At 46.1% G+C, this 57,671-nt stretch carries 50 protein-coding genes, 1 tRNA gene and 1 pseudogene (1 of these 52 cut by a window edge); 51 read left to right on the forward strand and 1 reads right to left on the reverse strand.

The window, feature by feature from the left end; translation table 11 throughout:
* From ACTNEN_RS00840 to ACTNEN_RS01000, 33 genes are all read left to right on the forward strand, one after another.
* A protein-coding gene (locus tag ACTNEN_RS00840) for a DNA translocase FtsK 4TM domain-containing protein (protein ID WP_441204169.1) crosses the window boundary here: on the forward strand, positions 1-3,075 show its 3' portion. The gene continues 60 nt to the left of window position 1, outside the view; only the last 3,075 of its 3,135 coding nucleotides appear in the window; its start codon lies off the left edge, out of view; the stop codon is at positions 3,073-3,075.
* Between the two features lie 48 nt (positions 3,076-3,123).
* Positions 3,124-4,791, forward strand: a complete 1,668-nt coding sequence (locus ACTNEN_RS00845) for a formate--tetrahydrofolate ligase (protein WP_441204170.1) — start codon at positions 3,124-3,126, stop codon at positions 4,789-4,791.
* Positions 4,792-4,887: 96 nt separating this feature from the next.
* Positions 4,888-6,387 (forward strand): UDP-N-acetylmuramoyl-L-alanyl-D-glutamate--2,6-diaminopimelate ligase, encoded by a 1,500-nt coding sequence (locus ACTNEN_RS00850; RefSeq protein ID WP_441204171.1) that lies wholly within the window; start codon positions 4,888-4,890, stop codon positions 6,385-6,387.
* 11 nt (positions 6,388-6,398) lie between these two features.
* On the forward strand, positions 6,399-7,763 hold the full coding sequence (locus ACTNEN_RS00855) for a UDP-N-acetylmuramoyl-tripeptide--D-alanyl-D-alanine ligase (RefSeq protein ID WP_441204172.1): 1,365 nt from the start codon (positions 6,399-6,401) through the stop codon (positions 7,761-7,763).
* The gene (gene priA / locus ACTNEN_RS00860; RefSeq protein ID WP_441204173.1) at positions 7,763-9,841 is read left to right on the forward strand and encodes a replication restart helicase PriA; all 2,079 of its coding nucleotides are present in this window, start codon (positions 7,763-7,765) and stop codon (positions 9,839-9,841) included. Before ACTNEN_RS00855 ends, priA begins: the two co-directional genes overlap by 1 nt.
* 99 nt (positions 9,842-9,940) lie before the next feature.
* On the forward strand, positions 9,941-10,432 hold the full coding sequence (def, locus tag ACTNEN_RS00865; protein ID WP_441204174.1) for a peptide deformylase: 492 nt from the start codon (positions 9,941-9,943) through the stop codon (positions 10,430-10,432).
* A gap of 9 nt (positions 10,433-10,441) precedes the next feature.
* Complete coding sequence (gene fmt / locus ACTNEN_RS00870) at positions 10,442-11,452, forward strand: methionyl-tRNA formyltransferase (RefSeq protein WP_441204175.1); 1,011 nt, start codon at positions 10,442-10,444, stop codon at positions 11,450-11,452.
* Positions 11,453-11,475: 23 nt separating this feature from the next.
* Positions 11,476-12,186 (forward strand): zinc metallopeptidase, encoded by a 711-nt coding sequence (locus ACTNEN_RS00875; protein WP_441204176.1) that lies wholly within the window; start codon positions 11,476-11,478, stop codon positions 12,184-12,186.
* A 2-nt stretch (positions 12,187-12,188) separates the two neighbouring features.
* Positions 12,189-13,457 (forward strand): transcription antitermination factor NusB, encoded by a 1,269-nt coding sequence (locus ACTNEN_RS00880; protein WP_441204177.1) that lies wholly within the window; start codon positions 12,189-12,191, stop codon positions 13,455-13,457.
* Position 13,458: 1 nt separating this feature from the next.
* On the forward strand, positions 13,459-14,514 hold the full coding sequence (gene rlmN / locus ACTNEN_RS00885) for a 23S rRNA (adenine(2503)-C(2))-methyltransferase RlmN (RefSeq protein ID WP_441204178.1): 1,056 nt from the start codon (positions 13,459-13,461) through the stop codon (positions 14,512-14,514).
* A gap of 21 nt (positions 14,515-14,535) precedes the next feature.
* Positions 14,536-15,279 (forward strand): Stp1/IreP family PP2C-type Ser/Thr phosphatase, encoded by a 744-nt coding sequence (locus ACTNEN_RS00890; RefSeq protein WP_441204179.1) that lies wholly within the window; start codon positions 14,536-14,538, stop codon positions 15,277-15,279.
* Positions 15,279-17,432 carry a Stk1 family PASTA domain-containing Ser/Thr kinase gene (gene pknB / locus ACTNEN_RS00895; RefSeq protein ID WP_441204405.1) on the forward strand — a complete coding sequence of 718 codons (2,154 nt, stop codon included), beginning with the start codon at positions 15,279-15,281 and terminating at the stop codon, positions 17,430-17,432. The genes ACTNEN_RS00890 and pknB overlap by 1 nt, the downstream gene beginning before the upstream one ends.
* 19 nt (positions 17,433-17,451) lie before the next feature.
* Entirely contained in the window at positions 17,452-18,348 is an 897-nt protein-coding gene (gene rsgA, locus ACTNEN_RS00900) for a ribosome small subunit-dependent GTPase A (RefSeq protein ID WP_441204406.1), read from the forward strand.
* A 27-nt stretch (positions 18,349-18,375) separates the two neighbouring features.
* Positions 18,376-19,044: a ribulose-phosphate 3-epimerase gene (gene rpe / locus ACTNEN_RS00905; RefSeq protein WP_441204180.1), complete on the forward strand. Its 669-nt coding sequence runs from the start codon at positions 18,376-18,378 to the stop codon at positions 19,042-19,044.
* Positions 19,041-19,889, forward strand: coding sequence for a bifunctional hydroxymethylpyrimidine kinase/phosphomethylpyrimidine kinase (locus ACTNEN_RS00910; protein WP_441204181.1), 849 nt, complete (start codon positions 19,041-19,043; stop codon positions 19,887-19,889). Before rpe ends, ACTNEN_RS00910 begins: the two co-directional genes overlap by 4 nt.
* A gap of 105 nt (positions 19,890-19,994) precedes the next feature.
* A complete protein-coding gene (serS, locus tag ACTNEN_RS00915) occupies positions 19,995-21,308 on the forward strand; it encodes a serine--tRNA ligase (protein WP_441204182.1) in 1,314 nt (437 codons plus the stop codon).
* Between the two features lie 120 nt (positions 21,309-21,428).
* A complete protein-coding gene (locus ACTNEN_RS00920; RefSeq protein WP_441204183.1) occupies positions 21,429-22,229 on the forward strand; it encodes an ABC transporter ATP-binding protein in 801 nt (266 codons plus the stop codon).
* Positions 22,223-24,283 (forward strand): COG1361 S-layer family protein, encoded by a 2,061-nt coding sequence (locus ACTNEN_RS00925; RefSeq protein WP_441204184.1) that lies wholly within the window; start codon positions 22,223-22,225, stop codon positions 24,281-24,283. The genes ACTNEN_RS00920 and ACTNEN_RS00925 overlap by 7 nt, the downstream gene beginning before the upstream one ends.
* Positions 24,270-25,622, forward strand: a complete 1,353-nt coding sequence (locus ACTNEN_RS00930; protein WP_441204185.1) for an ABC transporter permease — start codon at positions 24,270-24,272, stop codon at positions 25,620-25,622. Before ACTNEN_RS00925 ends, ACTNEN_RS00930 begins: the two co-directional genes overlap by 14 nt.
* 35 nt (positions 25,623-25,657) lie before the next feature.
* The gene (locus ACTNEN_RS00935) at positions 25,658-26,977 is read left to right on the forward strand and encodes an aspartate kinase (RefSeq protein WP_441204186.1); all 1,320 of its coding nucleotides are present in this window, start codon (positions 25,658-25,660) and stop codon (positions 26,975-26,977) included.
* Positions 26,978-27,098: 121 nt separating this feature from the next.
* Positions 27,099-28,388 carry an NAD(P)/FAD-dependent oxidoreductase gene (locus ACTNEN_RS00940; protein ID WP_441204187.1) on the forward strand — a complete coding sequence of 430 codons (1,290 nt, stop codon included), beginning with the start codon at positions 27,099-27,101 and terminating at the stop codon, positions 28,386-28,388.
* A 40-nt stretch (positions 28,389-28,428) separates the two neighbouring features.
* Positions 28,429-29,094, forward strand: a complete 666-nt coding sequence (gene cmk / locus ACTNEN_RS00945) for a (d)CMP kinase (protein ID WP_441204188.1) — start codon at positions 28,429-28,431, stop codon at positions 29,092-29,094.
* A 4-nt stretch (positions 29,095-29,098) separates the two neighbouring features.
* Positions 29,099-29,971, forward strand: a complete 873-nt coding sequence (gene ispH, locus ACTNEN_RS00950; RefSeq protein WP_441204189.1) for a 4-hydroxy-3-methylbut-2-enyl diphosphate reductase — start codon at positions 29,099-29,101, stop codon at positions 29,969-29,971.
* A complete protein-coding gene (gene rpsA, locus ACTNEN_RS00955; protein WP_441204190.1) occupies positions 29,952-31,103 on the forward strand; it encodes a 30S ribosomal protein S1 in 1,152 nt (383 codons plus the stop codon). The genes ispH and rpsA overlap by 20 nt, the downstream gene beginning before the upstream one ends.
* A 65-nt stretch (positions 31,104-31,168) precedes the next feature.
* The gene (locus tag ACTNEN_RS00960) at positions 31,169-31,645 is read left to right on the forward strand and encodes a CYTH domain-containing protein (RefSeq protein WP_441204191.1); all 477 of its coding nucleotides are present in this window, start codon (positions 31,169-31,171) and stop codon (positions 31,643-31,645) included.
* Between the two features lie 120 nt (positions 31,646-31,765).
* Positions 31,766-33,082: a trigger factor gene (gene tig / locus ACTNEN_RS00965; protein ID WP_441204192.1), complete on the forward strand. Its 1,317-nt coding sequence runs from the start codon at positions 31,766-31,768 to the stop codon at positions 33,080-33,082.
* 167 nt (positions 33,083-33,249) lie between these two features.
* Complete coding sequence (clpP, locus tag ACTNEN_RS00970; protein WP_441204193.1) at positions 33,250-33,879, forward strand: ATP-dependent Clp endopeptidase proteolytic subunit ClpP; 630 nt, start codon at positions 33,250-33,252, stop codon at positions 33,877-33,879.
* 28 nt (positions 33,880-33,907) lie between these two features.
* Positions 33,908-35,200 (forward strand): ATP-dependent Clp protease ATP-binding subunit ClpX, encoded by a 1,293-nt coding sequence (clpX, locus tag ACTNEN_RS00975; protein ID WP_441204194.1) that lies wholly within the window; start codon positions 33,908-33,910, stop codon positions 35,198-35,200.
* Positions 35,197-35,799 carry a ribosome biogenesis GTP-binding protein YihA/YsxC gene (yihA, locus tag ACTNEN_RS00980; protein ID WP_441204195.1) on the forward strand — a complete coding sequence of 201 codons (603 nt, stop codon included), beginning with the start codon at positions 35,197-35,199 and terminating at the stop codon, positions 35,797-35,799. Before clpX ends, yihA begins: the two co-directional genes overlap by 4 nt.
* Before the next feature lie 180 nt (positions 35,800-35,979).
* Complete coding sequence (gene infC / locus ACTNEN_RS00985; protein WP_441204196.1) at positions 35,980-36,498, forward strand: translation initiation factor IF-3; 519 nt, start codon at positions 35,980-35,982, stop codon at positions 36,496-36,498.
* A gap of 17 nt (positions 36,499-36,515) precedes the next feature.
* Positions 36,516-36,719, forward strand: a complete 204-nt coding sequence (gene rpmI, locus ACTNEN_RS00990; protein WP_441204197.1) for a 50S ribosomal protein L35 — start codon at positions 36,516-36,518, stop codon at positions 36,717-36,719.
* A gap of 32 nt (positions 36,720-36,751) precedes the next feature.
* Positions 36,752-37,108 (forward strand): 50S ribosomal protein L20, encoded by a 357-nt coding sequence (gene rplT / locus ACTNEN_RS00995; protein ID WP_441204198.1) that lies wholly within the window; start codon positions 36,752-36,754, stop codon positions 37,106-37,108.
* A gap of 213 nt (positions 37,109-37,321) precedes the next feature.
* Positions 37,322-37,404 (forward strand) — tRNA-Leu (locus ACTNEN_RS01000).
* 126 nt (positions 37,405-37,530) lie between these two features.
* On the opposite strand, the gene ACTNEN_RS01005 is transcribed toward ACTNEN_RS01000, so the two are convergent.
* Positions 37,531-38,031, reverse strand: a complete 501-nt coding sequence (locus ACTNEN_RS01005) for a COG2426 family protein (RefSeq protein ID WP_441204199.1) — start codon at positions 38,029-38,031, stop codon at positions 37,531-37,533.
* 166 nt (positions 38,032-38,197) lie between these two features.
* Here ACTNEN_RS01005 and ACTNEN_RS01010 point away from each other — a divergent pair, with 166 nt between their 5' ends.
* The 18 genes and pseudogenes from ACTNEN_RS01010 to ACTNEN_RS01095 all read left to right on the forward strand — a co-directional run bounded on the left by ACTNEN_RS01010 (position 38,198) and on the right by ACTNEN_RS01095 (position 57,612).
* Entirely contained in the window at positions 38,198-38,353 is a 156-nt protein-coding gene (locus tag ACTNEN_RS01010; protein WP_441204200.1) for a hypothetical protein, read from the forward strand.
* Entirely contained in the window at positions 38,350-39,651 is a 1,302-nt protein-coding gene (locus ACTNEN_RS01015; protein ID WP_441204201.1) for a tetratricopeptide repeat protein, read from the forward strand. The genes ACTNEN_RS01010 and ACTNEN_RS01015 overlap by 4 nt, the downstream gene beginning before the upstream one ends.
* Positions 39,617-40,441 (forward strand): hypothetical protein, encoded by an 825-nt coding sequence (locus ACTNEN_RS01020; RefSeq protein ID WP_441204202.1) that lies wholly within the window; start codon positions 39,617-39,619, stop codon positions 40,439-40,441. The genes ACTNEN_RS01015 and ACTNEN_RS01020 overlap by 35 nt, the downstream gene beginning before the upstream one ends.
* Positions 40,438-41,355, forward strand: a complete 918-nt coding sequence (locus tag ACTNEN_RS01025) for a hypothetical protein (protein ID WP_441204203.1) — start codon at positions 40,438-40,440, stop codon at positions 41,353-41,355. Before ACTNEN_RS01020 ends, ACTNEN_RS01025 begins: the two co-directional genes overlap by 4 nt.
* A gap of 34 nt (positions 41,356-41,389) precedes the next feature.
* A complete protein-coding gene (cdaA, locus tag ACTNEN_RS01030; protein WP_441204204.1) occupies positions 41,390-42,253 on the forward strand; it encodes a diadenylate cyclase CdaA in 864 nt (287 codons plus the stop codon).
* Positions 42,250-43,410 (forward strand): CdaR family protein, encoded by a 1,161-nt coding sequence (locus ACTNEN_RS01035; RefSeq protein WP_441204205.1) that lies wholly within the window; start codon positions 42,250-42,252, stop codon positions 43,408-43,410. The genes cdaA and ACTNEN_RS01035 overlap by 4 nt, the downstream gene beginning before the upstream one ends.
* Positions 43,411-43,438: 28 nt before the next feature.
* The gene (locus ACTNEN_RS01040; RefSeq protein ID WP_441204206.1) at positions 43,439-44,773 is read left to right on the forward strand and encodes an O-antigen polymerase; all 1,335 of its coding nucleotides are present in this window, start codon (positions 43,439-43,441) and stop codon (positions 44,771-44,773) included.
* A 1-nt stretch (position 44,774) separates the two neighbouring features.
* On the forward strand, positions 44,775-45,899 hold the full coding sequence (gene ytvI / locus ACTNEN_RS01045) for a sporulation integral membrane protein YtvI (protein WP_441204207.1): 1,125 nt from the start codon (positions 44,775-44,777) through the stop codon (positions 45,897-45,899).
* 193 nt (positions 45,900-46,092) lie between these two features.
* Positions 46,093-46,599 (forward strand): DUF6465 family protein, encoded by a 507-nt coding sequence (locus ACTNEN_RS01050; RefSeq protein WP_441204208.1) that lies wholly within the window; start codon positions 46,093-46,095, stop codon positions 46,597-46,599.
* Positions 46,600-46,734: 135 nt separating this feature from the next.
* Complete coding sequence (locus ACTNEN_RS01055) at positions 46,735-48,126, forward strand: RsmF rRNA methyltransferase first C-terminal domain-containing protein (RefSeq protein ID WP_441204209.1); 1,392 nt, start codon at positions 46,735-46,737, stop codon at positions 48,124-48,126.
* 136 nt (positions 48,127-48,262) lie between these two features.
* Positions 48,263-49,630: a carboxyl transferase domain-containing protein gene (locus ACTNEN_RS01060; RefSeq protein WP_441204210.1), complete on the forward strand. Its 1,368-nt coding sequence runs from the start codon at positions 48,263-48,265 to the stop codon at positions 49,628-49,630.
* Positions 49,631-50,118: 488 nt separating this feature from the next.
* Positions 50,119-50,283, forward strand: a pseudogene (locus ACTNEN_RS01065) (OadG family transporter subunit); the annotation flags it as partial.
* Positions 50,284-50,451: 168 nt separating this feature from the next.
* Positions 50,452-50,787: an acetyl-CoA carboxylase biotin carboxyl carrier protein subunit gene (locus ACTNEN_RS01070; RefSeq protein WP_441204407.1), complete on the forward strand. Its 336-nt coding sequence runs from the start codon at positions 50,452-50,454 to the stop codon at positions 50,785-50,787.
* Positions 50,788-50,821: 34 nt separating this feature from the next.
* Positions 50,822-51,196, forward strand: a complete 375-nt coding sequence (locus ACTNEN_RS01075; protein WP_441204211.1) for a biotin/lipoyl-containing protein — start codon at positions 50,822-50,824, stop codon at positions 51,194-51,196.
* A 50-nt stretch (positions 51,197-51,246) separates the two neighbouring features.
* On the forward strand, positions 51,247-52,395 hold the full coding sequence (locus tag ACTNEN_RS01080; RefSeq protein WP_441204212.1) for a sodium ion-translocating decarboxylase subunit beta: 1,149 nt from the start codon (positions 51,247-51,249) through the stop codon (positions 52,393-52,395).
* A 10-nt stretch (positions 52,396-52,405) separates the two neighbouring features.
* Entirely contained in the window at positions 52,406-53,806 is a 1,401-nt protein-coding gene (locus ACTNEN_RS01085; protein WP_441204213.1) for an oxaloacetate decarboxylase subunit alpha, read from the forward strand.
* Positions 53,807-53,975: 169 nt separating this feature from the next.
* Positions 53,976-55,979 (forward strand): SH3 domain-containing protein, encoded by a 2,004-nt coding sequence (locus tag ACTNEN_RS01090; protein ID WP_441204214.1) that lies wholly within the window; start codon positions 53,976-53,978, stop codon positions 55,977-55,979.
* Positions 55,980-56,046: 67 nt separating this feature from the next.
* The gene (locus tag ACTNEN_RS01095; protein WP_441204215.1) at positions 56,047-57,612 is read left to right on the forward strand and encodes a cadherin-like beta sandwich domain-containing protein; all 1,566 of its coding nucleotides are present in this window, start codon (positions 56,047-56,049) and stop codon (positions 57,610-57,612) included.
* The last annotated feature ends 59 nt before the right edge of the window (positions 57,613-57,671 follow it).

Below are 57,671 nucleotides of genomic sequence, written 5' to 3' on the forward strand. Positions count from 1 at the left end.
GTAAAAGCGCAGGAGCAGACAGCACCATTTATGGGAGAGGAGATTGCAATTATAGTTACATTCGCAATCTCAATATTTCTGTTTCTCTCAAATCTCGGAGTCTGCGGCCCCGTAGGAGCGTTTTTAAAAGCAATGCAGCTTGGTCTGTTTGGGAGCCTGGGATATTTGTTTCCTCTGGTACTAAGCTTTTTCGTTACATTTGAAGTATCCAATCAGGAAAATACCTATGCCACCTTAAAGATGATTGCAGCAATCTGCATCATGATCTTTTTGGCAGCGATTCTGCAGCTTACCTTTGCAGGCGGAGTGGAAAACCGGAATTTAGGAGATTTTTTTGTCGAGGCAGAGGAGCAGGGGATCGGCGGAGGCATCATTGGAGGTGCCCTGGCGCTGATTCTTTACGGCATTGCAGGCAAGGTTGGCGCAATGCTGATCCTGCTTGCAGCAATACTGATCTGCTTTGTATATATTACAGAAAAACCCCTTGCCAGAATGTTTGCAAGAGGATCGATGCATGCCGCGGAACGGGCAACGGAAAGAGCCCGGGAGGATTTCAGTCTGATGGCGGAGAACGCCAGGATTCATCATGCAAAACGACTGGAAGAAAGAGACTCTAAGCGTGGCGAGGACATCCCGGCACGAGGTGTTGATCTTGATGCGACGATGCTGTCCGCTAAGCCCCTGGAAACGGAAGGCGAGGGAAAACGGAAGCTGGACAGCATTCCCATCCTTAAAACCGGTGGTGAAATTGATCTGCCGCTCAATACAAGGCATCCATCAGCAGTATTGTCCAGAGAGGAGCTTGCACTTAGAAACCGGAGCTTCTATATTAAGGAAGACGCAGATAAAGAAGCAGATCAGGAGGCGGGTCGGACTCCAGATCAGCATGCAGCTAAGAGCGCAGGCTTTGCTGCAGAGGATTCAACTGTTGAGAGTCCGGCAGCAGATGATAGGAAGCTTCGTATGAAGACAGAAGCAGAGATCCCGGTAGAGGATTACACGTCCAAAGCTGCGCCCTTAGAACCGGACTATAACATCTTTACCGGGCAGATTTCCGGTTTGGGACAGAAATCAGAGGATGCTCCTTTTACCAGGAGAAGCGAGCCTGAGGAAATTCACAGCAATGCGGGTAATATCTCATCGGAAACACCGGAAACGGATCCGGAGGAAATCAAGATCGACCTTCCGGAACCGGAGGACGAGGTTCACGATGTCAATGTAACGGATGCTCCGTCTGATACAGCTGGTTCTGATGTAATGGGTACAAGTGATGATATGTCACATTCGTATCCGGAAGCTGTCGTGACAAAACCGGAGGCTAACGACGATAATCCTTATGACGCTGCAGAGTCAAGGCTCAGCGCGGCGGAGGAGCGGGCGCTCAGGACCGGGTCTACAGAGCCTCTTATGACAGAAACTTCTGCACCTGATAAAATCCGCCTTCACTCTGGAGAGGGCGAGAGTGGGAATCGCAGAATCATAACTTCCAATGGGAAAGTGATTGATTCTGATGTAGAGTCGGTTCAGAAAAAGATCGAAGCAAGAAAGCAGGAAGCTGCTTCGGAAGCTGACAATGCCAAGGTTCAGCAGGAAATCCTTGAAAAAAAGCCTGTGAAGCCATATATCTTTCCACCGCTTACGTTGCTCAAAAGAGGCGGCGAGCAGGATATGGACTCTCGTGAGGAAATACAAAAAAACGCGATTATCCTGCAGCAGACACTAAAGAGCTTTGGTGTAGGAGTTACTGTGACCAATGTTACTGTCGGTCCCGCGGTGACAAGATACGAGCTGCAGCCGGAAATTGGAGTCAAGGTATCCAGGATCACTTCGTTAAGTGATGATATCAAGATGCGCCTTGCGGCTGCGGATATCCGTATTGAGGCACCGATTCCAGGGAAATCCGCTGTCGGTATCGAGGTTCCTAATAAAAAGAGCCAGGTTGTTTACCTTGGAGATGTGCTTGCCTCCAAAGAATTTCAGTCCTCCAAAGCTAAGATTGCATTTGGTGTAGGTAAGGATATTGCCGGTAACACTGTGGTAACAGACATTGCCAAGATGCCCCATCTTCTGATTGCAGGAGCCACCGGCTCCGGTAAGTCGGTTTCGATCAATACTTTGATCATGTCGATTATTTATAAGTACAAGCCGGAGGATGTCCGGATGATCATGGTGGATCCCAAAGTGGTGGAGCTTCAGGTATACAATGGCATCCCGCATCTGTTGATTCCTGTTGTGACAGATCCCAAAAAGGCGGCAGCCGCGCTTAACTGGTGTGTTGCCGAGATGACGGATCGATATAAAAAGTTCGCCGCCACCGGGTCAAGGGACCTGAAGGGCTATAACGAAAAGGTCGAGCAGGTGCGTAAGGATCCTGAAATCCCGGACGAGCAGAAGCCCGCGAAGCTTCCGCAGATCGTAATCATTATTGATGAGCTTGCAGATCTTATGATGGTCTCCGCGCAGGAGGTGGAGGATGCCATCTGCCGTATTGCACAGCTTGCAAGAGCCTGTGGTATGCATCTTGTGATTGCAACCCAGCGGCCATCTGTTAATGTCATTACGGGACTGATCAAGGCGAATGTCCCATCGCGGATTGCATTCGCTGTTTCCTCAGGTGTGGACTCCCGCACCATTATTGATATGAACGGAGCGGAAAAGCTTCTCGGTAAGGGCGATATGCTCTTTTTCCCACAGGGGCTTCCAAAGCCGATTCGTGTCCAGGGTGCTTTTGTGTCTGATGAGGAAGTTCAGACAGTTGTGGATTTCCTTAAAGAAAATACAGAAGCGGAGTATAATGACAATATTAAAAATACTCTGGACAATTCCGGCTCAGGTGCCGGGGGTGGAGCACAAAATGACAGAGATGAACTGTTTAATGAAGCAGGCGCTCTGATCATAGAGTCAGAGAAGGCATCCATAGGTATGCTGCAGCGGAAATTCCGTATCGGATTTAACCGTGCTGCACGTATCATGGACCAGCTGGCGGAGGCACAGGTTGTCGGACCGGAGGAAGGTACGAAGCCAAGGAAGATTCTCATGACGATTGATGAGTTTGACCAGATGATTTCCGGTTAAAGCACAGGTCAAAGAGAAGCGTTGATTGGAAAGTACGAGGTAAAAAGGATGAAATCGGATATCCAAATCGCACAGGAAGCTGAAATGTTCAGAATCAAGGATGTCGCTGCAAAATATGGCATTGAGGAGGATGACCTGGAGCTCTACGGAAAGTACAAGGCAAAGCTTTCCGATGATTTATGGGAGAAGGTCAAGGATCGCCCGGACGGGAAACTTGTCCTGGTGACTGCCATCAATCCGACGCCTGCCGGAGAGGGAAAAACCACAACGTCCATCGGTCTAACAGATGCTTTGAATTACATTGGAAAAAAAGCTGTCGTTGCACTGCGTGAGCCAAGTCTCGGTCCTTGCTTTGGTATTAAGGGCGGTGCTGCAGGAGGTGGATACGCACAGGTTGTACCGATGGAGGATCTGAATCTGCATTTCACAGGTGACTTCCACGCGATTACGAGTGCCAACAATCTCCTTGCTGCCTTACTTGATAACCATATCAAGCAGGGAAATGAGCTGAGGATTGATCCTAAAGCCATTAACTGGAAGCGCTGTGAGGACATGAATGATCGTGTGCTTAGAAATATTGTTGTAGGTCTTGGCGGAAAGGGGGATGGCGTAGTACGTGAGGATCATTTTGTCATTACTGTAGCATCAGAAATCATGGCTATCCTGTGTCTGCAGAACGGCATGGAGGATCTTAAGAAACGCCTTGCGAGAATCATTGTTGCCTATGATGTAGACGGTAAGCCTGTAACGGCAAAAGATCTGCATGCCGTCGGTGCAATGGCTGCACTGCTTAAGGATGCAATCAAACCGAATATCATTCAGACACTGGAGCATAACATGGCAATTGTTCATGGCGGTCCGTTTGCCAATATTGCGCATGGCTGCAACTCCGTGCAGGCGACAAGATTTGCAATGAAACTTGGAGATATTGCCGTTACAGAGGCAGGCTTTGGTGCCGATCTTGGAGCCGAGAAGTTTTTTGATATCAAATGCCAGATGGCGGGACTGAGTCCGGATGCGGTAGTGTTGGTTGCAACTGTACGTGCGCTTAAATATAACGGTGGCGTGCCTAAGACAGAGCTGGTTCCGGAAAATCTGGAAGCTCTTAAAAAGGGCATCGTGAATCTTGAGAAACATATTGAAAATCTACAGAACTTTGGCGTTCCAGTAGTTGTAGCAATAAATCAGTTTGCTACAGATACCGAGGCAGAGCTTCAATTTATTGAAGATTTCTGCCGCAGTAAGGGTGCAGATTTCGCACTTTCCAAGGTGCATGGCGAGGGTGCCAAGGGCGGAGCTGCTTTGGCAGAGGCCGTTGTGAGAACACTGGAAACCAAGGAAGCGCATTTCACACCTGTTCAGAAGCTCTCGGACTCTCTGGAGGATAAGGTACGGGCAGTTGCCACCAACATCTACGGAGCAGATGGCGTTGACTTTGCTCCTAAGGCGCAGAAGGAGCTGAAAAAGCTCACGGAGCTTGGCTTTGCTGATATGCCGGTATGTATGGCCAAGACACAATACAGCCTTTCTGATGATCCTAAAAAGCTGGGACGTCCTACAGGCTTCCGGATCACTGTACGGGATGCCTATGTCTCAGCCGGTGCCGGATTTGTCGTATGTCTGACCGGTGACATCATGACGATGCCGGGTCTGCCCCAAAAACCTGCCGCCTTTGATATCGATGTGGTAGACGGAAAGATTACCGGTTTGTTCTGATTCTGATACGGATAAAAGCATGGCTGTCTAAGTAGTTTACGTAAGACAGCCATGATGCGTATGCTCAAATTTACTATTTTAAAAGGAAGATAACCCATGCCAAAATTCAGTGACTGGCTTAATGATATAAATTATACTGTCGTTCATGGTAATCCGGACAAGGTCGAGGTATCCGAGGTGGTATTTGATTCCAGAAAGGCTGCCCCGGAGACTGTCTTTGTATGCATGAAGGGTGCCAATGTAGACTCCCATAGCTTTCTCCCGGAGGTCATCCGTCAGGGAGCTTCTGCAATTGTAGTAGAGGAGGAACCGGAAAAACTGCCTGTTTCACTTGAGGATCTGCCGGACGGCGTTGCCCTGATCAGAGTTGACTCTGCAAGGGAGGCGCTGGCAAAGCTCTCAGCAGCGCGCTTCGGATACCCTGCACGTGAGATGACGGTGATCGCCGTGACCGGTACCAAGGGTAAAACGACTACAGCACATATGATCCGAAGCATTCTGGAAACTGCCGGAAAGAGATGCGGTATCATCGGAACGACAGGAGTGGAATATTGCGGCAGACATTTTGAAACAAAAAACACAACTCCTGAGTCTTATGACCTCCACAGCTACTTCCGTAAAATGCGGGATGCCGGATGCGAATATCTTGTCATGGAAGCTTCTTCCCAGGGCTTCAAGCTGCACCGCACGGACGGGATCCAGTTTGATTACGGTATTTTTACCAATATCGAGCCGGATCATATCGGTCCCAATGAACACAAGGATTTTGCCGAGTACAAATATTATAAGTCCATGATTTTCCGGCAGTCCAAGGTGGGACTCCTCAATCTGGATGCCGACTATGCAGATGAACTTTTGCAGAATGCGCCCTGCAAAATGTATACCTTTGCATTGGACCGGACGGCAGACTTTATGGGCAGCAGCATCGAGCATGTACATACCGATCAATTTACCGGCGTGGAGTTTCAGGTACGAGGCAGAAATCGTCTGCAGCTGGATGTAAAGCTGGATCTGCCGGGCCGATACAATGTGTATAATGCTATGGCGGCAATCTCTGTCTGCAGCCTGATCGGCATTGACTCTCACCGGATCCTGGAAGCTATGCGCTATGTTAAGGTTGATGGCAGGGTTGAAATTGCATTTAAGAACAGCCGCATGACGGTAATTGTAGATTACGCACACAATGCCATGGCAATGGAAAACCTGCTGAGTACACTGCGTGCATACCATCCGAAACGCCTTGTTGTGGTATTTGGCTGCGGAGGCAACCGTTCCAAAGAGCGGAGATATGGCATGGGAGAAACCGCGGCTAAAATGGCAGATCTGAGCATTCTCACTGCGGATAACTCACGGTATGAAAAAACCGAGGATATCATTAATGATATCAAGTCAACTCTGGTTCCTGCCGGCGGAAAATATGTGGAGGTACCGGACCGGAGAGAGGCGATCCAATATGCCATGACGCATGCGGAGGATGGCGATATGATCGCTGTCATCGGTAAAGGGCATGAGGACTACAATGAGGTGAATGGTGTGCGGACGCATTTTCTGGACCGGGAAGTGATTGAAGAAACCGCAAGACAATTTGGCTTATGACAGGAGAAGAAATGATTCCAGCAGATAAAAGCTTTGGATTTGATGACACAGGAATTAAGAGGATTGTACTGGATTCCAGGCAGGATATTACGGATGGTCTGTTTGTGCCGATCATCGGTGAGCGAAGTGATGGACACGATTTTATTGATATGGCAATCTCTCACGGAGCGATTGCCGTATTGTCCAGTCGTCCAGTTGCAGAGTATCTGTCAAAATATCCGGACGTCAGATTTTATCAGGTAGAGAATACGGTAACGGCGCTGCAGCAGATTGGGTACATGGAACGCCTTAAATTTCATGGAACCGTGATAGGCGTGACAGGTTCTGTCGGTAAGACGACGACCCGCAGTATGATTGCGTCGGCTCTTGCTTCTCAGCTTAAGGTCTTTGAGACAGCAGGAAATGCCAACTCTCAGGTAGGTGTTCCGATTACCATGTTCAATATGGCACGTTCCGGCGCGGATGCTGCGGTGATTGAGCTGGGTATGTCAAATCCGGGAGAAATGACAAGGATTGCCAATACTGCCTGTGTGGACATTGCGGTAATAACCAACATTGGCATAGCGCATATTGAGCAGCTGAAAACGCAGGAAAATATCCTGAAGGAAAAGCTGCACATACTGGATGGAATGCCGGAAAATGGAGACTTATATGTAAACGGAGAGGATCCGCTTTTAAAACAGCTTACGCTGGAAAAAATCCATGACATGGATGTGATTCTTGGTAAGAGTGTTTCCCTGCATTTTTACACATCCGCGGACTTTCCTTTAAAGCTCAGGGTACATGGAAATCATATGCTGCAAAATGCTTCAGCTGCGATGCATGTAGCAGACAAGCTCGGGCTTGATCTACATAAGGCAGCCGGAGCGCTGGAGCAGTTTACCGGTCTTAAGGGTCGGGGTGAAACCTTTGTGACCAAAGCAGGTGTCACGGTAATCGATGATGCCTACAATGCATCTCCGGTTTCCATGAAGGCCGGTCTGGATGTGCTTGCAGATTTGAAGGGCAGCCGTAAGATTGCTGTCCTTGCAGATATGCTGGAGCTCGGTCCAAAGTCAGAGCAGTATCATTTTGAAGTCGGCGAATATCTCGGGCAGCTGCCGGTCGATGTCATCTATCTGTACGGTCCTCTTGCGAAACATATACAAAATGGAGTGGAGCACTACCTGGATGAAGTGGAGCTTAAGAAAAAAGCATCCGGTGAAATGGATATCGAGGCTTCCGTTCCGCATCCGGTCATCGAGTGCTTTTCAGATCTGGACACGCTTCGCAGTCTTCTTAAGGACTCTGCAAAATCCGGTGACGTCATCCTGTTTAAAGGCTCCAATTCCATGGGGTTAACTAAAATTGTCGCTGATTTCAGAAATGAGGTCTGATGTACGCCCAGGTTATTATTGACATTACGAATGAAGCTCTGGACAGACCCTATACCTATCATATACCTGAGGGGATGCATGTAAGTGCAGGAGACCGGGTATCGATTCCATTTGGAAATAGCAGAATACCTAAAAATGGATATGTAATCTCACTCTCGGAGCAAAGTGCCTATGATGAGGACAAGATCAAGGACATCCTCGGCGTTGTTTCCAATGCAATCTCTGTAAAGGAGCAGTTGATTCAGCTTGCGGTCTGGATGTCCCGGGAATATGGTACAACACTGAATCAATGTCTTAAAACTGTGCTTCCCGTTAAAAAGACGGTGCGTAAAAATCTGCGTCGGATTGACCCGATGGAGAGATACCGGGAAGAAACAGATGAGCAGCATATCCTGAATCCAGAACAGCAGATAGCTGCGGATGCCATTGTTTCCGGCATCCGCAGCTGTTTTGCCAGAAAAAAGGTCTCTCCTGACAGAACTCCCGGTTCTCTTGATTTGACGCAACCGGAAAATGCAGGTAAAACACAGGATCCGCCAAGATATCTGGTTTTTGGTATTACCGGTTCCGGAAAAACCGAGGTCTATCTGCATGCCATAGAGGAAACACTGGCGCTTAAGCGTAAGGTGATCATGCTGATTCCGGAAATTTCCTTAACCTTTCAGACGGTGCTGCGTATTTCGTCCCGCTTCCGGGGCAAAGTCGCGATACTGCATTCGCGGATGAGTCTTGGAGAACGCTATGAGCAGTACATGAAGTGCGAGCGGGGAGAGGTCGATATCCTGGTAGGACCCCGTTCTGCTATATTTGCACCGTTTGACAATCTTGGCCTGATCATCATGGATGAGGAGCATGAAGGCGCTTATAAATCGGAGACAGCTCCGCGGTATGAAACCCGGGATGTCGCGTTTCAGAGGGCGAAGCTTACGGATTGTCCCGTCGTATACGGATCTGCAACCCCGTCTCTTGACATTTTTACTAAGGCCTTACATGGAGAAATCCGCCTTCTTGAGCTTACGCACAGAGCAAAGCCCGGAAGCACACTGGCTGCGACCGAGATTATAGATTTAAGAAAAGAGCTCGCCGAGGGAAACCGGTCGATCTTTTCAAGGCATCTTAATGAGCTCATGACAGAAGCCCTTGATAAAAAAGAGCAGATCATGCTGTTTATGAACCGGAGAGGCTACAGCAGCTTCATCAGCTGCAGAAGCTGCGGTGAAGCTGTAAAATGTCCTCATTGCGATGTTTCACTTACGCTGCATCGCGATGGCATGCTGCGCTGTCATTACTGCGGATATGAAACTCCGCGTATGAAGCTGTGCCCGTCCTGTGGTTCTCCGTATCTTGCTCCCTTTGGCTTTGGTACCGAGCGGCTGGAGGAATATGTAAAACAAAGCTTCCCGGATGCCGGAGTTTTACGGATGGATGCGGATACGACACGAAATAAGGGGGGTCACGAAAGGATTCTTGCAGCTTTCCGAGCACATAGGGCGGATATCCTGATCGGAACCCAGATGATAGTTAAGGGACATGATTTTCCGGATGTGACGCTGGTTGGCATGATCGCGGCAGATCTGAGTCTTTCCGCACCGGATTTCAAGGCACAGGAACGTACCTTCCAGCTGATCACACAGGCAGCAGGACGTGCCGGAAGGGACAGAGAAGCAGGTCATGTGATTATCCAGACCTATCAGCCGGAGCACTATGCAATACAGCTTGCTGCCAGGCAGGACTACCGCATATTTTACGAACAGGAGATGGCCTTCCGGAAGCTGATGGGATATCCTCCTGTAGAGAGGCTCATGACGATACAGCTTCAATGTGCAGATGAAAATCTGCTGGATGCGGTTTCCGAGCTCGCAGTTAAGGAAATGTCCGGATACTGTGCAGCCTGTAATGCAGAGCTCATTGGTCCCTTACGGGCTACCGTATACCGGGTTAATGACATTTTCAGAAAAATTATATATATTAAACATGGGTCACATGATATAATTATCCAACTACGGGATCAATGCCAGGAGCTGATCCGTCAGCATGACCGCCGTAGTCAGATCCTGTTAAATTTTGATCTGCAGTAAGATATGCTTTATTTTAATGATGGCATCAGGATAATGACACAAAAATAATGGCATGGAAATAATGACATAACCATAGCAATAGTATAAAGGAGATTTTTTATGGCACTCAGAACAATCCGGGTGATAGGAGACCCGATTCTGGAAAAGGAAACAAAAGCAGTAAAAGAAGTAACTGACAAAACCAAGGAGCTGATCCGGGATATGTTTGATACCATGTATGATGCCAATGGCGTCGGGCTGGCAGCGCCACAGGTTGGTATCCTGCGTCAGATTTTTGTTGTTGATATCGGAGATGGCAAGCGCTTTGTATGCATTAATCCGGAAGTGACTCCGCTTGGGGATGAGGTTCAGACCGGTGAGGAAGGCTGCCTCTCTGTACCGGATAAGCAGGGTATTGTCACCCGTCCCATGAAGGTACATGTCAAGGCAATGGATATTAATTTCCAGCCCTATGAGTTTGATGCAGAAGGGCTTTTAGCCCGGGCTATGGCTCATGAAAACGACCATCTGCATGGCATTATGTATGTGAGCAAGGTCGAGGGTGAACTGGAGGATGTGGAGTACGAAGCCCTGGATGAGGGAGAACAGTAAGGAGAAGCCGTGAAGCTGATTTTTATGGGAACGCCGGACTTTGCAGTAGCGACACTCGATGCGCTGGTCAAAGCCGGACATGAGGTAGCACTTGTTGTCACACAGCCGGACCGTCCGAAGGGACGCTCGCATGAACTTCAGAAATCAGATGTAAAAATTGCCGCAGAGAAATATGGCATCGACGTAATCACTCCGGAGCGGATTCGCAAGGATGAGGAAGCAAAGACAAAGATGCGCGCACTGCATCCGGATGTCATTGTGGTAACCGCATTTGGACAGATCCTGCCGGAAGACATTCTGGAGATTCCGAAATACGGATGCATCAACGTACATGCATCGCTCCTTCCAAAATACCGGGGAGCCGCTCCGATTCAGTGGGCTGTGCTGAATGGTGAAAAGGAAAGCGGCGTCACCACTATGATGATGGATAAGGGACTGGACACCGGTGATATCCTGGAGGTATCACGGGTTCAGCTTGCTCCGAAGGAAACCGGCGGAAGTTTATTTGAGAAGCTTGCAGTTGAAGGCGGTAAACTGATTGTAAAAACACTTACCGACCTGGAGGCTGGTACGCTGACAAGAACCCGGCAGGACGACACACAGGCGACGAAGGTCGGAATCTTTCATAAGTCCTCCGGTCTTATTAACTGGAATGATCCCGCTTTAAAAATCGAGCGCATGATCCGGGGACTGAATCCGTGGCCATCTGCATTCACCTATCTTGCAGGTAAGCAGCTGAAACTCTGGGATGCGGATGTACTGGATGATCATAGTATCTCTCATGACGGATACCGGATGGTTGCATGCGTTGATGAAGATAAGATCCGGATGACAGCAGAGAAGTCCTTGCCGGATCCGGAGGACTACCGCCTGAAAGATCAGCATGGTACGATCTGGACGGATGGAAAGACGCTCAGGATTATGACAGGTGCCGGCGTTCTTAGTATCAATGAGCTGCAGCTGGAAGGAAAGAAGCGCATGACGTGCGCGGAATTTCTGCGAGGACACCGTTTCTCATAATATTTTACGTAAGGAGGCTCAGCATGTACGGTTATGGATATTATCCGATGTACTATGACTGGACATATATTCTCGTTCTGATTGGCGCAGTATTATCTATGATCGCCAGTGCCAATGTGAATCGTGCATTTAACAAGTATGCCCATGTACACTCCCGGATCGGCATCACTGGAGCCAAGGCTGCGGAGCTGATTCTGGAAAAGAACGGGATCCGTAATGTCAGTATCCAGGGAATTCGCGGAAATCTTACAGATAACTATATGCCATCCAGGAAGGTGCTTAATCTCTCGGACGCAACACGTGATTCCGATTCCATTGCGGCAATTGGTGTTGCGGCACACGAGTGCGGACATGCCATACAGGATGCTGACGGTTATGCTCCGCTTATACTGACCCATACAATTAATCCGATCTGCGCAGTGGCGTCAAGAGTTGCCATTCCATTGATATTTTTTGGGCTGATAATCAGTCTGACACCGCTGATAAATCTTGGCATCATCGCGTTTACCATTGCGATTTCCATTCAGATCCTTACACTTCCGGTGGAGTTTAATGCGTCGCGCCGGGCACTTGCAACATTACGGGAATACAATATATTAACGGAGGAGGAGCTTGCAGGTGTGCGTGCAGTCCTGATTGCAGCAGCACTTACCTATGTGGCTGCAGCTGCATCCTCACTGCTCCAGCTTCTGCGACTTGTTTTGATTTCAAGAAGCAGGGATGATCGCAATTAAAAATGAAGCATAATACAGTAGATACAAAAGCACAGATGGTCAGGAGCAATGCCTCGCCCAGAGAGATTGCTCTGGATGTGATTCTCGCGGTACTGGAAGACAAAGCATTCAGCCATATCGCATTGAGGGAAGCTTTAGAGGCGCATGAGGCGCTTCCGGTCCGGGACCGGGGACTTGTGACTCGTCTTACGGAAGGCACCATCGAGTATATGATCCAGCTTGATGCCATACTTAACGACTATGCATCGATAAAGGTTTCCAAAATGAAGCCCTTGATCCGTAATCTCCTTCGTATGACTGCATATCAGATCCTTTATATGGACCGGATTCCTGATGCTGCAGCAATTAATGAAGCTGTAAAAATTGCAAAAAAGCATAAGTTTCAGGGGCTAAGTGGTTTTGTGAATGGCGTATCCCGGAGTATTGCGAGAAACCGGGATCAGATTCTTGCCGGACTCAATGATCCGGATAAAACACCTCTTTTTGTAAGATACTGCCTGCCGGAGTGGCTGTTTCAGTATCTGGATCATATGTACGGTAGAACCGAGGCTTGCAGAATCGCGGAGTATTATATTTCCGGAGATAATGTCAATTATGTACGCTTCCGGGATGGTCATACTGAGGAAATGAAGGGCAATATTTCGGACTCTGAAGCATTTAAACAGGGTGAAATCACAGTACAGGATTATGCGTCCCAGCAGGTCGGTATGATCGCGGATCCCAGGCCTGGAGATCTCGTCGTGGATGTGTGTGCTGCCCCCGGAGGAAAAAGCTGCCATGCGGCAGCACTTTTAAATGGAACAGGGATGGTGGATGCACGTGATATCTCGTCTGAGAAGGTACGGATGATAGACGAAAACATCAGGCGTCTGGGGCTTGGCAATATCCGGACCAAGGTATGGGATGCCAGGATCCTGGATGAAGACCTGATACAAGCGGATGGCAGCGGAAAGGCGGACATTGTGCTATGCGATCTGCCGTGTTCCGGACTTGGAATCATCGGTAAAAAACCGGACATCCGGTACTCGGTGAGTCTTGAGGATATAAAATCACTACAGCAGCTGCAAAGAGAGATCCTTAAGACAGCTGTATGCTATGTAAAACCCGGAGGAAAGCTTCTGTACTCGACTTGCACCCTTACGAGAGAAGAAAACGAGGATAATGCTGCCTGGATTGAAACGGAGCTTAGACTTCAGAAGGTAAAGGAAATAAAATTTCTGCCCGGGAACCCATCGGATGGGTTCTTTATCAGTGAATTTATAAAGAAGTGAAATGGAAAATTTAAGAGACCTGGAATTAGATGATGTAAAAAAGCTGATGATATCTCTAGGTGAGAAGCCGTTTCGTGCAGAGCAGATTTATACCTGGCTGCATCAGAAGCTGGTTGGCTCCTATGAGGAAATGAGCAATATATCAAAGACTCTGAGAGAGCATCTGGCGGAACAATATTTTGTTTCTCTGCCGGAGGCGGTTCAGATCCTGGTATCCAAACTGGATGGAACCCGGAAGTATATTTTCCGCATGGAAGATGGCAATGTAATAGAATCTGTGTGGATGCCGTATCAGCACGGGATATCTGTCTGTATTTCCAGCCAGGTAGGCTGTAGGATGGGATGCCGTTTTTGTGCATCCACCCTTGACGGTCTCGCCCGCAATTTAAGCTCCGGAGAGATGCTCTCTCAGGTATACCAGATGCAGAAGCTATCCGGTGAACGCATTTCCAATATCGTAATTATGGGTTCCGGTGAACCTCTGGATAATTACGACAATCTGACACGGTTTATCCGGATGATTTCCGATCCGCATGGCCTCAATATTTCCAGAAGAAACATCACCATTTCCACCTGTGGCATTGTACCGAATATACGTCGTCTCGCAGATGAAAATTACGGTGTGACTCTGGCACTGAGCCTCCATGCTCCTAATGACGAGGTCCGGAAAACCCTGATGCCGATTGCAAATAAGTACTCACTCTCGGAGGTTCTGCCGGCGATCGAGTATTACTTTGAAAAAACAGGACGCAGAGTCACATTTGAGTATTCCGTCGTGGAGGGAGTCAATGATAACGCCGGAGAAGCAGAGGAGCTTGCAAGACTGATCATGGGCATGAAGCATGGAGGCAGGCTGCAATGCCATGTCAATCTGATCCCGGTAAATCCCATTAAGGAGCGTGCATGGAAACGACCGGATCGTAAAAAAATCGAGAGCTTCCAGCATATCCTTGAACGGCATGGTATCGCAGCTACCATCCGTAGAGAAATGGGAGCGGATATTTCCGGTGCCTGCGGTCAGTTAAGACGCAGCTTCTTGGAAGATTCTGAACAGTAATAATGGAAACAGGAGAGCTACATGATTTTTTTTGCAGAAACCGATAAAGGAAAACGCAGGAGAATGAATCAGGATTATGTCTATGGAACCGATCAGCCGATCGGTGCATTGGATGATCTGTTTCTTCTTGCAGATGGTATGGGCGGACATAAAGCCGGAGATTATGCCTCCCGATATCTGGTGGAGGAATTAAAAAAGTACTTTGCCAATACCAGTTCGGGGCCTGTAGTAAGGCTGTTGCAAAAGGGAATCGAAAGCATCAATGCGGAGCTTTACATGCTTTCCAGAGAAAATGAAAGCCTGAGCGGCATGGGGACCACTCTGGTAGCAGCGGTCATTGAGCAAGAGGTAATGACCGTTGCCAATATCGGAGATTCCCGATGCTACTTAATTCATGGAAATACCATCCGCCAGATCACCAGAGACCACTCCTATGTGGAAGAAATGGTGGAGCGGGGTATGATGCGCCGTGGCTCACCTGAATATCTCAGGGCAAGAAATATCATTACCCGTGCGGTTGGCATTGAACCAACCGTCGAAGCCGATTTTTTTGAAATTGACTTAAGTGAGGGAGATTTTGTGCTCTTATGCTCTGACGGACTGTTTAATATGGTCGATAATGAAAGCATCCTGAGCATCGTCCGGGACGATTCCTCTATCCAGGATAAAGGCAGGGCATTAATTGATATGGCCAACATCAATGGAGGCAGGGATAATATCGGCGTTGTGCTGATTGATCCCTTCCATAAGGAGGTGACGGAATGATGCTTCAGGAGGGTCAGCTTCTGGATGGACGTTACCAGATAGAAAATATGATTGGTCAGGGCGGTATGAGCTACGTATACCGTGCTTACGATCAGAAAATGTGTCGAACGGTCGCCATTAAGGTACTAAAGGAAGAATACTGCGAGGATGAGGAGTTTATCCGTAAATTCCAAAACGAAGCGCAGGCGGCAGCCAAGCTCAATCATCCTAATATTGTCGCCGCTTATGATGTAGTGGATGATGAAAAAGCCAAGCTTCATTATATTGTTATGGAGCTGGTGGAAGGGATCACTCTTAAAAACTATATCCAGCGGAAGGGACGCCTGGGCAATCGGGAAACGATTGGCATTGCGCTGCAGGTGATCTCCGGCATTGAACAGGCACATAAAATGAACATTGTACACCGGGATATCAAGCCGCAGAATATGATTGTGGGAGAAGACGGTGTTGTTAAGGTTGCCGATTTTGGTATTGCGAGAGCTGCAACGCAGCAGACAGTGAATGCAACTGTCATGGGTTCTGTACATTATATTTCACCGGAACAGGCACGCTCCGGTGTGTCGGATGAACGTTCGGACATCTACTCCTTTGGCTGTACGATGTATGAAATGCTTACCGGTAAAGTGCCTTATGACGGAGATACCTCCGTTGCCGTTGTTTTTGCGCATCTCAAGAATAAAATTCCGCGGGTGCATGATCTGGTACCTGATGTATATCCCGCACTGGATATGGCGGTCTATAAATGCATGCAGAAAAAATCCTCTCTCCGGTATCAGCACATCAGTGATCTGGGGGCGGATCTCCGCATGGCACTGAAGGATCCGGAAGGCTCCTTTATGAATGCTGCCGCTGACGAGGAAGCTCTTGGGGAAACGAGAGTGCTTACCAGTGATGAGATGCAGGAGCTTAAGGAAAAGCGGAAATCTGCTCCAAAGATAAAAGAAAAAGAAACAGACACAGACTCGGAGACAAACAGCGAAGCTTCTGTTGTAAAAAGCATTTCTCATATCAACCGGGCGATCTCGATTGTGTGTGCGCTTCTGATCCTGGGCATTATCGGATTTCTTGCCATCCGGATCCACGGCTTTTTTAAGGAATCCCGTGAGATCACGGTAACATCCGCAGCAGAAAGCACGGCTGAAGTGGAAAGTGCTTCGCAGGAGGTAAATATTACAATTTCAGCTTTGGAAATCCGCATGCCGGATATCCTGGGTATGAGTGTTGATGAAGCAGAGGACTATCTCTCTGACTATAATATGCACATCCGTACTGCCAATGAAGAGTATTCAGACCGATACAATGAGGGATTAATCATAAGCTATCCCAATAAAAAGTATGAATCCGGCGATGTTGTAGATGTGACCGTTTCCAAGGGACCGGCAACGATAATTTTTTATGATAAAAACAAGCCGGATCAGCTCGACGGGCTGCACGCAATGAAGCTTGAGGATCTGGAAAAAGAGCTTAAGGATCGAAATATTTCCTATACTGTTAAGACAGAATCCAGTGATACTGTCTCAACGGGATATATCATTGCCACCAATAAACCGGACACCAGTGGCTCCGAGCAGCTGGTGATTACCGTAAGTGAAGGAAAAAATACAAAAACAGTAACGGTTCCAAATCTCCTCGGTAATACAGAGGAGGGAGCAGCCGCTGCGTTGAAACAGGCAGGACTTAAGACCGGAAATATCACATATCAACCGGATACATCCAATCCTGCAGGAGTGGTGATCCATCAGTCCCAGGCTCCCGGCAGTCCTGCGGAACCAGATCAGATGATAAGCTTTACCGTCAGCTCCGGACCGGATGGACAGTCCTCTGTTAAGGCAGCTTCCTCGGAAAATGAGGAAAACGGATCTCAGAGCTACTGGTACGCAAGTATCAATCAGGCTGTAACGCTGGGAACCGGCGGCCCCGGAATTGATGGTTCCATGGTGGTGTCAATCCGGCTCCGGCAGGACCATAACGGAGAGAGCTATTATACAACCTTGCAGGGTGCCAGAAGCTATCCGCTCGGTACAGAGCTGCAGGTGGTTTTTTCCAGTATAAAAGGCGAAGCCGGAATATCCTCCGGCACTGTGGAAGTGGTTGATGCACAAAATGATACGGTGATTGCAGAATTTCCGGTAACATTTGCACCTGAATCATAAAAAGTGGGGGCACATGAGTCTGACAGGTAAAATATTTAAAGGTATCGGTGGTTTTTATTATGTCCATACTTCAGAGGGAGACTATGAATGCCGTGCCAAGGGTGTTTTCCGGAACCGGAATGAAAAGCCGGTCGTCGGAGACATGGCGGAAATTGAACCCAAGGAGGATTCCGAGAAGCAGAGGCAGGGCAATGTGATCCGCATCCTGCCCAGAAAAAATCTGCTGGTTCGTCCGGAAGTCAGCAATGTAGACCAGGCGGTCATTGTGGTATCTCTCAAGGATCCCGCACCAAACCTCAATATGCTGGACCGGTTTCTGATCAATATGGAGCAGCTGGAGATCCCCGTTATCATATTTTTTAATAAAAGCGATCTTGTTTCGGACAGCCGTGAGGAAGCAGAGGAAATGCGGATTGTCCGAATCTATCAGAGCATTGGATATAAAACGCTTGTGCTTAATACCAGGACAAATCAGTATCTTCCTGACATCCTTAAAATACTGGAAGGAAAGACCAGTGTTCTTTCCGGTCCATCCGGAGTAGGTAAGTCTACACTGACCAACATGATTCATCCTGAAGCCAAAATGGAGACCGGAGAGATTTCACGCAAAATAAAAAGAGGCAGAAACACAACACGTCATGCCGAGTTCTTTTACATAGGCGATCATACGTATATCCTTGATACACCAGGTTTTACGTCTCTATATGTACGTGAAATCCCCTCGGATCGGCTGATGTATTACTATCCGGAGTTTGAGAGCTACCGCACAAAATGCCGTTTTCATAACTGCGTACATATCGGAGAAAAGGACTGCGCTGTGAAACGCGCTGTGCAGGAGGGTGAAATTTCCGAGGAGCGCTATGCAAGCTATGTGCAGCTATATCAGGAACTAAAGGAGCAGGAACAGCACTACTAACAGTAGTATGAGAAAGGACAGTCTTTTATGAATTGTACATTATCCCCCTCTATACTCGCCGCTGATTTTGCAAATCTTGCGGAAGACATAAAGAGAGCAGAACAGGCAGGCATTGACTGCTTCCATTTTGATGTAATGGATGGAAGCTTTGTGCCGAACATTTCCTTTGGTGCACCAGTAATCAAGGCATTGAGGAGCAGAAGCCATGCTTTTTTTGATGTGCATATGATGGTTGAGGAGCCGGGTCGTTATATAGAGGATATGAAAAATGCAGGCGCGGACAGCATTACCGTACATCAGGAAGCCTGCCGTCATCTTGACAGAACCATCCATCAGATCCGAGAGGCCGGTCTGAAAGCAGGCGTCGCATTGAATCCTGCGACACCAGTAAGTACATTGGACTGTATCCTGCCGATGGTGGATCTTGTTCTGATCATGTCTGTAAATCCCGGCTTCGGAGGACAGAAGCTGATTCCGTATACACTGGATAAAATCAGAACCTTGCGTAGAGAATCCGAGGAAGCCGGCATGGATCTTACGATAGGCATTGACGGAGGCGTCAATTTGCAAAATCTTACCTCTGTACTGGACGCAGGTGCGGATTTCATCATTGCAGGCAGCGCCGTTTTTCAGCCGAATAATAAAATTGAGGAGAATGTCAATGCCATGCGGAAGCTCATGGGAGGCAGAGAGTGAAACACATTGCGGCAATCAACGATTTAAGTGGGGTCGGCTGGTGCTCGCTTTCCGTCATTCTGCCGGTACTTTCTTATATGGGGTATTGCGTAAATCCTGTACCCACTGCAGTTCTAAGTAATCATACCGCCTTTCCATATGCGTATTCAGTAAGTCTCACAGAGAGCCTTAAGCCCTACCTCGATGCCTGGGATAAAAACGGATTTCAACAGGATGCCATACTGATCGGATATCTTGGATCACCGGAGCAGGCGGATGTGCTGTACCAATTCCTTACCCATGCAAGAGAAAAAAATCCGGAGCTTATCATTATTCTGGATCCTGTTATGGGGGATCATGGCAGGCTGTATCGTAACATCACTTCCAGGTACATTGACTCCATGCGGAAGCTGATCCGGCTTGCAGACCTTTGCTGTCCTAATCTAACTGAGGCTGCATTCCTGTCTGACCTGGATTATCAGGGGATAACGTACGCGCTTACACAGTGCACATCAGAAGAGGGCAGAAAAATGGTGCTTAACGCAATGTTTTCCGGCTTGTCCTGCCTTACAGAAGGAAAAATTGTTGTTACCGGCATAGATTGCGGAGATCTTTATCAAAATGCGGTATGGCAGCCGGATGCAGAGCTTCAGATCCTTTATAATTCAAAATCCGGTGCCGGACGACCCGGAACCGGAGATCTGTTTGCATCCATCATGACAGGAGACTATCTGGAAACCGGAGATCTTGTCAATAGTGTAAAACGAGCAGCGGATTTTGTGGCGCTGTCGGTAAAACACTCAGAGGAGGAAGCTCTTGCACCGGTATTTGGTGTTCAGTTTGAGGATATTCTCAGTCGTATATGACTTGAAAAACCCTTGGATTGCTTGTATAGTAAATTGTTGATATGTCTGAAAGAAAGTTCTGTCACTCAGGCATGATTTATAACGTTACGGGAGGATGAAGTTTCCATGTTGGATATTAAATTTGTCAGAGAAAACCCTGACATAGTCAAGGAAAATATCCGGAAGAAATTCCAGGATCAGAAGCTTGTTCTGGTTGATGAAGTCATCAAATATGATGCGGAAGCCAGAAAGGTACAGCAGGAGGCAGATGAACTGAGAGCCAGAAAGAATCAGCTTTCAAAGCAGATCGGCGCTCTCATGGCACAGGGCAAAAAAGAAGAAGCCGCAAAGGTGAAAGAGGATGTAGCCCGCCAGTCGGAAAGACTTAAGGAGCTGGAAGCTCAGGAGCCAAAGCTGCAGGAGGAAGTTACCAAGCGTATGATGGTAATTCCCAACATCATTGATCCTTCTGTACCGATTGGTCCGGATGATACGCATAATGTGGAAAACGAGAGATTCGGAGAGCCCAAGGTTCCTGATTTTGAAGTGCCTTATCATACAGATATTATGGAAAGCTTCGGAGGCATTGATCTTGATGCTGCCGGACGTGTTGCCGGAAACGGCTTCTATTATCTGGTCGGTGATATCGCAAGACTTCATTCTGCCATCTTATCCTATGCCCGTGATTTCATGATTGACAGAGGATTTACCTATGTTATCCCGCCTTACATGATTCGTTCCAAGGTAGTGGATGGCGTTATGTCCTTTGCGGAAATGGATGCCATGATGTATAAAATCGAGGGAGAGGATCTGTATCTGATCGGAACCTCAGAGCACTCCATGATCGGACGCTTTATTGATCAGATTATACCTCACGAGCAGCTGCCGCTTACTCTGACCTCCTATTCTCCCTGCTTCCGTAAGGAAAAGGGCGCCCATGGCATAGAGGAGAGAGGCGTTTACCGTATCCATCAGTTTGAGAAGCAGGAGATGATCGTAGTCTGCGAGCCGGAGGATGCAATGAGCTGGTACAATAAGCTCTGGAAAAATACCGTTGATTTCTTCCGTTCCATGGACATCCCGGTACGGACACTGGAGTGCTGCTCCGGAGATCTGGCTGATCTCAAAGTAAAGTCCTGTGATGTCGAGGCATGGTCTCCAAGACAGAAAAAGTACTTTGAGGTCGGTTCCTGCTCCAATCTTGGCGATGCTCAGGCAAGGAGACTCCATATCCGCATCAAGGGAGAGGATGGCAAAAATCATCTGGCTTATACGCTTAACAATACCTGCGTAGCACCACCAAGAATGCTGATTGCCTTCCTTGAGAACCGTCTGCAGGCAGATGGAACTGTAACCATCCCGGAGGTTCTGAGACCTTATATGGGTGGAAAGTCTGTTCTGGTTCCGAAGTATAATTCCATTACCGGAAAGAAAAACTGATCCCGGACGCCGGAGTCTTTTAGATCTGCTTTTCTGATTTTTTGTTAATATAATCGTATGTTGTCCCTGTTTTCATTATGCGATATACTGTTAATCACTAATGAAAGCAGGGGTAATTTTATGTTGGAGCCAGTCATTAAGGTCCGTGATCTTTATAAAATCTTTCATATCGGAGACAATAAGGTCTATGCCCTTAACGGAGTGTCCTTTGATGTGTACCAAGGCGAATTTATAGCCATTATCGGTACCTCAGGATCCGGAAAATCCACCTGTCTCAATATGCTTGCAGGTTTGGAAAAACCCTCACAGGGTATGATCCAGATTGGCGGCAAGCGTATTGACCGTATGAATGAATCCCAGCTTGTCAAATTTCGCAGGATGCATGTCGGATTTATTTTCCAAAGCTATAATCTGATTGCTTCGATGAATGCCATTGAGAATGTTGCAATGCCGCTGATGTTTCGTGGGGTACCGTCGGAGGAACGCATTCGCCTCGCAAAAAAATATATGGATATGATCGGGATCCTGGATCAGGCAAAGCATATGCCCAATCAGATGTCCGGAGGTCAGCAGCAGCGAGTCGGCATTGCCCGCGCACTTGTGGTAGATCCGGAAATCATATTTGCAGATGAGCCCACCGGAAATCTGGATTCCCATACCACGGATGAGGTTCTTAAGCTGCTGAGCAGTATTGTATCAGGGCAGCATCGGACCTTAATCATGGTTACGCATGATCCTCATATTGCAGCGTATGCTGACCGGCAGCTGCGGATTGTGGATGGTCAGATCACGGAAATGCTGATACGTCAGGACAGTGCCATAGAGCAGAAAATCCTTTTGGAAAATCAGAAGCCTCCTTTTGCAGATGTCCATGTGCGTGAAAATACAGAAGAAAGCGGTAAGGTAAACGGAGCATGTTAAGTCAAATCTTTCATAAATCAATAGCCTCAATCGCTGCAGGACTGGCGGCAGCTGTTATGCTGAGCACTCTTATGCCTGTAAGCGTCAGGGCGTCCTATGTAGATACCAATCTCAATACGTTTATACATGATGCAGAGGATCTCCAGGTGGGTTATGTAGGTCAGGATATGCAGCTCCATGTACGGATCGGGTACAATGGCGTCAACGGTCTGTATAATCCTGCAACAGATGAGATCAATAATGTAAGGGTTCGTCTTTCCAATGATCAGAACTATCTTACGATTACAGACAGTTCTCCCAATACATCCCCTAAAAATAATCCATATAAAGAAGATTCCGAGGATGATTCCGAAGCCGCCGCTCATGATGCGTACAATGAGGGATGGAAAAACGGTATACAAAGGGCATATAATGCCAGCATAGGCCTTACATATCCTGTTGACGGTGGAAAATATCCGTTTGAAGTCAACAACTCCATTTTTACGCAGGAGCAGAATCTCGGTACCCTGAAAAAAGGACAATATACCGAGGCTGTATTTAATGTTACTGTGAGAAGCGATGCACTGCAGGACGCAGGAAGCTCCGGGTCCTATTTCGGGATACCGTTTACGATCTGGTATGACGTGCCTGCCAATTCCACAGGTGCTTCCGGTCATCTTTTAAAAACAGAATTTGTAAATGTATATATTGCCGCTGCCGGCGATGTTACGGTTCCATCTGCAACGGTCAAAGACAAGACCTTTGCAATCGGAGAAAATCAGTCCACACCAAAGGGAAGCCCTGCTTCCGTCATGGAATTTGGTGTGAATCTGAGAAACCAGAAATCACAGCCACTGTATGATGTCAATGTGCATCTCAATACGGTGTTAGCCAAGGATCTGGATGTACAGAAAACTGCTAATTCCAAAAGCTCGGCGACGACCGATTTTCCTTTTAACATTAATGAAGCCAACTATGACAGACATTTTGACGTAATTCAACCGGAAGAAACATTCGCACCTCCGTACTCTATGTCTGTTAAAAAGACAGCTGCCGCCGGATACTATCCTTTAAGCTATACTGTAACGTATAAGCAGACACCCACGGCAACGGTAAGCATCTCAGAGGATTATACATTTTATGTTAATATCACAAATCCTGCGATGACTGAAACAGAGACGGAAACTTACCGGGAGTTTAACGAAAACGACCGTACCAAGGCACGTATTGTTGTGGATTCGTATCACACGGAGCCGGAGAAGGTATACGCAGGACAGCCCTTTACACTGGTACTTAACATGAAAAATGCATCCTCCAGCATCAGTGCCAGCAACCTCCTTTTTACCATGGAGTCGGAAAAGGTTTCAGACTCAGCGGTTTTTGCTATGCAGGGAGGAACCAGCTCCATTGCGGTAGACAGTCTTGCCGCAGGCGCTTCTACAGAGCTTAAAATCGGCATGCAGGCAGCTTCCGGCGTAGATCCGAGATCGTACAGCCTGAAGATCCATGAAAAATATGACTCTCCGGAATTTAAAAATGCGGCTGAGGATGTAGAGGTTGATATCAACGTATTACAAAATGCACGGCTCTCGGTCTCCAATTTTGATGTCATGCCGGCATCCATTGAGGTTGGAAATGAAGCCGATGTCATGTTTGGTATTAATAATACCGGCAAGGTTACACTTTATAATGTTGAGGCATCCTTTGCTGCGGATTCTATTAAATCTGCTTCCACCTACGTAGGTAATATCAAGCCCGGTGAAACCGGAAACGTAGATGTCATGCTGGAGGGCATTGCTCCGACAACGGATGACGGAACCATCGCTGTTACAATTACTTATGAAGATGTGGACGGCAATCCATCCTCGCAGGCAGAATCCGTAAATCTCATGGTCACGGAGGCAATGGATAACTTTCAAAATGAAGCTATGGAAATGCCGGAGGAGAAGCCTTCTTTTATAAAGAAATACAAGGTACCTCTATTGATTGGAGTATGCGGTTTGATTGCAGCTGGTTTCGGCATGCATCATTTCCGTAAGAAAAAGAAAAACGAGGCGGAAGATGAGACCATCTGATCTGATCAGGCTTGCATTTAGCAATCTGAAAAGGAGAAAGACAAGAACTGTACTGACCGTTCTGGGTGTGGTGATCGGCACTGCATCCATCGTTGTCATGGTAAGTCTCGGTCTCGGAATGTCCAGCATGCTGCTTGCTTCCTACCAGAGCTCAGGTTCGCTTACAATGGTCACGGTATATGGAGGCTACGGGGATCAGGATCATCAGCTTACCGATCAGGTGATTTCCGATTTTGCAGCTATCCCGCATGTAACCGGTACATCTCCATCTCTTTCCGTAAATGTAGAAATGCGTTCCGGGGCATATACAGCTAATACCTCCATTATAGGGGTTTCCCAGGATTACTTCAGGGATATGGAGCTTGCATCCGGAAGCATTCCCAAGCCGGACCAGCCGACGCTCAGCATTGTATATGGCAATACGTCCTGCTCTTACTTTATCAAAGGGCAGGATTACTCACAGTTCAAGCAGGTTGACCCGGAAAAGGATACCATTTTTTTTACATTTCCAGATGGGTATACCGGGAGTTCTGACAGTAAATATGGCACTGGAGGAGACGATGGCGGTCAGCAGAAGGGTAACAAGAAAAAATATATCCTGGAGAGGGCAGGTCTGATGGCTGGCGGACCGGATCATTTTTCTATGGACAGCATGAATATTTACGCTGATATTGATACCTTTAAGACCTTCTTACGGAAGATCTATAAAAAAAATCTGGTTCCGAATCCTGCCACCAATAAAAATGGAAAGCCGCTCAGATATTACGTTTATGATCAGGCATATGTTTTTGTCGATGACATGGATAATGTACAGTCTGTTCAGAAAAGTATTACTGATATGGGGTACGAAGCCAGCTCCAACATGCAGTGGCTAGAGCAGGCACAGCAGACGCTCAATACGGTACAGCTGGTACTTGGCGGAATTGGTGCGGTGTCCCTCCTGGTCGCGGCAATCGGTATCATGAATACCATGATGATGTCGATCTATGAAAGAACCAGGGATATCGGTGTCATGAAGGTTCTCGGATGTGATATGAAGGATATCCGGAACATGTTTCTTGCGGAGTCTGCGATCATCGGACTGATGGGCGGCATTGCGGGCATCATCTTAAGTATGTTGATTTCCGCAGTGATAAATTATTTTACAGGAAGCCAGAGCGAGCTTGTCTCCAATCTAACCCAGAGCTGGGGACAGTCCGCAGCCAGAATTTCGCTGATTCCACCCTGGCTGATCCTTGCGGCAATTGTGTTTGCCATGGTTGTTGGTTCATTTTCCGGATATCTGCCTGCAGTACGGGCTATGAAGCTGAGTCCTCTGGCAGCAATCCGTAATGAATAAATACATAAGCATATTAGTAAGAAGTGAGGTACTCAATGCTAAAAGTCGCTAAATTCGGAGGCAGCTCCTGCGCATCTGCCGAACAGTTTCAGAAGGTAAAAAACATAATCATGCAGGACAGGGGACGGAGATATATCATTGTCTCTGCGCCAGGAAAACGCAATGCAAAGGATACAAAGGTAACAGATCTTTTGTATAAGCTGTATGATGCTGTAGAACAGGATGGAGATGCAGAAGGAATTCTCAAAAAAATCCAGAAAAGATATCAGGATATTATTGACGGACTTGGGCTTGACTTCAGTCTTTCCGAGGATTTCCAGAACATTTTTGATAATCTGAAATCAGGTGCGGGTAAGGATTATGCCGCTTCCCGTGGAGAGTACCTCAACGCCAAGCTTATGGCAGCATATCTTGGCTTTCAGTTTATTGATGCAGTGAACTGTATCGAGTTCAATGATGACCGAAGCTGTAATTTTGAAAAGACAGAGGAGAAAATCCGTAAGCAGCTGGAGGGCGTGGATTATGCCGTTATCCCCGGATTTTACGGTGCCGATCAAAATGGACATACCATTACCTTTACAAGAGGCGGATCCGATGTCACCGGATCTCTCATTGCTGCCGGTATAAATGCAGATCTTTATGAGAACTGGACGGATGTATCCGGATTTCTGGTTGCAGATCCGAGAATCGTTAAAAATCCGGAGGTAATTGACTATATTACCTACAAGGAATTAAGAGAGCTAAGCTATATGGGTGCAGGTGTGCTGCATGAGGATGCGATCTTCCCAGTACGTAAGGAGGGCATTCCAATCCAGATAAAAAATACCAACCGACCCGAGGATCATGGTACAATGATTGTCGCCAATACGCTCAAGAAGCCGAGATTTACCATCACGGGCGTTACCGGTAAAAAGGATTTCTGTTCCATCAATATTGAAAAAGCTATGATGAACTCGGAAATCGGATTTGGCCGCAAGGTGCTTTCTGTGCTCGAGGACTGCGGCATCAGCTTCGAGCACCTGCCCTCCGGCATCGATACCATGACGCTTGTGATTCATCAGGAGGAGCTTGAGAAATACGAGCAGAAGGTCCTGCAGGGGATCCAGCGGGCTGTAAATCCAGATCTGATCGAGCTGGAATCTGATATTGCACTGATCGCAGTGGTTGGCAGAGGCATGAAATCCTCAAGAGGTGTTGCCGGCAGGGTATTCAGCGCGTTGGCACACGAGTATATTAATATCAAAATGATTGATCAGGGCTCCAGTGAGTACAATATTATCATCGGAGTCCGGAATGAGGATTTTGAAAATGCCATCCGGGCGATTTATAATATGTTTGTGCTTTCCGCAAGCTAAATGAAGGCCTCCCGGGTTCTGAACCCCCGGGAGGCTTCGTTGGTAATATACTTAACTTTTTGACGAGAGACTCATCCAACTCACACATCCTGACAAAATGAAATCAAAAGAAAGAGTGAACATGAAAATTGTAGTGATCGGCGGAGGTCCTGCCGGTATGATGGCGGCGTATGCCGCAAAATCGGAAAATCCGGAAGCGCAGGTTACATTACTGGAAAAAAACGAAAAGCTTGGAAAAAAGATATTCATTACAGGAAAGGGCAGAGGCAATCTGACCAATGCATGTAATACGGAGGATCTGCTGGAGCACTATGTTACAAATCCGCGGTTTCTATACTCAGCTGTTTATGATTTTACCAATAAAGATGTGATAAAGCTGATGGAAAAAGGCGGGTGCAGAGTTAAAATTGAACGAGGCGACAGAGTCTTTCCGGTATCAGACCATGCCTACAGTATTACAGACTGTCTTAAAAGATACCTGAAAAAATCCGGTGTCAATATAGGCTACAATACCTGTGTGAAATCGCTCCTCATCTCAGAAAAAAAGGATTCAGATCAGATACTCCGTTACGTAACCGGATTGGAAACCGACAAAGGTCATCTCAACGCCGATCGGATTATTGTGGCAACCGGAGGGCTGTCCTATCCGTCCACCGGGTCTACAGGAGATGGCTATCGCTTTGCGGAGTCCGCCGGCATGCAAGTTACGGAATGCTTTCCCTCCCTGGTAAGTCTCGATGTACATGAGGAAGACATACGTATGCTGCGGGGGCTTAAGCTTAAAAATATAAGCATTGAAATTAAGGATGAGCAGGGAAAGGTTGTATATCAGGACTTTGGAGATCTGGATTTTATTAATCAGGCACTTTCCGGTCCGGTCATACTATCAGCATCAACGCATGTTACACGATTTCTCAATGCCAAAGATCCAAAGCAGCATAAAATTCTTACGCTGCATATCAATCTCAAGCCGGCACTTACAGATCGGCAGCTTGATGAAAGACTACTGCGGGATTTTAACACATATCGTAATAAGGAGCTGCGTAATGCCTTGTCCGACCTTCTGCCTGCCACATTGATACCGGTTTTCCTGAAACGCCTTGAAAAGACAGGGGTAGATATCAATCAGAAGGTGACTGTAGTATCTAAAGAAAGCAGAAAAAAGCTGCTGGACCTTCTTAGGAATTTTACTTATACTATAGCAGGCACCGGCAATTTCAGGGAAGCCATTGTAACACAAGGCGGCGTTTCAGTTAAAGAAATTAACCCGAGAACCATGGAATCCAAAAAAGTGCAGGGTCTTTATTTTGCCGGAGAGGTGCTGGATGTCGATGGCTACACCGGCGGTTTTAATATGCAGATGGCATTTTCCACAGGGCATCTTGCAGGCGTAAGTGCCGCCAAAGCATAAACAAAAAATTAAGCTTCGCAGAGCAGACAGGAAGGTAAAAATGCCATATAGTATTGCAATTGATGGTCCTGCTGGAGCAGGGAAATCTACCATTGCCAAGGCAGTGGCAAAAGAACTTGGATATGTTTATGTTGATACCGGAGCAATGTATCGCGCCGTGGGTCTTTTTTGTCTCCGGAAGGAACTGCCGTTGAAGGACCAGGGAATGGTCTCCGCAGCCATCCGGGACATTGATATTTCCATTGCATATGATCAGGATGGAGCGCAGCAGGTATTTCTTAATGGAGAAAATGTGTCAAAAGAAATCCGCACCGAGGAAGTCGGGAATGCGGCGTCTCTAGTGTCACAGTACCAGCCGGTGCGGGACAAGCTCGTTTCCCTCCAGCAGAAACTTGCCTCTGAAACCTCGGTTGTAATGGACGGGAGGGACATTGGAACCAAGGTCCTGCCTCATGCAGACACAAAAATATATCTTACAGCTTCTGTAGATGTCCGTGCTAAGCGGAGAACCCTTGAGTATGCCTCCAAAGGAATATCGGCGGATTTTGCAGAAATCAGAAAGGATGTAGAAGCACGGGACTATCAGGATATGCATCGGAAAAATTCACCGCTGGTACAGGCAGAGGATGCCATACTGGTGGATTCCTCCGAGCTTACGATTGATGAAACCATTGACAGGATCCTGGAGCTTGCCATGAAAAAATAAAACTATGAATGTGAAACTTGCTAAAACAGCCGGCTTCTGCTTTGGAGTTCAGCGTGCGGTCGATACCGTTTATGAAATACTTGCGAGAGAACAGGAAAAAGCTCCTGAGGATCGTAAGCCCATCTTTACCTTTGGTCCGATCGTACATAATGACCAGGTGGTACAGAAGCTTAAAAGCCGGGGCGTGGAAGTGATTGCCTCCGAGGATGAGCTTAAGAATGTGAAAAATGCCATCGTGATTATCCGGGCACACGGTGTCGGGAAAAGGATCTACGACATCATGCATGACAATCATTTGGAAATTATCGATGCGTCCTGTCCCTTTGTCCGGAAAATCCAGAGGCTGGTGCATGATCATACATCGCAGGGCGAAACGACATGGATTGCAGGGAATCCTTTGCATCCTGAAATTCAGGGAATTGTAGGATGGGCTGACGGAGATGTACGTACGATCCCGGATCCCGAAAGCGCAGAGCGTCTGCCGGAGGGGAATGGACAAAAAATATTCCTTGTTGCGCAGACGACATTCAATGTTGACAAATTCAAAGTAATTGTTGATATTTTGCAGAAAAAGGGATATTATGTTAATGTTATAAATACGATTTGCAACGCAACTTTCGAAAGGCAGACAGAAGCTAAGGAGCTCGCGAAACACTCCGATGCTATGATTGTCATTGGAGGAAGCAGTTCATCAAACACAAAGAAACTATTTGAGATTTGTTCGGCAGAATGCCAGAAAACCCAGCTGATACAGACGGTCAAAGATCTTGAATTAGAAAAAGATGATGCGATTGGAAACGTAGGTATTACAGCAGGGGCAAGCACCCCAAAAGAAATAATAGAGGAGGTTCTAACTTATGTCAGAAATGAGTTTTGAACAAATGCTTGAAGGATCACTGAAATCAATTCATGCGGGGGAGATTGTTACTGGTAAAGTCATCAGTGTAAAGCCTGATGAGATCGCACTGAACATCGGCTATAAGTCAGATGGTATCATGACTAGAAACGACTACAGCGCTGATAATTCACTTGATCTAACCACAGTTGTAAATGTTGGTGATGAAATCGAGTGCAAGGTTAAAAAGGTCAATGACGGCGAGGGTCAGGTAGTGCTTTCACACAGAGAGGCACTTCAGAGCAAGGCTTCTGAGGAGCTTAGAAAGGCCTTTGAGGAAAAGACCGTGCTTACCGGAAAGGTTGTTCAGGTTGTCAAGGGCGGTCTGAATGTTGAAGTTGATGGAGCAAGAGTATTTGTTCCTGCATCTCTTGTATCCGATACATTTGAGAGAGATCTCACAAAGTATCAGGGACAGGATATCAAGTTCATTATTACCGAGTTCAATCCGCAGAAGAGAAGAGTAATCGGAGACAGAAAGCAGCTGATGCTTGCTGAAAAGAAGGAAATGCACGATAAGCTCTTCAGCGAGCTTAAGGTTGGCGATGTACGTACCGGTGTCGTAAAGAATCTCACAGATTTCGGTGCTTTCATTGATCTTGGCGGAGCTGATGGTCTGCTTCACATTTCCGAGATGAGCTGGGGCAGAATCGAGAATCCCAAGAAGCTCTTTAAGCCGGGTCAGGAAGTTAAGGTTCTTGTAAAAGAGATTAATGATGAGAGAATCGCTCTTACCAGAAAGTTCCCGGAGGAGAATCCTTGGAAGGATGCCGAGACCAAGTATGCAGTAGGCTCTATCGTACAGGGTAAGGTTGCCCGTATGACAGATTTCGGCGCATTCATTGAGCTTGATAAGGGTATTGATGCTCTGCTTCATGTTTCTCAGATTTCCAGAGAGCATGTTAACAAGCCATCTGATGTACTTGAAGTAGGTCAGGATATCACTGCTAAGGTTGTAGATCTTGATGTAGAGAATCACAAGATTTCTCTTTCCATCAAAGCACTGCTTCCAGGCAATGATGACAGAAAAGAAGATCCGGATGTAGCTGATGTTGACATTGAGGCTGTTGGACAGGCTGAGGCTGCAAAGATAGACGATACAGACGCCGAGTAATCTATATATGATATGTTCTGCCGGTCAGGTTTACCTGGCCGGTTTTTTGTATCGGAGGATAAAAAATGGGTGTTGAAATTGAGAGAAAGTGGTTAATTGCAAAGCTTCCGGAACACCTTGAGGACTACCCTCAACGAAAAATCGAGCAGGCGTATCTTAACTTTCACCCTGCGATCCGTGTGCGCCATGACATGAGCCAGAGCCTGGAAAAATATGAACTGACGTATAAGGGATCCGGGGTTCTTTGCCATCAGGAGGAAAACATGGCGCTGGACCGTGAATCCTACCAGAACCTTCTGTCAAAGCATGATGGAATCATCATACGTAAAACAAGATACCTGATCCCAATCGGCGAGTATACAGGTGAGCTGGATATTTTTGAAGGTGAGCTTGCTGGCTTAAGACTTATTGAGGTGGAGTTTCCTTCGGTAGAGGATGCGGAAAGATTCCTGGCTCCGGACTGGTTCGGCACAGATGTTACGTCAGGAGGCAAATACAGTAATGCCAGGATGGCAGCACTCGGGCGGAAAGCATTTGCATAAACAAGCATTAAACCTTGCATCCCTTGAAAACAAGTGTTATACTTTTGATTCGGACGTGTTTACTCTGGCAGACGGAGTACTGTCCTGAATAGATGAGATATTATTTGGAGGTACTCTTTCATGAGCGTAAAAGTAGAAAATTTGGAAAAGAACATGGCGAAGCTCACTGTCACTGTGGACGCCAAGGAATTTGACCAGGCTCTGGTTAATTCTTATAATAAAAATAAAAATCGTTTCAGCATTCCGGGCTTCCGTAAGGGTAAGGTTCCGATGGCAATGGTTGAAAAGATGTATGGTGAGCAGGTTCTTTATGATGATGCTCTGAATGAAATCCTGGACAAAACTTACCCGGACGCTGTAAAGGAATCCGGTCTTGATGTTGTAAGCCGTCCTGAGATCGGTATCGATGAAATCGGCAAGGACAAGGATCTTGTATATACAGCAACCGTAGCTGTAAAGCCGGAAGTAACTCTCGGTGAGTATAAGGGTGTAACGGTAGAAAAGGCTGATGTCACCGTAACAGAAGCTGAGGTGCAGGACAGACTGAACAAAGAGCTTGATAAAAACTCCCGTCTGGTTGATGTAGAGCGTGAGATCAAGAAGGATGATATCGCTACAATTGATTTCGTAGGCTCCGTAAATGGTAAGGAATTTGCCGGCGGCAAGGGTGAGGATTATCCTCTGACCATCGGCTCCGGCACATTTATCCCTGGATTTGAGGATCAGCTGATCGGACATAAGGTTGGCGAAAATGTTGACGTTAATGTGACATTCCCTGAGGAGTACGGCGCAAAGGATCTTGCTGGCAAGGAAGCGCTGTTTAAGGTAAGTATCAAGGCTGTTAAGGAGAAGCAGGTTCCGGCAGCTGATGATGAATTTGCTTCTGAGGTTTCCGAGTTCGATACACTGGATGAGTATAAGAAGGATCTTGAAAAGACCATCCGTGCAGAGAAAGAGGAGCGTGCAACTACAACCAATGAAAATAATGTTGTAGATAAGGTTGTAGCAAATGCTTCTATGGAGATTCCTGAGCCGATGATCGATGCTCAGCTTGATAATATGTACTATGATTACTCCATGAGACTCCAGCAGCAGGGTATCCCAATTGATCAGTATATGCAGATTACAGGTCTTACCGAGGCAAAGCTCAAGGAGCAGATGAAGCCACAGGCAGAGAAAAACATCCGGACTTCTCTTGTCCTTGAGGCTATTCAGAAGAAGGAAAATATTTCTGTTTCTGATGAGAGAGTTGATGAGGAGTTTAAGAAAATCGCAGATCAGTACAAGATGAAGTACGAGGATCTGATGAAGACTGTTACAGATTCTCAGAAGGAAAGTGTCAGAAGAGAGCTTGATATGCAGGAGACAATTGACATGCTTGTCTCCGAGGCTAACCTTGTTGCTCCGGAAAAGAAGGAAGAAGCTAAGGAAAACTAATTGATTTTTAATCGCATGGTTTTTTAGATGGGCGATGCAGAGTATAATCTGCATCGCTCATTTGCAAATTGAGGTGTAAATTTAGACTTAAATTGCAATATTGACAGTATATGCTACAATAGTTTTGTTGACGTGAAGTCACATCCTTTTAAGGAGGCAAAGGATTCATGAACAATGATTTTTTACCACGTAATATTTCGACAATCCCATATGTAATCCAGTCTACATCCAGAGGTGAACGCTCTTATGATATTTTTTCAAGACTTCTGAATGAGCGAATTGTATTTCTTGGAGACGAAGTAAACAATGATACAGCTTCTCTGGTTGTGGCGCAGCTCTTATATCTTGAGTCTGAGGATCCGGATAAGGATATCAGTCTTTACATTAACTCACCGGGTGGTGTTATCACTGCTGGTATGGCGATCTATGACACGATGCAGTACATTAAATGTGATGTATCAACCATCTGTGTAGGTATGGCCGCATCTATGGGTGCGTTTCTTCTTGCTGGTGGCGCAAAGGGCAAACGTATGATTTTGCCAAATGCCGAGGTTATGATTCATCAGCCATCCGGAGGTGCGCAGGGTCAGGCAACTGAAATTCAGATTACTGCAGAGTGGATCCTCCGGACAAAACAGCACATGGCGGAAATCCTTGCCGCTAACTGTGGTCAGCCGTTGGAAAAGGTAATGGCGGATACCGAAAGAGATCACTGGATGACTGCCGAACAGGCACTGGAATATGGAATCGTTGATCATATTTTTAAATCCAGAGACGCCGGAGTTGAGAGTAAATAATTGAATTGTTAGTAAAGGACTATTAAATATGCCAATGAAACCAGACGATAAGATAAGATGTTCCTTTTGCGGTAAATCCGCTAAACAGGTACATAAGCTGATTGCCGGTCTGAATAATACCTATATCTGTGATGAGTGTGTTGATCTCTGTCAGGAAATACTCAATGAAGAGATGGGACCGATCGAAAAGCCGGAGGCTTCAGAGATCCGTCTGCTGAAACCGAAGGAAATCAAGGACTTCCTGGATGAATATGTCATCGGACAGGATGAAGCCAAAAAGATTCTTTCTGTTGCCGTATATAATCATTACAAGAGGATTACATCCAAGATCAAGGATATCGATGTACAAAAGTCTAATATTCTGATGATCGGGCCCACTGGTACCGGTAAAACCTATCTTGCCCAGACACTTGCCAAAATCCTGGGCGTCCCCTTTGCCATTGCTGATGCGACCGCACTCACAGAGGCAGGTTATGTAGGCGAAGATGTTGAGAACATTCTGCTTAAGCTGATTCAGGCTGCAGATTACGATATCAAGAGGGCAGAGGTAGGTATTATCTACATTGATGAAATTGATAAAATTTCAAAAAAATCCGAAAATGTTTCTATCACAAGGGATGTTTCCGGAGAAGGCGTACAGCAGGCTCTTTTGAAAATCCTGGAAGGCACGGTTGCTTCTGTACCACCGCAGGGAGGCAGAAAGCATCCTCAGCAGGAGCTGATCCAGATTGATACGACCAACATCCTCTTTATCTGTGGTGGAGCCTTTGATGGTCTGGAGCACATCATCGAAAAGCGCGTTGCTTCCGGTTCCATGGGCTTTGGAGCTGAAATTGTCGAGAAAAATAAAACAGATTATGACGACATACTGAAACAGGTACAGCCGGAGGATCTGGTTAAGTTCGGTCTGATCCCGGAGTTTATCGGCAGAGTTCCTGTGGATGTTGAGCTTTCCAGTCATAATGTAGAGACCCTGAAGCAGATCCTGACCAAGCCTAAAAACGCGCTGGTGAAGCAATATCAGAAGCTGTTTGAGATTGATAACGTCAAGCTGAGCTTTACGGATGGCGCAATTGAAGCTATTGCAGAAAAAGCAGTAGCAAGAAAAACCGGTGCCAGAGGCTTACGTTCGATCATGGAAGACATGATGATGGATATTATGTATGAAATTCCGTCGGATCCTTCCATCCGGGAAGTAAGAATTACAAAGCAGGTTGTAGAGGGAAGCGGTAAGCCAGAGCTTACCAGAATTGCTTCCGCGACGGATACTCTGCCGGCTGATACAAAATCGTCAGATGCTTCACAGGGAAAAAGTGCATGAAAATACAAAAGGTAAATCTTGATTATGTACTCGGAGTTAATTCCGAGCTTCCCAAAACAGAAAAGCCGGAATTTGTGCTGGCCGGCAGATCAAATGTTGGAAAATCATCTTTTATCAATGCCTTTATCAATAGAAAAGCATATGCTCGTACATCATCTACGCCCGGAAAGACAAGAACGATCAACTTTTATAATATTAATGATGCTTTTTACCTCGTTGACCTGCCTGGCTATGGGTATGCCGCAACCGGGCCGGTTGAACAGGAAAAATGGGCAAGGATGATTAATCGTTATTTTGACCGTTCGCAGCAGATTGAGGAAGTGATCCAGCTGATTGATATACGGCATGATCCAACTGCTTTAGATCTCGAAATGTTTCGATATATTACCTCTGCTACCGGATATGAACCGATTGTGATCCTTACAAAGCTGGATAAAATTAAACGTTCACAGGTCAAAAAGCAGATCGAAACGATCCGTAAGGCACTTAATGCAACAGCTGACTGCACAATGATTGCCTTCTCTGCGGAGAGCAAACAGGGGCTTGACGAAATTTATCGAATTTTTGATACAGTCCTTGACACAAATCAGCTGACATGATATCATATCAAAGTCGTTGAGACAGGAAAGTAGGTATCCACCTCACCTTGGCAGTAAGATGCTGACCCGGGTTCATATTGAATCATATACTTCGTGTATTTTCATTATGGTGGATTGGCTTACAATCCGCCATTTTTTTGCATCTAAAGCAAATCATTACAATATTTTGAGAGGAATTGAATGGCTAAAAAGACCGCTGAAATTGAAATTAACGAGCAGATCAGAGACAAAGAAGTGAGAGTTATCGGTCAGGATGGCGAGCAGCTTGGAATTATGTCTTCCAAGGATGCATATATGCTGGCCAGAAATGCCGATCTGGATCTCATCAAGATTGCAGCGACTGCGACTCCACCGGTAGTTAAAATCGCCGACTTCGGCAAGTATCGTTATGAGATGATCCGGAAAGAAAAAGAGGCCAGAAAAAATCAGCACGTAACTGAAATTAAGGAAATTCGTATGACACCAAACATTGATGCCAACGACCTTAATACCAAGATGGGTGCTGCACGTAAATTCCTGGAAAAAGGCAACAAGGTAAAGGTTGCTCTTAGATTCCGCGGACGTGAGATGTCACGTATGAATCAGTCAAAATATATACTGGATGATTTTGCTGAAAAGCTTTCCGACATCGCAATACTGGATAAGCCGGCAAAGGTTGAAGGCAGAAACATGGCAATTGTATTAAGTCCAAAAAAGTAAATTTACAGGAGGCTAATATGGCAAAGTTCAAGCTTAAGACAAAGAGAGCCGCTGCAAAGCGTTTCAAAGTAACCGCTACTGGAAAGCTCGTAAGAAACAAGGCTAACAAGTCCCACATCCTTACAAAAAAGACTACCAAGCGTAAGAGAGGTCTGAGAAAGGATACTGTTCTGGATCAGACAAATGTGAAGAATATGAAGAAGATTCTTCCATATCTTTAATTTGTAGACTTTAGAAAGAGGAGGAAATTACAATGAGAATTAAGGGCGGAGTAAACGCTAAGAAGAAGCATAATAGAGTACTCAAGCTGGCTAAGGGCTACAGAGGAGCTCGTTCCAAGCAGTATAGAGTTGCAAAGCAGAGTGTCATGAGAGCTCTGACTGAGTCTTATAAGGGTCGTAAGGAAAGAAAGAGACAGTTCAGACAGCTCTGGATTGCTCGTATCAATGCTGCAGCAAGAATGAATGACCTTTCTTACTCCAAGCTGATGTTTGGTCTTAAGAATGCAGGCGTTGACATGAACAGAAAGATGCTTTCTGAAGTTGCTATTGCTGATCCGGAAGGATTTGCAAAGCTTTGCGAGACTGCTAAGGCTAATCTGACAAAGTAATTTATATTAATACCAGTGCTCCGGATTTTATATAAATTTATATAAAGCCGGAGCATTCGTTTAAGCTCATAATACCAATTGCGATCTAAGAGAAGCTCCTGAGGACCCGTTCAGAAACCCAATTGAAGGCTAAAAAATATTTTTATTTTCAGCTTGACGGATGATCGCCTCCATGGTATTATAAATGAGTTCGCAAGAGCAAAAAACAAAAACGCAGAAGTGGCGGAATGGCAGACGCGCACGGTTCAGGTCCGTGTGAGCTAACACTCATGAGGGTTCAACTCCCTTCTTCTGCACGATTTATGAATGGCTTAAAACCGTAAGGATGTTTACTTCCTCAGGTTTTAAGCCATTTTTCGTACCATGATTATAAAATGAAAGGCGTAAAATAAAGGACTTAAAAATCCTCAGAGCGGTGTGATTCAATGAATCACCGCCCCGAGGACCCCATAGGATATAATAGACATGATTACGGATGCAAGCAGCACCCCAACGATGATAGACGCAAATGCTTTTTTTCGATTCATGCGGATCAGACCTGCTACAATAGACCCGGTCCAGGCTCCGGTACCTGGCAGAGGAATGCCAACAAATAAGGTCAGCCCCCAGAAATCGTATTTTTCAATTTCTGCACGGTGCTTGTCAACCTTGCTTCGGAAGACCATCGCGATCCCTTTGGTTGGACCAAAATGTTCCATCCAGATTACAATTCTTTCAATAAATAAAAGCACAAATGGAATGGGGAGAAGGTTCCCTATGATGCAAATAATCAGCGCTTTTATATAGGGCACCTTCATGATCGACGCCGCCAAAAGTCCGCCTCGCAGCTCCAAAACCGGAAGCATGGATATGATAAAGGTCACCGCTTCGCTCGATAGGACTCCGGAGAGGGTAGAAGTAAAAAAAGTTACCAAAGATTCCATTACGCAGTACTCCTGTAAAGTATAGTGATAAATCTTGAATGACCATATAAGTTGTGATAAACTTACTAAATGATTTTCAGCATCTACTGACTTCAGAGATGCTGTGACAGATTTTAATTGAATACACTGGCAGAGTCAAGCTGCTTATGAATATACGGAGATTTTAATGATAAATTTTGAAGAGGAAATACAGCGATTTAAACCTAGTCTTGATGTAGATCAGATTGAGGATGCCATCGTAAAAGTGGATCTTACGGATATGCATGATATCATGACTCAGCTCATAGAGGACGCCATAAAAAAGGATGATGATAAGCAATGAAATATGACGTTACTCTGGAAAGAATTGCAAACTGCTACTATAACCTTGGTCTGGAACGTGCCCGTCTCCGGGATCTTTCCGGTGCGGCAGAGCTTTTAAAGAAGTCTCTTTTGTTTGATAAATATCAGAAGGACGCAAGGAATCTGCTGGGACTTGTCTTTTTTGAATGTGGCGAAACAGCAGACGCGCTTGTACAATGGGTTATCAGTATGAATCTGATGCCGGAAGATAATGATGCGGATTATTACCTTGATCAGATTCAGAGGAAGCCGGCCATTTTAAGAATCTGTTCAGATAATGTCAAGCGTTATAATCAGACGCTGGATTATGCGCAGAATAATAATGAGGATCTGGCAGTAATGCAGCTTAACCGCGTAATTGAGGACAGTCCAAATTATATTAAAGCGCATATCCTTCTCGCTCTCTTATATATGAAACGGGAGAATTGGGTAAAAGCCGGTAGAAGCTTATATAAGGTTCTTAAAATTGACAGAAATAATCCTAAAGCACTTGTCCTCATGGATGAAGTTAAAAAAAATACCGGAAGAGCAGAGGTCGAGCAGAACCGCCTTAAAAATGTATTTTCCCATAGAAAAATGACAGATGACGATGTACTGATTCCACAGGAAGTAAAGCAGATTTCTCCCTGGATGGTAGTTGTGTATATCATTATCGGTATGGCACTTGCACTTGCTGCATTTTATCTGCTTGTGCTTCCGGCACACACCAAGGCATTGAACAGTGCCAATAATCAGGAACTGATAACTTATACAGAAAAACTGGACGCAAGCAATCGTAAGATTACCGATCTGCAGTCGCAAAATGACACACTGCAGTCACAGTATGATGATGCCAATGCAAAGCTGTCCCAGTATGAAAATCAGAATGCGGCGTTTGCATCACAGTATCAGACACTGACAAATATCAGCACTGCATATCAAAGTGGTGATCTGGTAAGTGCAGCACAGCTGTATCTCAGTCTGGATCAGTCACAGATCACTGATGAGAATCTGGTAAGTATGTTAAATGGCATCAAGCAGGAGATGGAAAATACCGTTTATCAGAAGCTTGCAGATCTGGGAACTGCTTCCTGGAATGCAGGCGACACAACACAGGCACTGACCTGCTATCAGCTAAGTGTTCAGTTAAAAGCTGTTCCCGAAAACATGTTCCTGCTGGGCAGACTTTATCAGATTCAGGGCAATACAGACGAAGCCAATGCAGTTTTTGACCAGATCATCGGACAATTCCCGGATGATTCCTATGCGGAAAGGGCAAAACAAGCCAAAGGAAATTAAGATGCTCAACATTAACAAGGTCCGGCTTATGACACAGCTTGCCGTATTTAAAAAAAAGCGAGGGAAAGATATAGAGGAAGCAAGCAGATACTTTAAAAGCGATTATATTTCCAAAAAGATTATTAAAATCTTTCTGCAATATACGCTCCTGTTCATTCTGCTTAGCTTTATTATACTTTTAACACAGGTAGAAATGATTCTTGTCAATTTAAACCTGGACTTTATCAGTGCCCTGGGCAAAACATTTCTTATGTTATACTGCCTGGGTGCAGTGATCAGCTGTGTTACATCCGGAATGTATTTTGCGTCAAAATATGAGTCCATCCACCGACTCACCTTATATTATGAAGCAAAACTAGAAAAAATTCTCAGCATCTCAGAGAGTGATGCAGCAAATACTATAAACCTGAATGTTTCTCTTGCACAAAATACGCAGGATGCACCGGTTACAAAGCATCATGTTTCAGGCATGAAGGATGCAGGTATAAAGGATCCGAGACCTTATGTTTCAGACTCTGAAGCTGGAAACGCTCCAGACGGCGGATGGCTGGATGAGGATCTAGATCTATCCTCGGATGAACCGGATGATGGATGGCTGGATACAGTGGATGACAACTGGGAAGACACACAGCCCCGGCAATCCCAAAACGAACCCAAGGATGGATGGCTGGACGACGACTATCAGATCGATGCTGATGATGACAATGCTACGGAGAATGTCCAGATTTCTCCGGATGACTGGGAGGAAGATCCCGGTCAAACAAAGAACCATGGAGGCAGGCAATCATGACCCCGTTACTTCAGTATAGAGACACTCTTGAAAACATTTATCGGAAATATGATTACTGGCTGATTCCTCTTTGCAAAGCCATCGTCTCCCTTATCATTTTCTTTATGGTCGGAAGCAATCTGGGATCCGCAGGTCTCGTCAGAAATCCCCTGGTGTTGCTGGCAGCTGCCTTATTGTGCTCTTTTCTGCCCTGGACTGGAATCACGGTATTTGCTGCAATGTTTATGCTGGGCGGCTTATATAAGATTTCCCTGGAGTTTACAGCTGTAACCCTTGTAATCTTTTTAATTGCTGCGCTGCTCCAGACGACCTTTCAGGCAAAACATGCGATCCTGATTGTCCTGGTTCCGCTTGCCTTTATATTGCATATTCCGTATGTTATCCCGGTTGCCGCTGGATTATCACTAGGATTTATCTCGATCATCCCTACAACGATCGGGGTAATGATGTATTATTATCTTACATACGCTGCCGCGAATGCTTCTACACTCACCAAAGCAGGAGACATGACGGAAATGGCAGCGCAGTATGCTGATATTTTTCTTTCCTTTTTTAACAACCATGCCATGATTGTAGCTGCGCTCGCCTTCATACTGGCTATACTTGTGGTGTATGTCATCAGCAGTTTGCAGATAAATTATGCGTGGGAAATTGCTGCATCTGCTGGGCTCATTACAGTCTTTGCCGTAGAGCTTGCCGGATTTCAATACATCAAAGCTGCATTTCATCCGGTGAATGCACTCGGTTCCTTACTGATATCGGCTTTAATCCTTGCGCTCTATGTGCTGACCTTTCATGGCGCGGATTATCAACGGACCGAACGGGTAAAATTTGAGGATGATGACTATTTTTATTATGTCAAGGCTGTACCAAAGCTAAAGGCATCAAAGCATGACACTGTGACCAAATCATAACAATGACTGCTGACGATAGAGAAGGAGTATAGAAGTGTCTGATATTTTCACAAAACTGAAAAGCTGGACCAGCCTGCTGCCTCCGGTTGGGTTGACAGGAGCTGTGGAGATTATCATTCTGACAGTCTTTGTGTACGAATGCTTACTGTGGATCAAAAACAGCCATGCATGGCAGCTACTGAAAGGTATGATCGTTATTGCCGCCTTTATCGCTCTTGCTGCAATCTTTCAGTTAAAAACCATCATGTGGCTGATCGAGAACGTCGGCACGCTTGCGGTTACCGCCGCGATTGTTATTTTCCAGCCTGAGCTCAGGAAGGCGTTGGAGCAGTTGGGATCCAGGAACTTCATTACAAATCTGCTCGCCATTGATGATATCAAAAACACCAAAGAAGCCACAATTAATGAAATTATCAAAGCTACATTTGAAATGGCTAAAAAGAAAACCGGTGCCCTGATTGTAATACAGAAAAACCAGCCACTAAAAGAAATTGAGGACACAGGGATCCGGATCAATGGTATTGTCAGTGCAGCATTACTGATTAATATCTTTGAAAAAAACACGCCCCTGCACGACGGTGCGGTTGTAATTGTAGGGGACAAAATCACAGCAGCAACCTGTTACCTGCCATTATCGGATGCAGAAATCTCCAAGGATTATGGAACCAGGCACAGAGCTGCCCTCGGAGTTTCAGAAAACACGGATGCTGTCACCGTTGTTGTCTCAGAGGAAACCGGCAAGGTATCCGTTGCCGTAGGCGGTCATCTGATCCGTGTGCCTGATGCAGAGGCTCTTAGGTCCTATCTTCCGGTGGAAAAGGAGACGGATGACAAGGATAAACGGTCCGGCAGCCGTTTCAGACTGTTTCGCGCCGGGAAGGAGGAGAGAAGACCATGAAATTCAAAGCATTTCGTGACAATTTTTCTCTTAAGCTTCTGAGCTTTTTTCTTGCCATCCTGATCTGGCTGATTGTAGTGAATGTTTCCCGTCCGGAAATCACAAGAACCCAGACGGTAAATCTTGACATCGAAAGCACGGACACCTTTAATGCGGAAAACAAAAAATGGAGTGTAGACCGCAACACGGTTACCATAAGCTATAAGGTAAGGACAGATCAGGCGGCTACAATCAGTGCCGATGATTTTCATGCTTACATTGATCTTAAGGATTATTCCATTACCGGATCAGTGCCGGTATATGTTAATGTCGCAGCAAGTAAGGAAAATACCGTAGATGATGTTACGGTCCGTCCAACCGTGATTCACGTGACGCTTGAAGACATTCAGGAGAAGAAATTTGACCTTAAGGTGCACCAGAGCGGTAATCCTGCAGATGGTTATGCGGTTTCCAGTATCATACTCAGTCCGGAAACGGTTTACGTCACAGGACCGGAATCTCAGATCGGACGGATTTCCAGTGTCGGAATCAGCGTCGATGTCAATGGACTCACCGGAAACAAGGATGCTACAGCAAAGCCGGTTTTATATGACGCCAATGGAAATGCCATTACATTAAATGATGTAACACTTTCTACCGACTCCGTGCATTACTCCGTCACACTGCATAAGAAAAAATCCATCAACCTTCTGCCTTCCGTGACCGGTACTCCGGCAGCAGGCTATCAGTATGAAAGCACCACGGTTTCTCCGCAGTCAGAAATTCTGGCAGGTGCTCCCGGTATCATTGACCAGATGACAGTGTTTGAGCTTCCAACCATTGATATTTCCGATGCAACGGATTCCGTTACAGAGACCTTCCAGTTAAAGGATTATCTGCCCAGCGGTATTGAACTGGCAGAGCCAAATGCGGAGGTTATTGTTACGGTGCGGATCGAAAAAATACCGGAAACAGAAGAGGAAAGTACTACAACAGCGGAAAGTTCTGCAGAAATTCCGCATATTACAGAGGCTGAGACGACGTTGCCGGAAACGTCAGTATCAGAAGCTCCTGCAGAAACAAGTGAAGCGGTATCCGGCATCCGGGAGCCCGGAGATCAGCAGACAAAATCCACGGACTCAGAGCATAGTGAAGCTTCGGCTGCAATCACAGGCTGACAGAAAAGCATGATATAACAGAAACAGCATGACTACAGATATTTTTATTTTTACAGCGGCGTACATCATAGGAGTAATTCTGACAAGGGCAGGCTTTTTGCTCTTGTCAGGAGCTTCGTTGATTATTGCTGCTGTTTTTCTCTATTTCCGCGAATATCATCGATCCGGGATGCTCCTTAACCTGAGGGGATTTCTTGCCCTGGGACTGATTGGCGGGGAAGGCATCGCATGTTTTAAATTAAGCAGACTCAGTACCATATGGACCTGGGAAACCTGGCTGTCTTTCTATCTCATGTATCTTGTGTTTTATATCACATCTACGCTCATGGAGCGGTATCTGCATAAAAGAAAAGACGGAGGGGTTCTGCCTGAGCAGGTGAATCGCTCGCATGAGCATATGGCGCAGAATGCTTTACTTCATGCAGACAGCATTCGCTTTTATAAGCACTGTATCCTCTGCCTTGTTGTCATCACCTGGGTATGCTTTTTTATCGAAGCATACAAGCTTGGATTCATTCCTTTTTTTACAAAAGACATGCCACATGCGTATTCATACTTTCATCTGAAGGGAATCCATTATTTTACGACACTTGTGATCTTAATTCCGTCCATCTCCATTCTGGCGATTGAGGAGCAGCAGCATGCAGATCTTATAAGCGCAGCAGGTATTTTTTTCTCACTGCTTCTTACGATTCTGCTCGTTTCCCGCTTTCAGTTTCTATTTTCCGTCATCCTGATGGTATTTACTATGATGCTTGGCGGCAGGCGTCTTAAGCCCTGGCAGGTCCTGATATTATCTGTACTTATGGTCCTTGTATATGTCATGATTACGATTGCCCGGGCGCATTCCGTTACGTATCTTAATGAAATATTTGAAATGAAAAATCCGGCAACACCGATTTTTATTACACAGCCCTACATGTATATTGCCAACAATTATGACAATTTTAATGTCATGACAGAGCATCTCAGCGAGCATACCCATGGGACGAAAATGCTGTATCCCCTGGTAACGCTCAGTGGGATAAAGTATTTTATACCCATGCAGCTTGCTTTTCCACTCTATACCACCAAGGCAGAGCTTACGACATTGACATTGATCTATGATGCATATTATGATTTTGGGATATGGGGAGTGATGCTTTTGGGCGGAGTTCTCGGCTTATGTTCCGGATGCATTACTAAGGAAATTCATCATGACCGAAATCCTTTTTCCAGAATTATTTTTGCACAGCTTGCCTTTTACCTTCTTTTTTCATTTTTTACAACCTGGTTTTCCAATGCAGCAACCTGGTTCTATCTGGGATGCAGTGTGTGCCTTTACCTGCTGTTCCAGATCCGCATACTTATAAGGAGGAAATGAATTGAACCACTATCTGAAACTGATTGCCAATATTATCATTCCGATTGCTATCCTCGGTCTGCTGGTAATGGCTCTGCCAAGGATAGCTGTGTTTTTTCTTCCATTTCTCCTTGGCTTTCTGATTTCTGTAATTGCAGCCCCATTTATACGGCTGCTGCATCAGAAAACACATCTCATGCAGCGGAAGCATGCCTCGCTTGTCATCATTGTCGTTTTGTTTCTGCTGATCGGTCTGCTTTTATATTTTGCAGGTAACCTTCTGGTACATGCAATACGGGATTTTGTTGTCTCCATTCCTTCCATTTATAAGGATCTTTCACTGACAATCAACGAAATGATCGCCGAGCATCAGGACGTTCTACATCACCTTTTGCCCGGATCCTATGGAGACATGGCTTCCAAAGCACTGTCTAATCTGGAAAGTAACTTTAACCAGTACGCATCAGACTTTATCGCCAATGCTTCCAGCCCGGTTGCCTCCATTTCTCTGGATGTGGTAAGAAGCCTGCCGACATTGCTCGTATATGCCGTAGTGACCATTATTTCCGCATACCTGTTTTCCAAGGATGGGGACGTATATAAAGAAAATATTCGCAAATGGATACCGGAACGATTTTTCCAGTACGGAAAGCTGCTGAAACGAGACATAAGCAAAATTCTGCAAGGCTGGCTGCTGGCACAGTTTCAGATTATGTTCGTTGTGTTTCTGGTTCTAGCAATTGGTCTCTTGATTTTACGGGTACGTTTTGCTGTACCGCTTGCACTTCTTACTGCCTTTCTGGATTTTCTGCCGATGTTTGGCGTCGGATTTATATTCTGGCCCTGGATCGTGATGGATCTTTTTTCCGGTAAATTTCTGGAAGCCCTGGGGTTATTGGTGATTTATGTCGCTACGCAGATCGTCCGTCAGTTTATGCAGCCCAAGATCATGGGGGATACCATGGGACTTCCTCCTTTTATGACAATTTTGTTTTTGTATCTCGGCTTTAAATTATATGGTCTGGCTGGTATGATTTTTGCAGTACCGGTAGGTATGCTGTTTCTATGCTTCTATCGCTACGGCGCGTTTGATAAAATGCTTGCGTCTGTAAAAGAGCTGGTGGAGCTACTATTATCGTTTTTATAATGCTGAAGCTTCCTGCATAGCATGGATGAAGTTATCCGGTCTATATTAAAAATACCAAAAAATAATTCTGAAAGCTCTGCAAAAGCCCAGAAATGGCTTAAAATAAGGCTTTAGGTTGACAAATAATTTTATACTCTTTATAATTTGGCTGTATTTAAATTTTCCGGAACCCGGAAGAAGGAGATAATTACTGATGGAGAAGAATACAACGGCTGCAGCTAAAGCTACCGAAGCTAAAAAAGATGCTGCTCTGACAGAGTCATTTGCAGAAATCAAAAAGGCTGTAGAAAAAGATAACGCCGGAGTTAAGGCAGAGGAGAAGCAGGCTTCTGTTAAAAAAACTTCTGCTCATAAAGCTTCTGCTAAAAAGGCCCCTGTAAAGAAGGAAACGGTTAAAAAAGAATCAGTTAAAAAGGAAACCGTGGTAAAAGCAGCGGAAACCAAAGCTGCGGAAAGCAAGGCTCCAGTAAAGAAGGAAGTACCGGCAAAGAAGGAAGATGAATCCGTAAAAACTACCGTTACCTTTGAGTTTAATGGTAAGCAGGTTAAGGCAGCTGATATTATTGACCAGGCTGTAAAGGCCGCCAAGGCAAAAAAAGCTGATGCCAAGGATGTTGAGGTCTACGTAGTAGCAAGAGAAAATGCTGCTTATTATGTTGTAGACGGGGATAACAGCGGAGATAACCGCATTGATCTGTAAGCATCACAAAGTATTACAGAAAAAAAACGTCGGATGAATATTAAGGACAGTCGCAGACATGATGTAGGATCAATCTGCGGCTGTTTTTTTCTGAGTATATGATGTACAAAGTTTAACATCGGGATAGGAGCAGAAATGGAAAAAATCCTTCCGGAAGAATTTTTGAAGCGCATGAAAGTGCTGCTGGGAGATGAATATGATGCTTTTTTAAAGACATATAATGAAACCCCGGTGAGAGGTCTCCGGCTGAATCTCTCTAAACTCGCAACGGCGCATGATTCAACGCACAAAATCAGTTACCGGTCACTATTGCATGACTGGAAGCTGATGCCACTGGACGAAGGCGCGAAGAAGACTTCCGAAGACACGGAAGCAGAGCGCTCAAGAGAATTTTACATTAATGAAGAAAGACTAGCAGAGCTTGGGATCCGTCCCGGAAAGCATCCATACCATGAGGCAGGGGTATACTATATTCAGGAGCCTTCTGCCATGCAGGTGGTAGAGCAGCTTGACATACGTCCCTTTGACTGTGTAATGGACCTCTGCGCTTCGCCGGGAGGCAAATCCACACAGGCTGCGGATCATCTGGATCCGGAGCTGGGCGGTCTGATTATTTCCAATGAATATGTTGCAAGCCGTGCGAGGACGTTGTCCTCAAACTTTGAACGTATGGGCATCCTAAACGGGGCAGTGCTGAATGAAGATACCGGAAGGCTTGCCGCATACTTTCCGGGATACTTTTCCCGCATCATCGTGGATGCGCCATGTTCCGGTGAAGGCATGTTCCGAAAGGATGATACCGCAATTTCCGAGTGGAGCCCGGATAATGTGCTGAAATGCATTATCCGTCAAAAAGAAATTGTCGCAAACGCAGTAAAGATGCTTGCGTCCGGCGGAAAAATGAGTTACTCAACCTGCACCTTTGAGCCGGGTGAAGATGAAGAAATGGCACAATATATCCTCACATTGGATCCGGAGCTCGAGCTCATATATGAAAAGAAGCTCTGGCCGCACAAGGAACGGGGAGAAGGTCATTATATTGCTGTCTTTAAAAAGCGTGGTCCGGAAACCGTAGCTCCGGAGCCTTGCAGCCTGGACCTTTTCCGTGAAACGGGCTTCCGCAGAAAAAAAGGAAAAGATCAGGATTTCCTAATACCGGAATACATGCCTGATCTCCGGGGACTGCACGTATTGAGAGAAGGCATACCTTTTGCCGAGAGACTTAAAAATCGTCTGGAGCCGGCACATGCATTAAGTCATGCAATCCGTTTTTCCAAGGATGCATTTCAGATGTATTTTTCACTCCTGGATCTCTCTGTGGATGACCCGAGAGTCGGGCAGTACCTGCATGGGCTGGAAATTTCTGCTTCTCAAGATGAACTGGTACCTGCGGAAGCAGGTGAAAAAGTTGAAAATCCATTTAAAGGGTATGTACTGATTGCCTGCGATGGCGCTGCTCTCGGATTCGGAAAGTATTCCAACAGCAGAATTAAAAATCATTATCCCAAGGGACTTAGATTTGTATGACAGCTGTCCTTAGATTTGTCGCTTCACGATTTGTCAAATTAATCACTAGCCCTTGAAATATGAATCTTCATCGTATACAATTACTTGAGATAATCCGGGAATATTTCCCGCTTTATAATGAAATGGAGGATAAAAAATGGATAATCAGTCAAAGTCATCAGCTTTGTCCCGAATTCAGACGCTGCTTGATGAGTTCAGCTTCGTTGAAGTTGGTAAGCTTGTTCAGGCAAGATCCACAGACTTCAACATGGCTGAAAAAAAGGCACCATCAGACGGTGTTGTAACCGGCTATGGAACGATTGACGGCAACCTTGTGTATGTTTACTCTCAGGATGCTTCCGTTCTCGGCGGTTCTATCGGAGAAATGCATGCCAGGAAAATTGCCAACATCTATTCCATGGCAATGAAGATGGGAGCTCTGGTCATCGGTCTCCTGGACTGCTCCGGCGTAAGACTTGAGGAGGCATCTGATGCGCTTTTCGGTCTTGGCAGACTGTATAAAAAACAGACGCTTGCAAGCGGTGTGGTACCTCAGATCTCTGTTGTACTTGGTAACTGTGGCGGCGGTCTTTCTGTCCTTACCGGACTTTCTGACTTCGTATTTATGGAGGACAACAGTGCAAGACTTTATGTCAATGCTCCGGATGCTGTAAAGGGCAACAAGGATGACACTATTGCCAAGGCAGAGGCACAGGCTGAGTATGGTCATGTTGATTTTGCCGGCACAGAGTCAGAGATTTTTGACGAGATCAGACGTCTTGTCGCAATTCTGCCAGGCAACAATGAGGACGGCGGTCCTGTAGATGAATGTACAGATGACCTTAACCGTTCCGTTGCAGGTATTGAAAAGCTTGACGCAGCAGAAGCTGTAAAGCAGATTGCTGATAATGGTATTTTCTTTGAAACCCGCAAGGCATACTCTGAGGATGTCGTTACCGGTCTGATCCAGCTGAATGGAGCAACCGTAGGTGTTGTTGCCAATAAACAAGATCAGCTTTCCTGGAAGGGTGCCGATAAAGCACAGCGCCTGGTAAGCTTCTGTGATGCATTTGAGATTCCGGTTCTGACACTTGCCGATGTAAAGGGATATCGTAACTGCCAGTGCACAGAAAAGTTTGGTCCGAAGGCTATTTCTTCCCTGGCATATGCATATGCCAATGCATCTGTTCCGATGGTTACCGTTGTTAAAAACGCTCTTGGCACTGCAGGTCTTGCCCTTGGCTCCAAGCCGCTTGGTACAGATATTGTTTATGCATATCCGACAGCACAGATCGGCATCATGGATGCAGCCAAGGCAGCTGAAATCATTTCAGAGGATGACACCTCCGAAGCAGCCAATGCCAAGCTTCTGAAAGAGAAAAATGCAGCACAGTCTGCAGCTCAGCATGGTTATGTAGATGACATCATCAATGCAGAGGAAACAAGACAGAGAGTAATTGCTGCATTTGAAATGCTGTTTACAAAGAGTGTGTTCAGACCAGATAAGAAGCACGGAACAGTATGAGAGGAGACAAGATGAAACAATGGATTAGAAAAGCGGTCCTCAGTGTTCTTCTTGTTCTCAGTGTCGTAACACTCGCAGCTTGTGGCACCAAGGAAGTCAAAACAGCTCCTATGGATGCAGCCACTCAGACAAAGCTGGAAGAATCCGGAAAGCAGTACATGGAAAACATTGCCCAGCTTACACCGGATGAGATTCAATCAACGATTGATTCTGCAGAAAAGTCTAAGGACGCAGTTGTATTTAATGGTCTTACAAACTTTAAAAATGACCTCGACCGCCTTGGAACCTTCCAGAGTGTTGACAGTGCGACTGCCACTGCTACAGAGGATGGATATTCCATCGACATTGAATCGACATATTCTGACAGAACATTAAAGCTTACACTCGGACTCAGTGAAGATCTTTCCAAAATAACCGAAATGACCTTTGAACCGACCTACTCATTAGGCGAGGAAATCGCGGATGCAGCCGGTAACCTGGTTCTCGGTATGGGATCTGTATTTATCATCCTGATTTTCATTGCATGGATTATCAGCCTGTTTAAATACATCAAGGTATTTGAAGACAGAAAAAAGAACAAGCAGAGTGCTGAAGCTCCGGCTGCGCCTGTGAAACCGGCACCAGCTCCTGTAAAGGCAGCTCCTGTGAAGCCTCAGGCAGGTAATGAGCTTCAGGCTGTGATTGCAGCTGCCATTGCCCAGTATGAAGCAGATACCAGCAATAGTACGGATACAGGATTTGTTCCGGGACCGACTCTTAACAATGGTCTTGTCGTTCGTTCCATCCGTAGACGTGGATTTTCCGTTTCAGCTGCGCAGCCAATGGCTCCAACCGTTACTGCCAGCGCAGTTGCGGCAGCACCGGCTCCAACTGCAGCGGAAGCTGCACCGGCAGCTTCTCAGGCTAAGACCGAGTCCGCTCCGGCAGCATCCGGCACGGCTGGCTCCATTGAGGTAACTTCGCCGATGCCAGGCAAGATCCTTGCTGTTAAGAAAAATCCTGGTGATACAGTTAAGGCGGGCGATCCGATCCTTGTACTGGAAGCCATGAAGATGGAAAATGATATTGTTGCTCCGCAGGATGGTACGGTTGCTTCCATCAACGTATCGGTTGGTGATGCTGTCGAGTCCGGCGCTACACTTGCTACAATGAATTGATGGGCTGACGAGCCCCTATAAGTGAGGTAATAAGATGAAAAAATATACTATTACAGTAAATGGCGTCGCTTATGACGTTACAGTAGAAGAGGGAACAAGCTCAGCCGTTCAGTCAGCTCCTAAGGCAGCAGCTCCGGCTCCGGCGGCAGCTCCGGCAGCTCCGGCTCCAGCAGCAGCTCCGGCTGGTACCCAGGGTTCCGTCGAGGTAACTTCCCCGATGCCAGGCAAGATCCTTGCTGTTAAGAAGAATCCTGGTGATGCAGTTAAGGCGGGCGATCCGATCCTTGTACTGGAAGCCATGAAGATGGAAAATGATATTGTTGCTCCGCAGGATGGTACAGTTGCATCTGTTAACGTCTCTGTTGGTGATTCAGTAGAATCCGGTGCTGTTCTTGCAACTCTTAACTGATTGTTGAGAATATCATGTGATTTTGCTGATCTGGAGGTAAAAATTAATTTATGAATATTGCTCAGACGTTATCAAATCTTCTCCAGCAGACAGCATTCTTTAATCTGACATGGGGTAACTACCTCATGATGATTGTAGCATTTGTATTCCTTTATCTTGGAATCGCAAAGGGCTTTGAGCCTCTGCTGATGGTTCCGATTGCTTTTGGAATGCTGCTTGTAAATATCTATCCGGATATTATGCTGCGGCCGGAAAAGTCCATCAATGGTACCGGAGGTCTTCTGTACTATTTCTTCCAGCTGGATGAGTGGACGATCCTTCCTTCGCTGATCTTTATGGGAGTTGGAGCACAGACGGATTTTGCACCATTGATCGCTAACCCGATCAGTTTTCTCCTTGGCGCAGCCGCGCAGTTTGGTATCTATGCCGCTTATTTCCTTGCAATCCTGATGGGATTTAACGGTGCAGCTGCCGCTGCGATCTCCATTATCGGTGGTGCTGATGGACCTACCTCAATTTTCCTTTGTAATAAACTTGGACAAACTGCACTGCTCGGACCGATTGCCGTAGCGGCATACAGCTATATGTCACTGGTTCCGATCATTCAGCCGCCTATTATGCGTGCGTTAACAACAGAATCCGAGCGTAAGGTTAAGATGGGTCAGCTGAGACCTGTATCCAAGCTTGAGAAAATTCTGTTCCCGATTATCGTTACTGTTGTCGTATGTCTGCTTCTTCCGACCACAGCTCCACTCGTTGGTATGCTGATGCTCGGTAATCTATTTAAGGAGTCCGGCGTTGTTAAACAGCTGACAGAAACTGCTTCAAATGCAATGATGTATATCGTTGTTATCCTGCTTGGTACATCTGTAGGTGCTTCTACTTCTGCTGAGGCGTTCCTTAATGTAGATACACTTAAGATTGTCGTACTTGGACTTGTTGCCTTTGCCTTTGGTACAGCAGCAGGTGTTGTCCTTGGTAAGGTTATGTGCAAGCTTTCCGGCGGTAAGATTAATCCGCTGATCGGTTCAGCAGGTGTATCTGCCGTACCTATGGCAGCCAGAGTATCTCAGAAGGTTGGCTCTGAAACAGATCCTACCAACTTCCTGCTGATGCATGCAATGGGACCAAACGTAGCCGGAGTTATCGGAACTGCAGTTGCAGCCGGTACCTTTATGGCGGTTTATGGAGTGAAATAAAGGAGATAAAATGGCTAAAGTTAAAATTACCGAGACTGTATTGCGTGACGCGCATCAGTCTCTGATCGCAACTCGTATGCCGAGTTCCGAAATGGAGCCGATTCTGGATACAATGGATACCGTCGGCTACAACGCAGTAGAGTGCTGGGGCGGAGCAACCTTTGATGCCTGCCTTCGTTTCCTCAAGGAGGATCCTTGGGACAGACTCAGAATGCTGAAGAAGCATTTTAAAAACACCAAGCTGCAGATGCTGTTCCGTGGTCAGAACATCCTCGGATACAATCACTATGCAGACGATGTTGTTGAGTATTTTGTAGAAAAATCCATCGCCAATGGTATTGATATCATCCGTATCTTTGACTGTCTTAACGATATCCGCAATCTGGAGACCGCTGTAAAGGCAACCAAGAAGGAGGGTGGCCATGCGCAGATCGCACTCTGCTATACTCTGGGTGATGCATATACCCTTGAGTACTGGGAGAATCTTGCAAGAGATGTAGAGAATATGGGCGCTGATTCCCTCTGCATCAAGGATATGGCAGGTCTGTTACTTCCACAGGCAGGTTATGATCTGGTGAAGGCTCTCAAGAGAGGCACAAAGCTTCCTATTGAAATTCACACCCACTATACTTCAGGTATGGCTTCCATGACCTACTTAAAGTGTATTGAAGCAGGTGCTGACATCATTGATACTGCATCTACTCCATTTGCACTTGGTACTTCACAGCCTTCTACCGATGTAATGGTTAAGGCTCTGGAAGGAACCGAGTATGATACCGGGCTTGACCTCAACAAGCTGATCGAGGTTTCCAACTACTTCCAGCCGTATCGTGAGGAGTGCCTCAAGTCTGGTCTTATGTCTACGAAGGTACTCGGCGTAAATATCAATACGCTGAGATATCAGGTTCCAGGCGGTATGCTTTCCAATCTGATTTCACAGCTTCATCAGGCAGGTAAGGATGATCAGCTGACAGCTGTACTTGAGGAGGTTCCAAGAGTACGTGCTGACTTCGGTGAGCCGCCGCTGGTTACACCTTCCTCTCAGATCGTTGGAACACAGGCGGTAATGAACGTACTGACCGGTGAGAGATACAAGATGGTTCCGAAGGAGTCTCATAAGCTTGTAGCCGGAGAGTTCGGGCGTACCGTAAAGCCGATGAACCCTGAGGTTGTAAAGAAGATCCTTAAGCCGGGTGAGACCCAGATGACAGATCGTCCAGCAGATCACATTGCTCCACAGCTTCCGAAGTTTAAGGAGGAGTGTGCTAAATGGGTTCAGCAGCCTGAGGATGTACTGTCTTATGCTTTGTTCCCGACAGTTGCAAAGGAGTTCTTTGAGTATCGTGCTGCACAGCAGTCCGGTGTTGCCAAGACTGCAGCAGATAAGGAAAATAAGGCATATCCGGCGTAATAACGGATGATCTTTACATATATTATTATCGTAAAGAACTTACAATTTCATGTATATTAATGATTTTGCGTTGACGAAACTACGCCGCAAAATTAAACTGGTTGGGAGTGGATCATATCCACTCCCTTTCCTTTTATTAAAAACTACGTAAGATTCGGAGACAGGATACATGAAAAGAATTTTAAATAAAACGGGACTTGCGATCCTTACAGCAGCTGCAATTATGGTTTCTCCGACCGCACAAATGCTGTGTCCTGCAGGTACCGTTTATGCTGATACAAGACAGGCTGTCATTGTAGGCGCCGTTGTCAATGTCCGTTCCGGTCCGTCTACAGAAACCAGCAGGGCCGGCTCCCTTACTGCCAATACTTCTGTTACGGTTACAGGACAGTCTACAGAATCGGATGGCTATGTCTGGTATCAGGTATCCTATAATGGTGGAAATGGATATGTGCGCTCTGACTTTATCAGCTTTCCCGTTGCCTATACAACAGATGCAAGCTTTGAAGCATATCTTTCACAGCAGGGATTTCCGGAAAGCTACAAAACCGGTCTCCGTCAATTGCATGCAAAATATCCTAACTGGACATTTAAAGCATATCAAACAGGCATTGACTGGAATACCGCTGTAAGTAAGGAGCTGGAAGGTACCAACAGCCTCGTGGATACCGACTCTATTTCCTCCTGGAAGTCTACAGATAATGGTAAGTTTGACTGGTCTACCAGCACCTGGCCCGGATTTGATGGTGCGACCTGGGTAGCTGCCTCCCGGGACATAGTTGCCTACTACATGGATCCAAGAAACTTTCTTAATGAATCCTATGTTTTTCAGTTTGCAGTCCATAAATTTAATCCTAATCTTCAAAATATTGAGGGACTAAATGAAATGCTGAAAGGCACCTTTATGGATAAATCGGTCAGCATTTCCGGCAATACACCCTCTGCCGGTTCCCAAGGCTCAGGTTCCGGCAGCTCCGGTTCTCAAACCGTAACCATCGTTGCTGCCGGTCCGGCAGGCTCTAGTGAAAGTGCTGCTTCTACAGATGCAGGTTCTGCTAGTGCTACCGGCTTTGGTAGTGAAGCATTGTTAGACTTTGCAGCACCGGGTGAAGGTACCGGAACAAACGATACAACGGTCTCACAGGCAGGCAGTGATGCATCTACCGTTTCCACTGAGGTCACGGTGCCAGCCTCCGGTACAACACAAGATCTACAGGGTACATCCATGAGCTATGCCGAAATCATTATGGAGGCTGCACAAAAATCGCAGGAAAATCCCTATCTGCTTGCTTCTATGATCCTGCAGGAGCAAGGAAAAGACGGAAAAAGCGCATCCATATCCGGAGCCAGCGGTTACTATAATTTCTTTAATGTTGGCGCTTATGCTGCTAACAATATGTCTGCAGTAGAGCGGGGGCTTTGGTATGCATCCCAGAGTGGTTCCTATAACAGACCCTGGAACACCATTGAAAAGTCCATTGTAGGAGGTGCGGAATTTTTTGCCGCAAATTATTTAAATGCAGGGCAGGATACGTTATATTTAAAGAAATGGAATGTTCAGGGCAGCAACGCCTATAAGCATCAGTACATGACCAATGTACAGGGAGCCGCTGAGGAGGGTGCCAAGCTTGGTGCTGCGTATACTTCCGATATGCGCTCCGCATCCCATGAGTTTAGTATACCGGTGTATAAAAACATGCCGGAGTCTGCCTGTCCGCTTCCGGTAAAGGATGGAAATCCAAACAATAAGCTGAGATCCCTAGGCCTGGATGGTTTTACATTGACACCTGGTTTCAATATGGATACCGAGCAGTATACTCTTGTGGTGGATCCTTCCGTTACCTCTGTAAATGTACATGCTGTGCCGGCGCATTCCGGTGCCTCTGTATCAGGCGGAGGAAGCATTTCACTTGATGGCGCATCAACAACTGTAACCATTACGGTAACCGCGCAGAATGGAGATACCAGAAGCTATACCATTTTGATTAACCGTCAGTCCGGCGGACAAACTAATAATGGATCTATGTATACTGATGTGGGGAGCAGTTCGGTTTCTACTGTGAATGCCGGCAGCTCGGGAGGTCCGGGTACATCCTCCGGCAGCAGCTCCGGATCCACGGTAAATAATCAATCTACCGTGAATATTGTCGTTGCCGGTTCGGGCCCTTCATAAGCTCATGACTGCAGGTTCCCGAAGAAATTATCCTGTAGATGAGCAGATATTCTGTAAAGGAGACATAATGAATAAAATAAAGCTTATCCTTGCAACAGCTGCAGCTTCCTTGTTATTGTCAATCAGTGCATTTGCTGCAAGCGGAACTATAACTTTTTCTGATCCGAGCGTTACCGAGGGATCAGATGTTAATGTCACAATGAAAGTTTCCAGCACAGATGGTACCCTTGGCAGAGCCGATGTGACTGTGGATTATGACAGCAATCTCCTGGAATTTGTCAGCGGAACGGATGCGGACGGAGGCGCCGGTAAGGTAAGGATTCACGGCGCCACCAATGGTCAGGGCACCGGAACTCTGGAATATAATTTAAAATTCAAAACGCTTGGTTCCGGTAAAGCTGCGATCACGATAGAGACTCAGGAAGTATATGATACGGATGAGTCTCTGGTTCAGATTACACATGAAGGTAATTCTACGGTAACGGTATCCTCTCAGGCTGCCGCTTCAAAGGATGCATCTCTTTCCGAGCTGACCGTTTCTCCGGGAGAGCTTACTCCCGCATTTTCTAACGATGTGACAACCTATGATGTTTCCGTAGGCACAGATGTAAATACTCTCGCAGTAAATGCTGTAGCAGCGGATTCCGGAGCCACCGTCAAAGTTTCAGGAAATGACAGCCTCAACATGGGCGAAAATAATGTTACAGTCACCGTTACTGCACAGGATGGTACAACCCAGACCGTATATACCCTCAATGTTAATAAAGTGGACGGTGGTGCTTCTCAAAATGATGCTGCATCCGGCAAGTCACAGGAAACAGTAAATGAGGGCGTTAAGCTTTCTTCCAAAGAAAAGACGATTACCATTATGAATCCGGGGTCTGATGTCGAAATCCCTGCCGGTTTTGCCGAAAGCACCATTGATATCGACGGACACCATGTCAAAGGATGGGTATGGAAGGCAGATACGGATCATCAGTACTGCATTGTCTATGGTATGAATGATGCAGGTGAGCTGCATTTCTACCGTTATGATCTCGAGGAGAAGACCATTCAGAGATATTTTGAAGATCCGGTAGAGGCAAATCTCAAGCAAAACGCAGAAAGCTATCCGGAAATGGTAGAGAAGTATGATGCACTTGTAAGCCGGTATAATACACAGTTTATTTTAAGCTGTGTACTTGGCGTAGTGGCACTGGCGCTTGCAGCTTATGTAATTGTACTGATCCGTTCCAGAAGCCGCAGCCGTCATACGGATTCTGTCCGCATGATTAATAATATCCAGGATCATAGAGAGAATCAAAAAGCTCCAAAGGAAACAGAAGAGGAACTCGGCGAAACAAAGGCAATCCAGACATTAAAACGATCCTCTCCGGTAGAAAACAATTCCGATCTGGAAGTAACGCAGGTAATACGAAAGGAAGATAAGGCGAAGCTTACGGATGATACCGATGAAATTACAATAGAGGATCTGGAGGCATCGGATGAGCCTACCATCAGTATTCCGGATGTGAAGGAAAAGAAGACAGAGACAGCACAGGATACCTCTGCACCAACAGCTTCGACAACTGCTAAGCAGAATTCACAAAAGAAAAATACAGAAAAAGACGAGCTTGAAATAGAAGATCTGTAATTGAAATCTGTATATAGAATTATGTTTGCAGGCTTCTGTATGCTACTGTTTGGATAAAG

Origin of the sequence: Oribacterium sp. HCP28S3_H8 (assembly GCF_052064775.1) — a bacterium.
Lineage (GTDB): Bacteria > Bacillota > Clostridia > Lachnospirales > Lachnospiraceae > Oribacterium.

Bases quoted from the DNA above. Each gene is read 5' to 3' on its own strand.
- tig (WP_441204192.1), top strand. From the start codon at position 31,766: ATGAGCGTAAAAGTAGAAAATTTGGAAAAGAACATGGCGAAGCTCACT.
- ACTNEN_RS00930 (WP_441204185.1), top strand. From the start codon at position 24,270: ATGAGACCATCTGATCTGATCAGGCTTGCATTTAGCAATCTGAAAAGG.
- cmk (WP_441204188.1), top strand. From the start codon at position 28,429: ATGCCATATAGTATTGCAATTGATGGTCCTGCTGGAGCAGGGAAATCT.
- ACTNEN_RS01075 (WP_441204211.1), top strand. From the start codon at position 50,822: ATGAAAAAATATACTATTACAGTAAATGGCGTCGCTTATGACGTTACA.
- ACTNEN_RS00935 (WP_441204186.1), top strand. From the start codon at position 25,658: ATGCTAAAAGTCGCTAAATTCGGAGGCAGCTCCTGCGCATCTGCCGAA.
- ACTNEN_RS01020 (WP_441204202.1), top strand. From the start codon at position 39,617: ATGCGGAAAGGGCAAAACAAGCCAAAGGAAATTAAGATGCTCAACATT.
- ACTNEN_RS00940 (WP_441204187.1), top strand. From the start codon at position 27,099: ATGAAAATTGTAGTGATCGGCGGAGGTCCTGCCGGTATGATGGCGGCG.
- ACTNEN_RS00890 (WP_441204179.1), top strand. From the start codon at position 14,536: ATGATTTTTTTTGCAGAAACCGATAAAGGAAAACGCAGGAGAATGAAT.
- ACTNEN_RS01040 (WP_441204206.1), top strand. From the start codon at position 43,439: ATGACTACAGATATTTTTATTTTTACAGCGGCGTACATCATAGGAGTA.
- ACTNEN_RS01005 (WP_441204199.1), bottom strand. From the start codon at position 38,031: ATGGAATCTTTGGTAACTTTTTTTACTTCTACCCTCTCCGGAGTCCTA.
- rlmN (WP_441204178.1), top strand. From the start codon at position 13,459: ATGGAAAATTTAAGAGACCTGGAATTAGATGATGTAAAAAAGCTGATG.
- ACTNEN_RS01035 (WP_441204205.1), top strand. From the start codon at position 42,250: ATGAAATTCAAAGCATTTCGTGACAATTTTTCTCTTAAGCTTCTGAGC.
- ACTNEN_RS00960 (WP_441204191.1), top strand. From the start codon at position 31,169: ATGGGTGTTGAAATTGAGAGAAAGTGGTTAATTGCAAAGCTTCCGGAA.
- serS (WP_441204182.1), top strand. From the start codon at position 19,995: ATGTTGGATATTAAATTTGTCAGAGAAAACCCTGACATAGTCAAGGAA.
- ACTNEN_RS01060 (WP_441204210.1), top strand. From the start codon at position 48,263: ATGGATAATCAGTCAAAGTCATCAGCTTTGTCCCGAATTCAGACGCTG.
- clpX (WP_441204194.1), top strand. From the start codon at position 33,908: ATGCCAATGAAACCAGACGATAAGATAAGATGTTCCTTTTGCGGTAAA.
- clpP (WP_441204193.1), top strand. From the start codon at position 33,250: ATGAACAATGATTTTTTACCACGTAATATTTCGACAATCCCATATGTA.
- infC (WP_441204196.1), top strand. From the start codon at position 35,980: ATGGCTAAAAAGACCGCTGAAATTGAAATTAACGAGCAGATCAGAGAC.
- ACTNEN_RS00880 (WP_441204177.1), top strand. From the start codon at position 12,189: ATGAAGCATAATACAGTAGATACAAAAGCACAGATGGTCAGGAGCAAT.
- rpsA (WP_441204190.1), top strand. From the start codon at position 29,952: ATGTCAGAAATGAGTTTTGAACAAATGCTTGAAGGATCACTGAAATCA.
- def (WP_441204174.1), top strand. From the start codon at position 9,941: ATGGCACTCAGAACAATCCGGGTGATAGGAGACCCGATTCTGGAAAAG.
- ACTNEN_RS00850 (WP_441204171.1), top strand. From the start codon at position 4,888: ATGCCAAAATTCAGTGACTGGCTTAATGATATAAATTATACTGTCGTT.
- ispH (WP_441204189.1), top strand. From the start codon at position 29,099: ATGAATGTGAAACTTGCTAAAACAGCCGGCTTCTGCTTTGGAGTTCAG.
- ACTNEN_RS00855 (WP_441204172.1), top strand. From the start codon at position 6,399: ATGATTCCAGCAGATAAAAGCTTTGGATTTGATGACACAGGAATTAAG.
- yihA (WP_441204195.1), top strand. From the start codon at position 35,197: ATGAAAATACAAAAGGTAAATCTTGATTATGTACTCGGAGTTAATTCC.
- rpmI (WP_441204197.1), top strand. From the start codon at position 36,516: ATGGCAAAGTTCAAGCTTAAGACAAAGAGAGCCGCTGCAAAGCGTTTC.
- ACTNEN_RS01070 (WP_441204407.1), top strand. From the start codon at position 50,452: ATGGCTCCAACCGTTACTGCCAGCGCAGTTGCGGCAGCACCGGCTCCA.
- ACTNEN_RS01025 (WP_441204203.1), top strand. From the start codon at position 40,438: ATGACCCCGTTACTTCAGTATAGAGACACTCTTGAAAACATTTATCGG.
- ACTNEN_RS01080 (WP_441204212.1), top strand. From the start codon at position 51,247: ATGAATATTGCTCAGACGTTATCAAATCTTCTCCAGCAGACAGCATTC.
- ACTNEN_RS00845 (WP_441204170.1), top strand. From the start codon at position 3,124: ATGAAATCGGATATCCAAATCGCACAGGAAGCTGAAATGTTCAGAATC.
- ACTNEN_RS01085 (WP_441204213.1), top strand. From the start codon at position 52,406: ATGGCTAAAGTTAAAATTACCGAGACTGTATTGCGTGACGCGCATCAG.
- ACTNEN_RS01010 (WP_441204200.1), top strand. From the start codon at position 38,198: ATGATAAATTTTGAAGAGGAAATACAGCGATTTAAACCTAGTCTTGAT.
- ACTNEN_RS01050 (WP_441204208.1), top strand. From the start codon at position 46,093: ATGGAGAAGAATACAACGGCTGCAGCTAAAGCTACCGAAGCTAAAAAA.
- rpe (WP_441204180.1), top strand. From the start codon at position 18,376: ATGAATTGTACATTATCCCCCTCTATACTCGCCGCTGATTTTGCAAAT.
- ACTNEN_RS00925 (WP_441204184.1), top strand. From the start codon at position 22,223: ATGTTAAGTCAAATCTTTCATAAATCAATAGCCTCAATCGCTGCAGGA.
- ACTNEN_RS01095 (WP_441204215.1), top strand. From the start codon at position 56,047: ATGAATAAAATAAAGCTTATCCTTGCAACAGCTGCAGCTTCCTTGTTA.
- ACTNEN_RS01055 (WP_441204209.1), top strand. From the start codon at position 46,735: ATGGAAAAAATCCTTCCGGAAGAATTTTTGAAGCGCATGAAAGTGCTG.
- ACTNEN_RS01015 (WP_441204201.1), top strand. From the start codon at position 38,350: ATGAAATATGACGTTACTCTGGAAAGAATTGCAAACTGCTACTATAAC.
- ACTNEN_RS00875 (WP_441204176.1), top strand. From the start codon at position 11,476: ATGTACGGTTATGGATATTATCCGATGTACTATGACTGGACATATATT.
- rplT (WP_441204198.1), top strand. From the start codon at position 36,752: ATGAGAATTAAGGGCGGAGTAAACGCTAAGAAGAAGCATAATAGAGTA.
- ACTNEN_RS00920 (WP_441204183.1), top strand. From the start codon at position 21,429: ATGTTGGAGCCAGTCATTAAGGTCCGTGATCTTTATAAAATCTTTCAT.
- pknB (WP_441204405.1), top strand. From the start codon at position 15,279: ATGCTTCAGGAGGGTCAGCTTCTGGATGGACGTTACCAGATAGAAAAT.
- ACTNEN_RS01090 (WP_441204214.1), top strand. From the start codon at position 53,976: ATGAAAAGAATTTTAAATAAAACGGGACTTGCGATCCTTACAGCAGCT.
- priA (WP_441204173.1), top strand. From the start codon at position 7,763: ATGTACGCCCAGGTTATTATTGACATTACGAATGAAGCTCTGGACAGA.